The 57,671-nt window shown below is 59.5% G+C and carries 48 protein-coding genes, 1 tRNA gene, 2 pseudogenes and 1 riboswitch (1 of these 52 running past the window's edge); of the genes and pseudogenes, 23 read left to right on the top strand and 28 right to left on the bottom strand.

Translation table 11 applies throughout. From position 1 onward, the window contains the following. Positions 1-159, top strand: partial view of a flagellar hook-associated protein FlgL gene (flgL, locus tag PG888_RS06860; RefSeq protein ID WP_182939317.1) — the 3' end only. 1,050 nt of this gene lie to the left of the window's left edge; the window shows 159 of its 1,209 coding nt (coding positions 1,051-1,209); its start codon lies beyond the left edge, outside the window; its stop codon occupies positions 157-159. 179 nt (positions 160-338) lie between these two features. Next, positions 339-508: riboswitch (M-box (ykoK) riboswitch) on the top strand. A gap of 122 nt (positions 509-630) precedes the next feature. Further along, a complete protein-coding gene (gene mgtE, locus PG888_RS06855; protein ID WP_058053728.1) occupies positions 631-1,974 on the top strand; it encodes a magnesium transporter in 1,344 nt (447 codons plus the stop codon). Between the two features lie 60 nt (positions 1,975-2,034). Here mgtE and ppx read toward each other — a convergent pair whose 3' ends face one another. The 3 genes from ppx to PG888_RS06840 form a co-directional block, all read right to left on the bottom strand. Beyond that, positions 2,035-3,525 carry an exopolyphosphatase gene (gene ppx / locus PG888_RS06850; RefSeq protein ID WP_182939318.1) on the bottom strand — a complete coding sequence of 497 codons (1,491 nt, stop codon included), beginning with the start codon at positions 3,523-3,525 and terminating at the stop codon, positions 2,035-2,037. Continuing rightward, complete coding sequence (gene ppk1 / locus PG888_RS06845) at positions 3,515-5,584, bottom strand: polyphosphate kinase 1 (protein WP_111806616.1); 2,070 nt, start codon at positions 5,582-5,584, stop codon at positions 3,515-3,517. The genes ppx and ppk1 overlap by 11 nt, the downstream gene beginning before the upstream one ends. Before the next feature lie 74 nt (positions 5,585-5,658). After that, complete coding sequence (locus PG888_RS06840) at positions 5,659-6,174, bottom strand: glycine cleavage system protein R (RefSeq protein WP_033138700.1); 516 nt, start codon at positions 6,172-6,174, stop codon at positions 5,659-5,661. 197 nt (positions 6,175-6,371) lie between these two features. Here PG888_RS06840 and PG888_RS06835 point away from each other — a divergent pair, with 197 nt between their 5' ends. From PG888_RS06835 to PG888_RS06815, 5 genes are all read left to right on the top strand, one after another. After that, entirely contained in the window at positions 6,372-7,250 is an 879-nt protein-coding gene (locus PG888_RS06835) for a DUF2726 domain-containing protein (protein ID WP_182939319.1), read from the top strand. 267 nt (positions 7,251-7,517) lie between these two features. After that, positions 7,518-8,939: a sigma-54 dependent transcriptional regulator gene (locus tag PG888_RS06830; protein ID WP_182939320.1), complete on the top strand. Its 1,422-nt coding sequence runs from the start codon at positions 7,518-7,520 to the stop codon at positions 8,937-8,939. 106 nt (positions 8,940-9,045) lie between these two features. After that, the gene (locus PG888_RS06825; protein WP_182939321.1) at positions 9,046-10,080 is read left to right on the top strand and encodes a sensor histidine kinase; all 1,035 of its coding nucleotides are present in this window, start codon (positions 9,046-9,048) and stop codon (positions 10,078-10,080) included. Positions 10,081-10,171: 91 nt separating this feature from the next. After that, entirely contained in the window at positions 10,172-11,515 is a 1,344-nt protein-coding gene (locus PG888_RS06820) for a sigma-54-dependent transcriptional regulator (RefSeq protein ID WP_182939322.1), read from the top strand. A gap of 141 nt (positions 11,516-11,656) precedes the next feature. Then, positions 11,657-12,418: a Nif3-like dinuclear metal center hexameric protein gene (locus PG888_RS06815; protein ID WP_058053734.1), complete on the top strand. Its 762-nt coding sequence runs from the start codon at positions 11,657-11,659 to the stop codon at positions 12,416-12,418. 110 nt (positions 12,419-12,528) lie between these two features. On the opposite strand, the gene purN is transcribed toward PG888_RS06815, so the two are convergent. Together purN and purM are read right to left on the bottom strand one after the other, a co-directional pair. Then, the gene (purN, locus tag PG888_RS06810; RefSeq protein WP_182939323.1) at positions 12,529-13,167 is read right to left on the bottom strand and encodes a phosphoribosylglycinamide formyltransferase; all 639 of its coding nucleotides are present in this window, start codon (positions 13,165-13,167) and stop codon (positions 12,529-12,531) included. A gap of 32 nt (positions 13,168-13,199) precedes the next feature. Continuing rightward, positions 13,200-14,237 carry a phosphoribosylformylglycinamidine cyclo-ligase gene (purM, locus tag PG888_RS06805; RefSeq protein WP_163128310.1) on the bottom strand — a complete coding sequence of 346 codons (1,038 nt, stop codon included), beginning with the start codon at positions 14,235-14,237 and terminating at the stop codon, positions 13,200-13,202. A gap of 176 nt (positions 14,238-14,413) precedes the next feature. Between purM and upp the strand changes: the two genes are divergently transcribed. The 3 genes from upp (at position 14,414) to hda (ending at position 17,014) form a co-directional block, all read left to right on the top strand. Beyond that, positions 14,414-15,040 (top strand): uracil phosphoribosyltransferase, encoded by a 627-nt coding sequence (gene upp, locus PG888_RS06800; RefSeq protein WP_005334115.1) that lies wholly within the window; start codon positions 14,414-14,416, stop codon positions 15,038-15,040. A 150-nt stretch (positions 15,041-15,190) separates the two neighbouring features. Next, the gene (locus PG888_RS06795) at positions 15,191-16,210 is read left to right on the top strand and encodes a DUF2066 domain-containing protein (protein ID WP_182939324.1); all 1,020 of its coding nucleotides are present in this window, start codon (positions 15,191-15,193) and stop codon (positions 16,208-16,210) included. A gap of 102 nt (positions 16,211-16,312) precedes the next feature. After that, entirely contained in the window at positions 16,313-17,014 is a 702-nt protein-coding gene (gene hda / locus PG888_RS06790) for a DnaA inactivator Hda (protein WP_021231044.1), read from the top strand. A 237-nt stretch (positions 17,015-17,251) separates the two neighbouring features. On the opposite strand, the gene aceA is transcribed toward hda, so the two are convergent. The 4 genes from aceA to PG888_RS06770 form a co-directional block, all read right to left on the bottom strand. Further along, positions 17,252-18,565 carry an isocitrate lyase gene (aceA, locus tag PG888_RS06785; RefSeq protein WP_019446693.1) on the bottom strand — a complete coding sequence of 438 codons (1,314 nt, stop codon included), beginning with the start codon at positions 18,563-18,565 and terminating at the stop codon, positions 17,252-17,254. A 75-nt stretch (positions 18,566-18,640) separates the two neighbouring features. Further along, positions 18,641-20,248, bottom strand: coding sequence for a malate synthase A (gene aceB / locus PG888_RS06780; protein ID WP_182939326.1), 1,608 nt, complete (start codon positions 20,246-20,248; stop codon positions 18,641-18,643). Positions 20,249-20,936: 688 nt separating this feature from the next. Continuing rightward, positions 20,937-21,077, bottom strand: a complete 141-nt coding sequence (locus PG888_RS06775) for a hypothetical protein (RefSeq protein WP_162851501.1) — start codon at positions 21,075-21,077, stop codon at positions 20,937-20,939. A 223-nt stretch (positions 21,078-21,300) separates the two neighbouring features. Further along, positions 21,301-21,377: transfer RNA gene (locus PG888_RS06770), tRNA-Pro, on the bottom strand. Positions 21,378-21,626: 249 nt separating this feature from the next. Here PG888_RS06770 and tadA point away from each other — a divergent pair. The 9 genes from tadA (at position 21,627) to PG888_RS06725 (ending at position 32,742) form a co-directional block, all read left to right on the top strand. Then, positions 21,627-22,184: a tRNA adenosine(34) deaminase TadA gene (gene tadA, locus PG888_RS06765; RefSeq protein WP_267967768.1), complete on the top strand. Its 558-nt coding sequence runs from the start codon at positions 21,627-21,629 to the stop codon at positions 22,182-22,184. Positions 22,185-22,388: 204 nt separating this feature from the next. After that, on the top strand, positions 22,389-24,626 hold the full coding sequence (locus PG888_RS06760) for an ABC transporter permease subunit (RefSeq protein WP_042655872.1): 2,238 nt from the start codon (positions 22,389-22,391) through the stop codon (positions 24,624-24,626). 32 nt (positions 24,627-24,658) lie between these two features. Further along, complete coding sequence (pstA, locus tag PG888_RS06755) at positions 24,659-26,308, top strand: phosphate ABC transporter permease PstA (protein WP_182939328.1); 1,650 nt, start codon at positions 24,659-24,661, stop codon at positions 26,306-26,308. Between the two features lie 127 nt (positions 26,309-26,435). Beyond that, positions 26,436-27,254 carry a phosphate ABC transporter ATP-binding protein PstB gene (gene pstB / locus PG888_RS06750; RefSeq protein WP_033138278.1) on the top strand — a complete coding sequence of 273 codons (819 nt, stop codon included), beginning with the start codon at positions 26,436-26,438 and terminating at the stop codon, positions 27,252-27,254. 84 nt (positions 27,255-27,338) lie between these two features. After that, positions 27,339-28,049, top strand: coding sequence for a phosphate signaling complex protein PhoU (phoU, locus tag PG888_RS06745; protein ID WP_042060395.1), 711 nt, complete (start codon positions 27,339-27,341; stop codon positions 28,047-28,049). Positions 28,050-28,239: 190 nt separating this feature from the next. Then, complete coding sequence (locus PG888_RS06740) at positions 28,240-29,559, top strand: hemolysin family protein (protein WP_182939329.1); 1,320 nt, start codon at positions 28,240-28,242, stop codon at positions 29,557-29,559. 19 nt (positions 29,560-29,578) lie between these two features. Beyond that, positions 29,579-30,121 (top strand): hypothetical protein, encoded by a 543-nt coding sequence (locus PG888_RS06735; RefSeq protein WP_069555291.1) that lies wholly within the window; start codon positions 29,579-29,581, stop codon positions 30,119-30,121. Between the two features lie 293 nt (positions 30,122-30,414). Beyond that, positions 30,415-31,317 carry a homocysteine S-methyltransferase family protein gene (locus PG888_RS06730; protein ID WP_182939330.1) on the top strand — a complete coding sequence of 301 codons (903 nt, stop codon included), beginning with the start codon at positions 30,415-30,417 and terminating at the stop codon, positions 31,315-31,317. A gap of 9 nt (positions 31,318-31,326) precedes the next feature. Continuing rightward, positions 31,327-32,742 carry a basic amino acid/polyamine antiporter gene (locus PG888_RS06725; RefSeq protein ID WP_182939331.1) on the top strand — a complete coding sequence of 472 codons (1,416 nt, stop codon included), beginning with the start codon at positions 31,327-31,329 and terminating at the stop codon, positions 32,740-32,742. A 113-nt stretch (positions 32,743-32,855) separates the two neighbouring features. Here PG888_RS06725 and PG888_RS06720 read toward each other — a convergent pair whose 3' ends face one another. Next, positions 32,856-33,695, bottom strand: a complete 840-nt coding sequence (locus tag PG888_RS06720; protein WP_182939332.1) for a sterol desaturase family protein — start codon at positions 33,693-33,695, stop codon at positions 32,856-32,858. A gap of 169 nt (positions 33,696-33,864) precedes the next feature. On the opposite strand from PG888_RS06720, the gene PG888_RS06715 reads away from it, so the two are divergent. After that, a complete protein-coding gene (locus PG888_RS06715) occupies positions 33,865-34,656 on the top strand; it encodes a substrate-binding periplasmic protein (RefSeq protein ID WP_182939333.1) in 792 nt (263 codons plus the stop codon). Positions 34,657-34,776: 120 nt separating this feature from the next. Here the strand turns inward: PG888_RS06715 and PG888_RS06710 are convergent, their stop codons facing one another. From PG888_RS06710 to PG888_RS06695, 4 genes are all read right to left on the bottom strand, one after another. After that, a complete protein-coding gene (locus PG888_RS06710; RefSeq protein ID WP_111806638.1) occupies positions 34,777-35,520 on the bottom strand; it encodes an amino acid ABC transporter ATP-binding protein in 744 nt (247 codons plus the stop codon). Then, the gene (locus PG888_RS06705) at positions 35,504-35,626 is read right to left on the bottom strand and encodes a hypothetical protein (protein WP_257696993.1); all 123 of its coding nucleotides are present in this window, start codon (positions 35,624-35,626) and stop codon (positions 35,504-35,506) included. The genes PG888_RS06710 and PG888_RS06705 overlap by 17 nt, the downstream gene beginning before the upstream one ends. Then, on the bottom strand, positions 35,610-36,569 hold the full coding sequence (locus PG888_RS06700) for an amino acid ABC transporter permease (protein WP_042060384.1): 960 nt from the start codon (positions 36,567-36,569) through the stop codon (positions 35,610-35,612). The genes PG888_RS06705 and PG888_RS06700 overlap by 17 nt, the downstream gene beginning before the upstream one ends. Positions 36,570-36,668: 99 nt before the next feature. Further along, positions 36,669-37,469, bottom strand: a complete 801-nt coding sequence (locus PG888_RS06695; RefSeq protein WP_042060381.1) for a transporter substrate-binding domain-containing protein — start codon at positions 37,467-37,469, stop codon at positions 36,669-36,671. A gap of 512 nt (positions 37,470-37,981) precedes the next feature. On the opposite strand from PG888_RS06695, the gene PG888_RS06690 reads away from it, so the two are divergent. Beyond that, on the top strand, positions 37,982-39,115 hold the full coding sequence (locus tag PG888_RS06690) for a GGDEF domain-containing protein (protein ID WP_182932554.1): 1,134 nt from the start codon (positions 37,982-37,984) through the stop codon (positions 39,113-39,115). Between the two features lie 92 nt (positions 39,116-39,207). Here the strand turns inward: PG888_RS06690 and PG888_RS06685 are convergent, their stop codons facing one another. The 8 genes from PG888_RS06685 to PG888_RS06650 form a co-directional block, all read right to left on the bottom strand. Then, complete coding sequence (locus PG888_RS06685; RefSeq protein WP_182939334.1) at positions 39,208-40,542, bottom strand: MFS transporter; 1,335 nt, start codon at positions 40,540-40,542, stop codon at positions 39,208-39,210. Between the two features lie 21 nt (positions 40,543-40,563). Then, positions 40,564-42,084, bottom strand: coding sequence for a signal transduction histidine-protein kinase/phosphatase UhpB (gene uhpB / locus PG888_RS06680; RefSeq protein WP_182939335.1), 1,521 nt, complete (start codon positions 42,082-42,084; stop codon positions 40,564-40,566). Beyond that, complete coding sequence (uhpA, locus tag PG888_RS06675) at positions 42,081-42,671, bottom strand: transcriptional regulator UhpA (protein ID WP_005334071.1); 591 nt, start codon at positions 42,669-42,671, stop codon at positions 42,081-42,083. Before uhpA ends, uhpB begins: the two co-directional genes overlap by 4 nt. Positions 42,672-42,839: 168 nt before the next feature. Then, positions 42,840-43,235 (bottom strand): nucleoside diphosphate kinase regulator, encoded by a 396-nt coding sequence (gene rnk / locus PG888_RS06670; RefSeq protein ID WP_005334070.1) that lies wholly within the window; start codon positions 43,233-43,235, stop codon positions 42,840-42,842. A 243-nt stretch (positions 43,236-43,478) separates the two neighbouring features. Continuing rightward, positions 43,479-44,216 carry a substrate-binding periplasmic protein gene (locus PG888_RS06665; protein ID WP_042022132.1) on the bottom strand — a complete coding sequence of 246 codons (738 nt, stop codon included), beginning with the start codon at positions 44,214-44,216 and terminating at the stop codon, positions 43,479-43,481. Positions 44,217-44,298: 82 nt separating this feature from the next. Next, entirely contained in the window at positions 44,299-44,985 is a 687-nt protein-coding gene (locus PG888_RS06660) for a hypothetical protein (protein WP_182971041.1), read from the bottom strand. Between the two features lie 74 nt (positions 44,986-45,059). Next, positions 45,060-46,451, bottom strand: a complete 1,392-nt coding sequence (locus PG888_RS06655) for an alkaline phosphatase (RefSeq protein ID WP_182970757.1) — start codon at positions 46,449-46,451, stop codon at positions 45,060-45,062. An 11-nt stretch (positions 46,452-46,462) separates the two neighbouring features. Continuing rightward, positions 46,463-47,860 (bottom strand): alkaline phosphatase, encoded by a 1,398-nt coding sequence (locus PG888_RS06650; protein ID WP_182970758.1) that lies wholly within the window; start codon positions 47,858-47,860, stop codon positions 46,463-46,465. Between the two features lie 323 nt (positions 47,861-48,183). Between PG888_RS06650 and ylqF the strand changes: the two genes are divergently transcribed. Continuing rightward, positions 48,184-49,134 carry a ribosome biogenesis GTPase YlqF gene (gene ylqF, locus PG888_RS06645; protein WP_005334061.1) on the top strand — a complete coding sequence of 317 codons (951 nt, stop codon included), beginning with the start codon at positions 48,184-48,186 and terminating at the stop codon, positions 49,132-49,134. A gap of 157 nt (positions 49,135-49,291) precedes the next feature. Here the strand turns inward: ylqF and PG888_RS06640 are convergent. The 4 genes and pseudogenes from PG888_RS06640 to dinG all read right to left on the bottom strand — a co-directional run bounded on the left by PG888_RS06640 (position 49,292) and on the right by dinG (position 54,597). Further along, positions 49,292-50,187: pseudogene (locus PG888_RS06640) on the bottom strand (histone deacetylase family protein). Between the two features lie 73 nt (positions 50,188-50,260). After that, positions 50,261-51,589 (bottom strand): IS4 family transposase, encoded by a 1,329-nt coding sequence (locus PG888_RS06635; RefSeq protein ID WP_270693053.1) that lies wholly within the window; start codon positions 51,587-51,589, stop codon positions 50,261-50,263. Between the two features lie 133 nt (positions 51,590-51,722). Further along, a complete protein-coding gene (locus PG888_RS06630) occupies positions 51,723-52,382 on the bottom strand; it encodes a YccT family protein (protein ID WP_042655856.1) in 660 nt (219 codons plus the stop codon). 142 nt (positions 52,383-52,524) lie between these two features. Next, positions 52,525-54,597: an ATP-dependent DNA helicase DinG gene (gene dinG / locus PG888_RS06625; protein ID WP_182970760.1), complete on the bottom strand. Its 2,073-nt coding sequence runs from the start codon at positions 54,595-54,597 to the stop codon at positions 52,525-52,527. Between the two features lie 395 nt (positions 54,598-54,992). Between dinG and PG888_RS06620 the strand changes: the two genes are divergently transcribed. Then, positions 54,993-56,000, top strand: coding sequence for a porin (locus PG888_RS06620; RefSeq protein ID WP_139730522.1), 1,008 nt, complete (start codon positions 54,993-54,995; stop codon positions 55,998-56,000). A gap of 172 nt (positions 56,001-56,172) precedes the next feature. Here PG888_RS06620 and PG888_RS06615 read toward each other — a convergent pair. Together PG888_RS06615 and PG888_RS06610 are read right to left on the bottom strand one after the other, a co-directional pair. Beyond that, positions 56,173-57,140: pseudogene (locus PG888_RS06615) on the bottom strand (integrase core domain-containing protein). 80 nt (positions 57,141-57,220) lie between these two features. Next, positions 57,221-57,400 (bottom strand): hypothetical protein, encoded by a 180-nt coding sequence (locus tag PG888_RS06610; RefSeq protein WP_139730521.1) that lies wholly within the window; start codon positions 57,398-57,400, stop codon positions 57,221-57,223. Positions 57,401-57,671: the final 271 nt, after the last annotated feature.

Below are 57,671 nucleotides of genomic sequence, written 5' to 3'. Positions count from 1 at the left end.
GGGCTCAGCACCCTCAACTCAGAGGCGAGAGCCAAGGTGTCGGAAGCGGATCTCTATGAGGTTATTTCGACGCTCTCCAAAGAGGATGCGGCATTGAGTGCTTCGCAACTCTCTTTCAGCAAGATAAGTCGTCTGACGCTATTTGACTATATCCGCTAATGAAGGGGCCCTTTGGGGCCTTTTCTGTTATCGCTGCTCTGCAAACCGGTTTCGCGTTATTTCCTGCCAATTGTAACAAGCTGTTGCCATCCCCCATTTAATGGTTGCTGCGGGGTTGACCTCCCTGCGGTATTGGATAATCATGCCGCCCGCACAACAGAGGGTTGTGCGTATTATTTGCAGCATCTCGTTAGGCGAGGCTCCTGTATAAACACAGGCCACTGATCTCACGACGTCCAGAGACGCCCAAGATCAGGACAGTTTTCATCGGATTAAGGTGTAAACCCAAGTGGCTTCCGGCATGCCGGATACGTTATACAGTGCTAAAGCTGGTACGTGGGGATGATGACACGCCGAACGGCGTCATTTCCTGCCTATTACTCGTCAATCAAATTGCTGTTTTCTTATCGTTGCATCCGGCCATTTCCGGAGGCGTTCAGGCTTGCCTGAAATCACATGAGGACATCTGTGATGAAGAAAACACATACCATTCTTAACCGTCACCAACTGCTCGATCTGGCTGCCCTGCAGGGCTGGCTGGAGTCCAATCTGGATCCGGTTCAGCGCGCCGATCAACTGCTGACCCTGCGGCCAGAAGAGCTCAACTGTGTCTTTGATACGCTACCTGCCCCGCAAGGTGCAGAGCTGCTTGGCTCACTCTCTGCCGAGAGTGCCGGTCGCCTGTTGCAGCGGCTGCATGGCAGCATTGTCAGCGTGTTGCAGGAGGCCATTCCCCGTCGCGAGATGGTGGCCATCCTGCGCAAATTGAGTCGTCAGGATCGCACCATGTTGCTGGCCCGTTTCCCGACCCAGGCTCAGGCCATGTACTACTCCCTGCTGGATTGGCCCACCGAGTCGGTGGGAGCCAACATGCGCCACGAATATCTGGCGGTGCGGGAGGAGGACACGGTCGGTCACGCCAAACAGCTGATCCACGATGCCTGGGACAATGCCCAGCTGTTTCGCCATATCTATGTGGTCAACGGGGATGGCCGCCTGCAAGGGAGCCTCTCTCTCAAGACCCTGCTGATCGCCGATCCGCTGGCCAGCGTGGCAAGTCTGATGGATCGGGAGACGGTGCGGATCAACGCCCGGGCGGATCAGGAGTTGGCAGCTCGCCTGCTAATCGACCGCGATCTGTCGGTCCTGCCGGTCGAGGATCAGGGGCGACTGGTCGGTATTTTCCATGTCGACGATGCAGCGGATATTCTGGAGCTCGAATCCACCGAGGATGCCGAGATGCAGGGTGGCTCATCGCCGCTCGATACCCCTTACCTGCAGGCGACGCCCTGGCAGCTGTGGCGCAAGCGGGTGGGCTGGCTGCTGATCCTGTTTGTAGCGGAAGCCTACACCGGCACCGTGCTGCGGGCATTCGAGGAGCAGCTGGAGGCTGCCATCGCGCTGGCGTTCTTTATCCCCTTGCTGATCGGTACCGGTGGTAATAGTGGCACCCAGATCACCACCACCATAGTTCGTGCCATGGCGGTCGGAGAGGTGAGTCTGCGCAATCTCGGCACCGTGCTGAAAAAGGAGCTCTCTACCGGTCTGCTTATCTCTGCGGCCATTGCGGTTGCGGCCTGGATCCGGGCATGGAGCCTCGGCGTCGGCCCCCAGATCGGTATGGTGGTGACCTTTACCATCATCGCCATCGTGCTCTGGAGTGCCACGGTCGCGTCCATTATTCCCATGGTGCTGCGCCGTTTCCGCATCGATCCGGCGGTGGTCTCTGCGCCGTTCATCGCGACGCTGGTGGATGGTACCGGCCTTATCATCTACTTCGAGATGGCCAAGTGGTTGTTGCCCGAGTTGCAGTAACGGGCAGATTGATATGCAAAAGGCAGCCAGTGGGCTGCCTTTTGCATTTATCTTTCCGGTTTAGCCGAGCTGGAACAACAGTGGCCAGCCCTGCTCCTGGCAATAACGATGCTCCTTCTCCAGATTCTGCATCAAGAGACGGTTATCCTCGCACCAGTCGATCGGCAGGGTCACGACCAGCTGATCGCCTTGCACTGCGACTTTCCACTCCGGCAGCAGGTTGTCCTGGCGCTTGTGGTGGGCGGCCACCGCGAGGCGCAGAATGCGGATGCAGCGCAGCACCGTTTGCAGGTCGTGGTTGGGCAGGGGCGGCAGCTCGGAGAGCTTGAGCCCCTTGCGCTGAAAGCGCACCAGCGCGGCCAGCAGGGCCTGATCGTCCTGGTTGAAGCCGGGCAGGTCGGTGTGTTGCAGGATATAGGCGGAGTGGCGATGGATGCCGCTGTAGTTGATGGCAAGGCCAATTTCGTGCAGCCGCGCTGCCCAGCCGAGGATGGCGCGATAGGGCTCTATTTCCATCTGCCACGGCTCTTGCAAGGCATCGAACAGGGTCAACACGCTCTGCTCCACCCGGGCGGCTTGTTTGCGATCCATCCGGTAGTGGGTGCCCAGCGCCTGTGCGGTACGCTCGCGGATATCGTGGTGCTGCAAGCGCTCCTCGAACTCGTAAAGGAGCCCTTCGCGCAGTGCACCGTCAGAGTAGTCCAGTCGCTCGATGGGCAGCGAGGTAAACAGTCCGAGCAGGATGGCGACCGCGGCGGCAAACACCTCCAGGCGCTCTTCGGTGAGCCCCGCCAGCTTGAGGTTATCGACCCGCTTGCGCTCAATCATGACGGCCTTGAGATGTTCCAAGCCCGCGAGGGTGATGCTGCCATCGGTCCAGCCCTCGCCCTGCAATACATCGCGCACGGTACGAATGGAACCGGAGCTGCCAAGGCAGCTCTGCCAGCCCAGCTTGCGATACTGGTTGATGATGGGGGCGAGCTGGTGCTGGGCCTCCAGCACCGCATTGCTGAAGTTTTTCTCGCTCAGCTTGCCGCTGGCAAAGAAGCTCTGGGTAAAGCTGACACACCCCATCTTGCGGCTGGTGAGGGCCTTGTGATCAAACCCTTCGCCGATGATGAGTTCTGTGCTGCCGCCGCCGATATCCACTACCAGCACCTGACCCTCGATATGCTGGGTATGGGCGACCCCCTGATAGATAAGGCGCGCCTCCTCCTGCCCGCTGATGATCTCGATGGGGTGGTTGAGCACCTTGGCCGCTTCACTGACGAATTCGCGGGCATTGCTGGCACGGCGCAATGTGTAGGTGCCGGCGATGCGGATCTGGTCCGGCTTGATATTGGTGAGTCGCTCGGCAAACAGTGACAGGCAGGCGAGGCCGCGTTCCATCGCCTCCGGGCTCATTCGTTTCTGATCATCCATCCCTTCGGCCAGACGCACCCGCTCCTTGATGCGATCGACGATGCGAAAACGTCCTTCGCTCAGGTGGGCGATCACCATGTGAAAACTGTTGGAGCCGAGATCCACGGCAGCATAGAGACTATTGTCCATTGTTTGACTCGATACGTTTGAGATAGTCGTAAATCGCGACCTGAGAGCGGATCTTGCGGCGGTTTCCCCGCTTCACATATTCGTTCTTCTGGTCGGCATCGATCACCCGTGCCTTGCAGGTATCACTCAGTTGTAGCTCGAGAATATCCATGATGCGCTGCTTGAGCCGCTCATCATAAATGGGCGTACCCACCTCGATCCGGCCGTCGATATTGCGGCTCATCCAGTCGGCGCTGGAGATATAGAGCTGGGGGTTGCCCTTGTTGTGGAACACCATCACCCGCGGATGTTCAAGGAAGCGGTCGATGATGCTGATCACCTTGATGTTGTCACTGAGGCCTGGTACGCCCGGACGCAGGGCGCACATGCCACGGATGATCATCTGGATTGGCACCCCCGCCTGACCGGCGGCATAGAGGCGGTTGATGAGATCCTTGTCCACCAGATTGTTGATCTTGAGGATGATGCCGCTCGGCTGGCCCGCCTTGGCGTTGGATAGCTCGTTATCGATGAGACGATAGAGCTGACGGCGGCTGTTGATGGGGGAGACCAGCAGGTGGTTGAACTTGTAGCGCCGATACGGATATTCGATGTATTCGAACACTCCCTCTACTTCGGCGGTGATATCCGGATTGCGGGTCAACAGCGAGAAGTCGGTGTAGATCTTGGCGGTTTTTTCGTTGAAGTTGCCTGTCCCGATATGGGCGTAGCGTACCGGCTCGCCATTTTCGTGGCGGGTGATGAGGCAGAGCTTGGAGTGGATCTTGAGGCTCGGCACCCCGAACACCACCTTGACTCCGGCATCGGTGAGGATGTTGGCCCAGTCGATGTTGGCCGCTTCATCGAAACGGGCGCGCAGTTCGACCACCACGGTCACCTTCTTGCCGTTGTTAGCGGCATCGATGAGGGAGTGGATGATCCGCGACTTCTTGGCGACCCGGTAGATGTTGATGCGAATGGCGCTGACCGCCGGATCGAACGCCGCCTGGCGCACCAGCTCGGTGAAGTGGTGGAACTTGTGGTACGGGTAGTAGAGCAGAATATCCTGCTTGGTGATGGCATCGAAGGCGTTGACGAAGCCGTCAAAATCGCGGCAATCCAGCGCCGGCAGCTTGGGGTTTTCCAGATAGTCACGGCCCACGTTGGGGAAGCCGATGAAATCCTTGAAGTTGTGGTAGCGCCCGCCCGGCATGATGGCGTCGTAGCTGCTGATCTGCAGCTTGAGTTTCAGGAAGCTTATCATGGCGGCGGGCATCTCCCGCTCGTAGACGAAGCGCACCGGCATGGCGGTGAGACGCTGCTTCAAGCCGTCACTCATCTTGTCCAGCAGACTCAAGTCCAGCTGGTCGGAGAGTCCGTATTCGGCATCCCGGGTCAGCTTCACCGCATAGGCGGCAATCTCGTCGTAGTCGAAGAAGCCCTTGAAAATCTCGTCGAGACAGAAGCGGATAACGTTATCCAGAATGATGATCTGCTTCTTGCGGCGGGTGCCTTCCGGCGGTAACTGGAAGAAGCGGGGCAGGTCATCGGTCGGCACTTCCACCAGGGCGTACTGGATCACCTGACCGTTCTTCTTCATCTCGACGGCCAGATAGGTGTACTCATCCTTGAGGAACTTGACCGGATTGACCTCCTTGTTGAGCAGGATCGGGATGATGTGGCGCAGCACCTTCTCCTTGAAGAAGACCCGCAACCACTTCTGGATCGCCTCGGAAAGCTGGTTCTCGTTGACCAGGAAGATGTTGTGGCGGGCCAGCGCAATCAACAACTCCTTGTAGGTGTTGTCGAACGCCTCACCAAGCGCCATCACCTTCTGCTGGATGGCGCGTAGCAGCACCTTGGCTTCATCGTCGCCGCCATGTACTTCGTTGATCAGAATGCGGCGCTTGACGTCCGACACCCGCACCTTGAAAAACTCATCCTGGTTGGAAGAGAAGATCCCCAGAAAACGGACCCGCTCGATGAGGGGCACCGTCTTGTCCATTGCCTCTTGCAACACCCGTTCATTGAATGAGAGCCAGCTCAGCTCTTTCTCTTCATACAGCTTGTCGGTGCTCATGTTGTGCCTCTGTTTCAGGTCGCGTCTGCGCGGCAGTTATGGCGTTAATATATGACAAATAAATGACAAGATGGTTACTGCTCGCTGAACGCCTCGTCGATGTCGACCACCAGATCGTCGGAGAGGGACTCCAGCGCGGTGATCAGGTCATCCATGGCGAGCCCGTCGGGCAGGGCAACCAGCGCGTGGGCATAGAAGAGCGGGGCGCCGGAGTGGGGGGCCGGTTCACAGCCGGTGGTGAGATCGGCCACGTTGATCTCGAGCTGGCGCAGGATGCTGGCCACTTCGTGGACGATACCGGGACGGTCGTTGCCGGTCACCGTCATCATTACCTGATGGGCCGGTTCGGCGGTGGGGGTGCCTTCGGCAAAACTGATGGTCAGACCCGGCAGCAGGGCCAGCGCTTCACACAGGCTGCGATAGTGCTCATCGGGCACGGAGACATGGAGGATACCGGCAAACTGGCCCGCCAGTTCGCTCATGGCACTGCCCAGCCAGTTGCCCTGCTCGCGGCTGATGACGGCCGCCAGACTCTCGACGATCCCGGGTTTGTCTGCACCGATCACGGTGACCACCAATTGCTTTTGCATCCTGCTCTCCTTGAAATTGGAACTCTGGCTCGATCCCCATTGTGCCTGCTGTGGCTGGTCATATGAACCCCCGCCTGCGGGCAAATAGATAAAAAGACGGGACTTTTACACTTTCCATACGCTTGTCTGCTGCCTTGCGCCGTGGCGGCTGTGGTAAAGTGGTTCCCCTTTCGTGTTGTGAACTGGATCGTGCTCTCATGAATACCCTTGTCGTATCGGGATTGCTGTTGCTGGCGCTGCTTGTGCTGGCGATCTTCTGGAGCAGAGGCAGACAGCAAAAGCGCCTGCCCTATGATGTGCAGGAGACCCTGTTCAGTCCCGCCGAGCGATCGTTCCTCGGGGTGCTGGATCTGGCGGTGGGTGACAAGGCCCGGGTCTTTGCCAAAGTGCGGGTGGCCGATGTGCTGACGCCGCAGGCCGGGATCGGCAAAAGCAAATGGCAGCAGCACTTCAACAAGATCAGCGCCAAGCATTTCGACTATCTGCTTTGCCACCCCGCGGATCTCTCCTTTATCTGTGCCATCGAGCTTGATGACAGCTCTCACCGTCACCAGAAGCGCAAGGCGCGGGATCTCTTTCTGAAAACCGCCTGCGACAGCGCCTGTCTGCCGTTGCTGCAGATCCCGGCAAGTGCCAGCTATCTGGTGGAAGAGCTGCGCGAACAGATCCTGCCGCTGCTGGTCAAAACCAGCGAACCGCTGGCAGAGGATCTGCCGCACGGGGCGCGTCGCGAGCCGACGTTCAACCCTCTGCTGCTGGACGGCGTGGATGTCGGTGCCGGGATGCGTGGCCGTACTGCCCATGCCGAGGCCATCTCGCCCGCGTCGTTCCACGAGCCTGCCATCCACTCCAGGGGGATGGTGGAGATGCCACAGAGTGAGGGTGAGCTGGTCGATGGCCTGTTCGCCGACGTGGAGGATGACGAGGAGCGCGAGGTACACCACTGTCCCCGCTGCGATGCGCCGCTGGTGGAGCGGGAGGCGAAAAAAGGCCCCCACGCCGGTCGACTCTTTCTGGCCTGCAGCCGTTTTCCCGAGTGTCGTTACGCGGCGCCGCACCACCATAACCACCACTGAGTGCCCCTCACCGTGTCGCATGCTGCCCTCTGACGAGGGCAGTTTTCTTTGTGCGATGGGCGGCGTTTATGGGCGGCGCTGCATGCAGAAAATTCCTCGGCAAAATTTATCTAATCTCCCGTTTCTGTCGATACACTTAGCCTGAATACGACAATTTTTGACAATGTGTCGGAATTTTGGCACTTTGTGCCGGTCATGACGTCGCCCAACCGCGTTTTATGACCAAATAAAACAATAAGTTAGATCAGGACATCGCGAGGAATGGATATGGTGGAGATGGGCGTGTTGATTGTTGATGCCGATGCGCAGCGGCGCCAACAGTTGGGAACCGTGCTCTCGTTTATGGGGATCCCGTGGCAAGAGGTGGCGCAAGGCGATCTGGATGTGGCTATCGAATCCTCCGGTCCGCTGCAAGGGGTGCTGGTGGGTGAACTGATCGACCGTCCCTTGTCAGAGCTGCTGGCTGCCTTCCCTCGCACCCCATTCCTCTCGCTGGTTGAGGCCGATCTGCCCAACAGCAACTTCATCGGGGTCGTGCTCTCGCCCTTTACCTATGAATCCCTCACCCGTCATCTGCACTTCTGTCAGGCGTTTGTCTCCTTGCATCCCCGTCAGCAGACCCATGACAAGGGTCAGGCCCTGCTGCGCTTGCTGGTGGGCAAGGGGAAGGGGATCCAGGAGGTGCGCCGCCTCATCAGCCAGGTGGCCGAGACCGACGCCAACGTGCTGATCCTCGGCGAGTCCGGCACCGGTAAAGAGGTGGTGGCTCGCGCTATCCACGAACTCTCTTCCCGCAGCAGTGGCCCCTTCGTGCCCATCAACTGCGGCGCCATTCCGGCCGAATTGCTGGAGAGCGAACTGTTTGGTCACGAGAAGGGGGCGTTTACCGGCGCCATCGCGGCCCGTCGCGGTCGCTTCGAGCTGGCGCAGGGGGGCACCCTGTTCCTCGACGAGATCGGCGACATGCCAATGCCGATGCAGGTCAAACTGCTGCGGGTATTGCAGGAGCGGTTGTTCGACCGGGTCGGTGGCGGCAAGCCCATTCAGGCCGATGTGCGCATCATTGCGGCTACCCACCGGGATCTGGAGGCGATGATCCGCACTCAGGGTTTCCGTGAAGATCTCTACTACCGCCTCAACGTCTTCCCCATTGAGACGCCGCCGCTGCGAGATCGCATCGACGACATTCCGCTGCTGCTGCAGGAGCTGCTCAACCGCCATGCCGAGCAGCACCACGGCTTTATCCGGCTGACCCAGCGGGCGCTGGAGTCGCTGATGCAGTACCCCTGGCCCGGCAACGTGCGCGAGCTCTCCAACCTGCTGGAGCGGCTGCTGATCCTCTACCCGCACCAGATCGTCGATGTGGCCGATCTGCCGAGCCGTTATCGCCTGTTGCCGAGCGAGCCGCGGGATGAGCGGTTGACCGAGATGGATGAGCGCGATGCGCTGGCAGCGGTGTTTCAGGACCCGCCCGAGCTGGATCACTCCCTCGCTTCGGCCCGCACCATGCAGTTGCCGGAGGAGGGGGTCAACCTCAAAGAGATGCTGGCCGACCTTGAAGTGGAGCTGATCCGTCAGGCGCTGGAGTCTCAGGACGGGGTGGTGGCCCGTGCCGCCGATCTGCTCGGCATGCGCCGTACCACTTTGGTGGAGAAGATGAAAAAGTACGGGATGAGCAAGGACGTCTAAGGGTCAAAGCCTTGACGCCAGCACACAATTCATTGTTTTAATTCACATAATTTAGTGGCATGGAAATTGAATAACCTGACCCAATAGCCAGTTTGAGGTCAGGTTTATGACAATCCAGCAGCAGGACATGCCACTCCAGTCCCACGAAGTGAGCCAGCTCTATGCCATCTTCAAGGCGCTCCCCACCGGGGTGTTGCTGCTTGATGGGGCTGGGGTGGTCACCCGCGCGAATCCGGCGGCCATCTCCCTGCTGGGGGAGCCGCTGGAAGGGGAGCTCTGGCGCCACATCATTGCCCGCTGCTTCGAGCCGCGCGAGGATGATGGCCACGAGATCTCCCTGCGCGACGGGCGCAGGGTGCAGCTCTCGACCCAGCCGCTGCCGGATCAGCCCGGCCAGCTGGTCTTTATCAACGACCTGACCGAAACCCGCAAGCTGCAAGACCGCATCAACCATATGAAGCGGCTGTCGGCGCTGGGCAATATGGCGGCCTCGCTCGCCCACCAGATCCGCACGCCGCTCTCCGCCGCCATGCTCTATGCCGCCAATTTGGCCAACCGCACCCTCAAGCCGGAATCCCGCACTCAGTTTCAGCAAAAACTGATGGCCCGGTTGCAGGATCTGGAGAAGCAGATCAACGACATCCTGCTGTTCGCCCGCAATGGCGACAATCAGGTGGTCACCCCCATCTCGGTACAAGGGTTGCTGGCCGAAGTGCAGGCTGGTGCCGAGGCTTTCTGCCAGCAGCAGGGCTGCGAGCTGCACATGGAGGCGCCGGAGCCCGATCTCTGTCTGCTGGCCAACAGCAGTGCGCTGGCGGGGGCCATCAACAACCTGATTGCCAATGCCCAGCAGGCAGGGGCCACCTCGCTGCTGGTCAGCGCGGTGCGCTGCGGTGCCCGGGTGGAGATGCGAGTCATCGATAATGGCAAGGGGATCCCTTCCCATCAGCTCGGTCAGGTATTCGAACCCTTCTTTACCACTCGCTCCCAGGGCACTGGCCTGGGGCTGGCGGTGGTGCAATCTGTAGTGCGTGCCCATCAGGGGGAGGTCGGTGTGGCCTCGGTTCCCGGTGAAGGCACCTGCTTTACTCTGTCGTTCCCCCTGCATCAGCAACCGGTGCAGCTTGGAGGTGTAGCATGACCCATATCGGATCCAGGTTGTTAGCCGGGGCCAGCTGGCCGTTGGCGATTAATGTCGATGAGCTAGAGCTGTTGGCTGTGGGAGGTGTAGCATGACACAGGCCAGGATTCTGGTAGTTGAAGATGACAATGGCCTGCGCGAAGCGCTGGTGGATACCCTGTTACTGGGGGGCTATGAGTGCCGTGAAGCGGACAGCGGCGAGCGGGCTCTGCTGGCCCTCTCCCGTCAGCCATTTGACATGGTGATCTCCGATATCCAGATGGGGGGGATGGACGGTCTTACCTTGCTGGCCACCATCCGCCAGCAATATCCGCAGATCCCTGTGCTGCTGATGACCGCCTACGCCAACATCGATGGCGCGGTGCGTGCCATGCGCGAAGGGGCCATCGACTATCTGGCCAAGCCATTTTCGCCGGAGGTGCTGCTCAATCAGGTCAGCCGCTACGTGCCCGCCCAGAAGGTGGAGAAGCGAGCCGTGGTCTACGGGGATCCCAAAACCGCCGAGCTGTTCCAGCTGGCGACCCGGGTGGCCAGAAGCGAAGCGACCGTGATGGTGACCGGCCCGAGCGGAACCGGTAAAGAGGTGCTGGCCCGTTACATTCACGACAACTCTAGCCGCGCCGAGCAGCCTTTCGTCGCCATCAACTGCGCCGCCATTCCGGAGAACATGCTGGAGGCGACCCTGTTTGGCTACGAGAAGGGGGCTTTCACCGGTGCAGTGCAGGGTTGCCCCGGCAAGTTCGAGCAGGCGCAGGGGGGCACCCTGCTGCTTGACGAGATCACCGAGATGGATCAGGGGCTGCAAGCCAAGTTGCTGCGGGTGTTGCAGGAGAAAGAGGTGGAGCGGCTCGGCAGTCGCAAGATGATCCCGCTGGATGTGCGGGTCATCGCCACCAGTAACCGGGATTTGAAAAAAGCGGTGCAGGATGGCCTATTTCGCGAGGATCTCTACTATCGCCTCAACGTCTTCCCGCTGCGCTGGTCTGCCCTGTGCGAGCGGCCCGGCGACATTCTGCCGCTGGCGGAACACCTGCTGGCGCTTCATGCCAGTCAGCAGGGGTTGCCGACACCACAGTTGACGGACGCCTCGCGGGAGCGGCTGCTGGCCCATCCTTGGCCCGGCAACGTGCGGGAGCTGGACAACGTGGTACAGCGTGCGCTGATCCTCAGCCCTGATGGCGTGATCGATTGCAGCCACCTCATTCTGGAAGAGGTAGACGAGCAGGAGATGGAGTTTGCCGTCGCAGAGCGCGCTTATGGCGGTGATCGCCTCGGTAGCGAACTCAAGCAGCAGGAGCACCAGATCATTCTCGACACCCTGCAAGAGTGCAACGGCAGTCGCAAGGATGTGGCCGACCGGCTCGGGATCAGCCCGCGTACTCTGCGCTACAAGCTGGCCCAGATGCGGGAGGCGGGGATCGACCTGCCAGCCTGAGGCCGGGAGGGAAACCGCACTGTGTGGGGGCTGTCATGGTCTTGACGGCTCGGCTCGATTATCATGGGGCCCTTGGCGCTTTGAGCCTGGGCCCTGTTTTTATTGGTAAAGCAGGGGACCGAGCCTTAATAAGGGACCCTTATGATCTCTCATCGAAAACTCGAAACCGTATTGAACCATCTGCTCGAACCTCACGCCATCAAGGATTACTGCCCCAACGGCTTGCAAGTGGAGGGGCGCGAGCGCATTCGCAAGGTGGTGACCGGTGTCACCGCCAGTCAGGCGCTGATCGACGCGGCGGTGGCTGCCGAAGCCGATGCCATTCTGGTCCATCACGGCTACTTCTGGAGCGGTGAACCGGCCCAGATCACCGGTATGAAGCAGCGTCGGCTCAAGACCCTGCTGACCCATGATATCAACCTGTTTGCCTACCATTTGCCGCTGGACGTCCATCCCGAGGTGGGCAACAACGCCCAGCTTGCCAAGCTGCTGGATATCAAGGTACGTCGGGGTCTGGAGCCGTGGAACAGCAAGAGTGTCGCCATGGTGGGCAAGCTGGAGCAGCCGATGAGCGGAGCCGACTTTGCCAAGCTGATTGCCGAGCGCCTTGGCCGCGAACCACTCTATTGCGGCGATACCGGCCCCGAGCTTATCCGTTCCGTGGCCTGGTGTACCGGCGGTGGCCAGAGCTACATCAATTTGGCGGCAGAGCAGGGTATCGATGCCTTTATCTCCGGCGAAGCTTCCGAGCAGACCATCCACACCGCCCGCGAGATGGGGATGCACTTCTACGCCGCTGGCCATCACGCCACAGAGCGTTACGGCGTCAAGGCGCTGGGGGAGTGGCTGGCGACCGTGCACGGGCTGGATGTCACCTTTATCGATATCGACAATCCGGTGTAGGGTCGCTTAGCCGCGTAATCGGACCTGACCGCTGCCATCGTGCAGATAGGTAGAAATGACAAGGGAGGCCTGAGCCTCCCTTGTTGCATCTGACATGCAGTTGTTAGCGGTTACTCGCAGGCGTAACCAGCGGGACCCAGCAGGGTGCCATCCAGTTGCACGGCACCATCTACCATCTGCAGCCGGCCTTCGCAGAACCAGCGTACCACCAGCGGATAGATGCTGTGCTCCTGCGCCTGTACCCGTGCCGCCACCTCATCAGCATCATCCCCTTCGAAGATGGGCACGCGGGCGTGCAGGATCACCGGGCCCCCGTCCAACTCTTCGGTGACGAAGTGGACACTGGCGCCGTGTTCACTGTCACCGGCATCGATAGCGCGCTGGTGGGTGTGAAGGCCCTGATACTTGGGCAGCAGGGAGGGGTGGATATTGATCATCCGCCCGGCGAAATGGCGCACCAGATCGCCGCTCAATATCCGCATAAATCCGGCCAGCACCACCAGATCTGGCTGATAGTCTGCCATCAGCGCCAGCAGGGCGGCGTCATACTCCTCCCGGCTGGCGAACTGCTGCTGGGCCAGAATGGAGGTCGCCACGCCTGCTTCTTTGGCGCGAACCAGACCATAGGCATCGGCCTTGTTGCTGATGACGCCGACCACCTCACCGGCGATCTTGCCGCTGGTGCAGTGGTCGAGGATCGCCTGCAGATTGCTGCCGCTGCCGGAGATCAGCACCAGGATGCGTTTCATAGGGGAGGTCATTTGGTTGTTGATCCGGTCATTCATTGAATGACGACCTGCTCCTCACCGTCGGCTGCCTTGGCGATGTGGCCGATGTGCCATGCGTTCTCGCCTTGTGCCTTGAGCAGGGTCAGCGCCTTCTCCAGCTGGTTGGCGGGCAGGGCGATGATCATGCCGACACCGCAGTTGAAGGTGCGATACATCTCGTGACGGGTGACGTTGCCAGCCTGCTGCAGCCAGCTGAACACCGCCGGCCACTGCCAGCTCTGCTCGTCGATCACCGCCTGGGTGTTGGCGGGCAGGACGCGAGGGATGTTTTCCCAGAAGCCGCCGCCGGTGATGTGGGAGAGGGCGTGGATCTCGCACTCCTTGATCAGCTTGAGTACCGGCTTGACGTAGATGCGGGTCGGCTCCAGCAGGGCGTTGGCCAGAGTGGTGTCACCTAGCGGCTGATGCACGTCGGCCTTGGAGACTTCCAGGATCTTGCGCACCAGCGAGAAGCCGTTGGAGTGGGGGCCGCTGGCGGCCAGGGCGATCAGGGCATCCCCTTCACCGACCTTGCTGCCGTCGATAATTTCGCTCTTCTCCACCACACCGACGCAGAAACCGGCGATGTCGTAGTCTTCCCCTTCATACATACCCGGCATCTCGGCGGTCTCGCCGCCCACCAGGGCACAGCCTGACTGCTCGCAACCGGCACCGATCCCGGTGACCACAGCGGCCGCGGTGTCCACGTCCAGCTTGCCGGTCGCATAGTAGTCGAGGAAGAACAGCGGCTCGGCGCCCTGTACGATCAGGTCATTGACGCACATGGCCACCAGATCGATGCCCACGGTGTCATGCTTCTTCAGGTCGATGGCCAGCCGCAGCTTGGTGCCCACACCATCGGTACCGGAGACCAGTACCGGCTCCTTGTAGCCCGCAGGGATTTGACACAGGGCCCCAAAGCCGCCAAGACCACCAAGGACTTCAGGACGACGAGTGCGCTTTGACACGCCCTTGATACGTTCAACCAGTGCATTGCCGGCATCGATATCTACGCCAGCATCCTTGTAGCTCAGTGAGGTTTTGTCAGTCACGCGTATTCCCCGTCATGTAAAGAAGTGGAGGGTAAAATTCGGGGCGTATTCTAACAGTGGCGGTGAAAAACCAGAAAGGAAATCGTTTGCGCGTTTTTGCGCGGAAATGCTCTACAAGCGGCGGCTTTTGTTGTATGATTCCGCGATTTTTTTGCGGCAGGTTAGAGGAGATAATAATGAAAGTCGTTGAAGTCAAACACCCCCTGGTCAAACACAAGATCGGTCTGATGCGTGAAGGCGATATCAGCACCAAGCGTTTCCGTGAACTGGCCAAAGAAGTGGGCAGTTTGTTGACCTATGAAGCGACCTCTGACTTCGAAACCGAGAAGGTTATCATCGATGGCTGGAATGGGCCAGTAGAAGTTGACCAGATCAAGGGCAAGAAGGTAACCGTCGTACCTATCCTGCGTGCCGGCCTTGGCATGATGGATGGCGTGCTGGAGCACATGCCGAGCGCCCGCGTCAGCGTGGTCGGTATCTACCGCGATGAAGAGACCCTGCAACCGGTTCCCTATTTCGAGAAGATCGTCAGCAACATCGAAGAGCGTCTGGCGCTGGTCATCGATCCGATGCTGGCCACCGGCGGCTCCATGATTGCCACCATCGATCTGCTGAAGAAGAAAGGCTGTCAATCCATCAAGGTGCTGGTACTGGTTGCCGCGCCGGAAGGGATCAAGGCGCTGGAAGCCGCTCACCCTGACGTAGAGCTCTACTGTGCTTCTGTCGACCAGGGGCTGAACGAGAAAGGCTACATCGTGCCGGGTCTGGGCGATGCAGGCGACAAGATCTTCGGTACCAAGTAACTTGAAACCTTGACCCGCTTCCCATGTGGAAGGGGTGATCGGAGCCGGCGCATCGCCGGCTCTGCTGTTTGTGGCCGCTTGTGCCAGCCTTGCCGCAGGATACGCCTTGCCGCTACCATAAGCACACTCTCCCATTTCGAGACTCTGTTCATGTTCAAACGTGTTGTGACCGCCCTCTGCTGCGGCTTGTCATTCATGGCCTCGGCCGCTCAGGTGGCCGACCTTTATCAGGGCAAGGCACCGACCAGTGGTGACATGGTGGCCGCTCAAGGGCAGGCACTGGGTCAGGTGCTGATCAAGGTGACCGGCAAGCGCGACATCCTCACCCAGCCGGTGGTGGTCAAGGCGCTGGCGGCACCGGGCGACTATGTCAAAAGCTATGGCTATCAGGATCAGGACTCGGTCAAGTATTTGAAAGCCGAGTTCAAGAGTGACAAGGTCAACAGCCTGGTCTCCGAGAGCCAGTTTGCGCTGCTTGGCCCGGCTCGTCCCCAGATGGCCATCTGGCTGGTGGTGGATCAGGGGGAGCGTCGCTTGCTGGCGGATCAATCCAGCGATGGTTGGGCGCAAGCCTTGCGCGATCAGGCACAGACGCTGGGGCTGCCCATCAGCATCCCGCTGATGGATCTCGACGACAACATGGCGGTCAGTGCCACCGACGTCTGGGGCCGTTTTGCCGACCCGATTTTGCAGGCGAGCCAGCGCTATGGCGCCGAGATGGTAGTGCTGGGCAAGCTGACGCCGGAAGGTGACAAGTGGAGCATCGACTGGGGACTCTACGGCCCCAAAGCGGCCGGTGAAGTGACCGAGCTGACCCGTGGCAACAGCAGTGGCACTCAGGCTGAAGTGGCGCAAGGGTTTGCCGATACCCTGGCGGCCTGGCTGGTGAAAAACTACGGTGCCCGCATTTCGGGTCCGGCAACCAGTCAGACCCTGGTGGTGGATGGCCTTGCCGAAGTGGACAGCATGATCGCCGTGCAGAAGATGCTGCAGGGGATGGCCAACGTCAGCAAGGTGGCGATCGGCAAGCTGGAGGGGGATCAGGTCACCTTCAACTTTACCCTGCAAGGTGAGCAGGCCGAGCTGGTGCGGGCGCTGCAGCTCGAGAGTCGTTTGCACAAGGTTGACGATAATGGCAGCGGTTTGCGTTACCAATGGTCGCAGCCCTGATTTTATAAGGCTTTTGTAGACCGCCCGGCTTGTCCGGGCGGTTCTCTATCTGCCTTTGCGATGATACACTTAACCACAAATGTCACAGTCAAAGCCCAACGAGTGAAGCAACCGGCCCAACTGTCTTTAGCCGTACAACTACCGGATGATGAAACCTTCGTCAGTTTTTATCCCGGCACCAATGCTCATCTGATCACCGCCCTCAAGAACGCGGCCATCGGTCAGGGATCGCCTTTCCTCTATTTCTGGGGAGCCAAGGGATCCGGACGCTCTCATCTGCTCCACGCCACCTGTGCCGAGGTCAACGCCCGCGATGCAGCGGCGGCTTATCTCTCCCTCGATCAGTTTGAACAGCTCGATCCCAGCATGCTCGATGCCCTCGAAAGCCTGCCGCTGGTCTGTCTCGACAGCCTTGAGGCGATCGCTGGCAATGCCGTGTGGGAGCGGGCGCTGTTCGACTTCTACAATCGCTGGCAGGAGAAGGGCGAGGGGACGCTGGTGGTCACCGGCTGCAGCGCTCCGCGCAAACTGGGGCTGCAACTGCCGGATCTGGCCTCGCGCCTCGACTGGGGTGTCAGTTTTCATCTCGAAGAGCTGGATGATGAAGGCAAGCTCAGTGCCCTGCAGCTGCGTGCCGAGCTGCGGGGCTTCAAACTGCCCATCGATGTGGGCCGCTTCCTGCTCAACCGACTCTCCCGCGATATGCGCACCCTGCTCACCACCCTCAATCAGCTCGACAACGCCTCATTTCGCGCCAAGCGCAAGCTCACCATTCCCTTTGTCAAAGAGATCCTCGAGCTCTGAGAACCTGGCTACGTTCTTACTGCGAGGCCGTGAGCAAGGCTCATGTGCTGCTCGGAATCCTCATGTATCCATATACACTCCGGTTCCTGCGCTGCTCTTCACCTCGCTGACGACCTCTCGTCACAGACCGTGAACCGGTTCTATAGCTTTGTTCCTTCTCCCTTCGGGAGAAGGGCCTTTCAAAAAGAAACCCCGGCTTCAGGCCGGGGTTTTGCTATCTCAAGAGGGCTCTGCCTATCAGTGGAACTGATCTTCTTCGGTGGAGCCGGTCAGCGCGGTTACCGAGGATTGGCCACCCTGAATGACGGTGGTCACCTTGTCAAAGTAACCGGTACCGACCTCCTGCTGGTGTGCCACGAAGGTATAGCCACGGCTGGCGGCGGCAAATTCCGGCTCCTGCACCATCTCGACGTAGTGCTTCATCCCCTCGCCACGGGCGTACTGGTAGGCCAGTTCGTACATGTGGAACCACATGTTGTGAATACCCGCGAGGGTGATGAACTGGTACTTGTAACCCATGTCGGAGAGCGCTTGCTGGAAGCGGGCGATGGTGGCATCGTCCAGATTCTTCTTCCAGTTGAAGCTCGGGGAGCAGTTGTAAGCCAGGATGCGATCCGGGAACTTGGCCTTGATCGCTTCGGCAAATTTACGCGCTTCGTCCAGATCCGGCTTGGCGGTTTCACACCACACCATATCGGCGTAGGGGGCGTAAGCCAGACCGCGAGCGATGGCCTGATCGATACCGGCACGAACCTTGTAGAACCCTTCGGCAGTGCGCTCGCCAGTCAGGAAGTCTGAATCGTACGGATCGGCATCGGTGGTCAACAGGTCAGCGGCGTTGGCGTCGGTACGGGCGATCACTAGCGTGGTGGTGCCGCAGACATCGGCTGCCAGACGGGCGGCAACCAGCTTCTGCACCGCTTCCTGAGTCGGTACCAGCACCTTGCCGCCCATATGGCCGCACTTCTTGACGGAAGCGAGCTGATCTTCGAAGTGCACGCCAGCGGCGCCCGCTTCAATCATCCCCTTCATCAGTTCGAAGGCGTTCAGCACGCCGCCGAAACCGGCTTCCGCATCGGCCACGATCGGCAGGAAGTAGTCGATAAAGCCTTCGTCCTGCGGCCCAACCTTGTTGGCCCACTGGATTTGGTCGGCACGGGCGAAGGAGTTGTTGATGCGCTCCACCACTGACGGCACCGAGTTGGCCGGGTAGAGGGACTGATCCGGATACATGGTGGAGGACAGGTTGTTGTCCGCCGCCACCTGCCAGCCGGAGAGGTAAATCGCTTCGATCCCCGCCTTGGCTTGCTGCACTGCCTGACCACCGGTCAGGGCGCCGAGGCAGTTGACGTAGCCTTTTTTGGCGTCGCCGTGGATCAGTTCCCACAGCTTGTCAGCGCCGCGTTGGGCCAGGGTGTGCACCGGCTGCAAGCTGCCGCGCAGGTTCACCACATCTTCGGCGCTGTAGCCGCGCTTGATCCCTTTCCAGCGGGGGTTTTCCGCCCAGTCTTTCTCGATAGCCTGGATCTGTTGCTCACGGGTCAGTGCCATATCAGTTCCCTCTTTCATTGATTTCACGTTTCCATTGACTTGTTATTGGCGGGCTCCGCTGGGGAGGCCCGGAGTTCAGAGCCGCTCGTAACCGGGCAGCGTCAGAAAATCGATCAGGGTATCGGCGCAGGTGATCTCTTCCATCAGTTCGCTTGCCTCGGCAAAGCGTCCAGCCTGCCAGCGCTCGGTACCTACCTCGGCTTTGACCACCTCCTGCTCTTCGGCCAGCATCTGGCGGAACAGCTCCTTGGTCACCACTTTGCCGTTCGACAGGCTCTTGCCGTGGCGGATCCACTGCCAGATGGAGGTACGGGAGATCTCGGCGGTGGCGGCATCTTCCATCAGACCGTAGATGGGCACGCAGCCGTTGCCGTTGATCCAGGCTTCCAGATATTGCAGGGCGACCCGGATATTGGTGCGCATCCCCGCCTCGGTGCGCTCGCCCTCACAGGGGGCCAGCAGGTCGGCGGCGGTGATGGGGGCATCCTGCTCGCGCAGCACGCCGATCTGGTTCTTGGCGCCAGCCGCAATGGTGGCGTTGAACACCGCCATTGCCGTATCAGCGAGGCCGGGGTGGGCGACCCAGGTGCCGTCGTGGCCGTTGTTGGCTTCGCGCTCCTTGTCGGCTTTGACCTTGGCAAACACCTGCTCGTTGACGGCGGCATCCTTGGCCGGGATAAAGGCCGCCATGCCACCCATCGCCAGCGCACCGCGCTTGTGACAGGTCTTGATCAGCAGCCGCGAGTAGGCGGAGAGGAACGGCTTGTCCATGGTCACCACCTGACGATCCGGCAGGACGCGATCTGGGTGGTTCTTCAAGGTCTTGATGTAGCTGAAGATGTAGTCCCAGCGGCCGCAGTTCAGCGCCACTATGTGATCCTTCATCTGATAGAGCAGCTCATCCATCTCGAATACCGCCGGCAGGGTTTCGATCAGTACGGTGGCCTTGATGGTGCCGCGGGGCAGGCCGAACTTGTCCTCGGTCCAGGAGAACACTTCGCTCCACCAGCGCCCTTCAAGATGGCTCTGCAACTTGGGCACGTAGAAGTAGGGGCCCGAGCCTTTGGCCAGCAGCGCCTGATAGTTGTGCAGGAAATAGAGGGCAAAATCGAACAGGCCGCCGGGGATGGGCTCGCCATCGAAGGTGACATGTTTTTCCGGCAGGTGCAGACCACGCACCCGGCAGATGAGGACGGCCGGATTGGGGTTCAGGGTATAAGCCTTTCCTTCCGGACTGGTGTAAGAGACGGTGCCGTTGACCGCATCGCGCAGGTTGATTTGCCCCTCGATCACTTTATTCCAAGCGGGGGCCAGTGAGTCCTCGAAGTCCGCCATGAACACCTTGACGTTGGCGTTGAGGGCGTTGATCACCATCTTGCGCTCGACCGGGCCGGTGATCTCCACACGGCGGTCTTGCAGGTCGGCGGGAATGCCGCGAATGGTCCAGTCACCTTCACGGATGTGGGCGGTTTCCGGCAGGAAGTCCGGCAGCTCGCCGCCATCGATACGGGCCTGACGTGCCACACGTTGTTTCAGCAATTCCCCTCTTTGGGGAGCAAAACGTTCCACCAGTTCGGAGACCAGAGCCACCGCGTCCGGCGTCAGAATTTGCGCGTATTCGGGCAGCATCTCGCCCTGGATGCGAAGGCGGGCGCTGCAGTGGGTCTGAGCCGGTGCCGACATAAGGTTCACTCCTTTGAGAATTACATTTTGAACTTACTAACTACGACTAAAGTCGAATTCCTGTTCTTGCAAACTTCCCGTAACAGCGGGATAACACGATTGATAAGGTGCGAAATATTGTTGATTACGTCAACAGTTTTTTTTAAACGCCTGTTTTCTCGCTGTGGTTAAGTTTATGTTTTTTATTGTTTTATTGGATTGGTATAAAAGCTCTACGCAGATGGTTATGCTCCTGCTTTTTCCCATCGGACAACGGCTAATTTGGGCTGTTACCTGGCCTCTCATTTCGTAACTTATTACGTAATAAAATTACAAATGCAAAAACAAATCCCGACCTAACTCCAGGCTTTGCCAAAACAGCCGTATAAAGTGCGTTTGAATAAGGCAATGAAGGTTTTGCTATTGCTAGGGCTGGTTGGTGAACGCACGTTTTAAACTCGAGGTGGTGATGTGGGTTCTGTTGGCACCAGCGGCTGCAGCGATGGAAAGTGAAGCGCAATAACGTAGGTTTGTATCAGTTGCCGGGGGAAATGCCGGGGAGGGAGGGGGGAGAAGCTTCAGTCAATAATACTGCCATCCTCGATGGAATTAGCAGTTTGTCGTTTTTTGCTGATTTCTCGCCAAGGGCGGGAAACGGAGGGCGTTGAACAGGCGATGTGCCGGGGATTGAGCGGCCATCTGGCCGGGCTCAATAGTCATCATCCGGTTCGGCAAGATCGATCACATCGAGCTGGACGACCTGTTCATCTTCGTTTTCGGTATGGCAAGGGGTGTCGTGAGGAACGGAATAAAGCGCATTGGCGGGTGTGAGATCTGTGGTCTGGTGCATGCCTGGTCCTGTGTTGAACGCAAGCCGGACAGTGATCCCTTCACTGGTGTTTCCACCTCCCTGTTTTGTCTACCGGCGGAAAGTTGCGCATCTTAATGAGTTCGGCAAAAAGATTCAAGTGGTTCTGAGTGTTTTTTGTGCTTGATAGGCAGGCCGCGTCAGGAGGATAAATCGGAGACAAAAAAATAGCCCAGTCGTTTGACTGGGCTATTCTCGGGGAAAATGGTCGGTGTGAGAGGATTCGAACCTCCGACCCTCTACACCCCATGCAGATGCGCTACCTGGCTGCGCTACACACCGACGGAGTCAGACTCGGCTGACGGGGAAGAAGTCTAATAGCATGGCCAAACTGGTGCAACTCCTTTTTTATCATAGAGATGCCGATTGCTTCTTTATTGCTCAGTCGGGATGTGGCTTGGGTCTGACGCGCAGATTTGGCATAATCGCCGCCCTGTCACCGCGAGCTATTATGCCTGCTATCTATGGAATTATCTGACAGGTGTGGATAGCGGGAATGCAAACAGCACAATTGAACAATATAAAGAGGGGATGGGCGTGAAACCATCAGAGGTCCCAGAGACACAGAGTCAGGCACCAAGTCAGACCGCGCAGGACGAACAGTGGATGCGCCATGCCATGGCATTGGCCACCCGGGCCGAAGGGATTGGCGAGATCCCGGTCGGTGCCGTACTGGTGCTGGATGGTCAGGTGGTGGGCGAGGGGTGGAACCGCTCCATCAGCGAGCACGATGCCTGTGCCCATGCCGAGGTGATGGCAATCCGGGCGGCGGGCAAGCAGCTGGCGAACTACCGGCTGCTCGATACCACTCTGTATGTGACGCTGGAGCCCTGCTGCATGTGTGCCGGAGCGCTTATTCATAGCCGGGTCAAGCGGGTGGTTTACGGCGCCCGGGATCTCAAGACCGGTGCCGCAGGGTCGGTGTTCGAAATTTTGCAGGACCCGCGCCACAACCACAGGGTTGAGCTGACCGGCGGCGTGCTGGCTGATGCCTGCTCGGCCCAGTTGTCAGCCTTCTTCAAGCGCCGCCGTGCCGAGAAAAAGGCAGCCAAACAGGCGCTGCAACAATCAAACGATACCCTTTCCTGAATCAATCGGGGGCAGCGCAGGCTGCCCTTGCTGATTTCATTCATAAATATCTCTTTATAAACAATGCATTGCGATCGCCTTCCTTCGACATAATCCCCGCGTTTTTTTCCGCTAACAACCGCTGTTAAAGCGGTTCCGATGTAACAAAACTGTCATGCAACCGCCATATAATGCCGCGAAGCCTAGCTTACATTGAGGTCTTGCATGTCATCGGAATCGTTAAACCTGGTCATGGCGGGCAGTAGAAAACGCCGGATCAAGGATAAATTGGCCAAATATGGCGTCACCACAGGCGGAGCCCTGGTACTGGTGGCACTGTTGCTTATCTTCTTTTATCTGCTCTATGTGGTGAAACCCATCTTCAATGGCGCCTCCATGGAGCCGACCGCCTCGTTTACCCTGCCCGCCGCAGGGAAGACCGCCTGGCTCGGCGTGGAAGAGCAGAACGAGATCGGCTATCGCTTCAGCGATAAAGGGCAGGTGAACTTCTTTGCGGTGCAGGGAGATGACAAGATCAAGGTCGGCCAGTCACTGGGTCAGGCCCAGGTTGCCGGTGACATCACCACGGTGGCGACCCCGGCACCGGGCCAGCGGCTGATCGCCTACGGTTTTGCCGATGGCAAGGCGCAGGTCGTCCAGCCGGCGTTCAAGGTCTCCTATCCCAACGATGTGCGGGTGATTGAACCCAGCCTGCAATATCCCTTCGGCGAAGAGCCGGTGGTGATCGACCCGCAAGGGAAGGCGCTGCAGCTGATGGTGTTCGAAGCCACCAAGGACAAGATGGCGACCGCCGCCGTGACCGAAGATGGTCGTGGCGTGATGACGGTGATGAGCGGTGAGGAGAACTTCCTCTCCGGCGAGATTGAGTGGAGCAGTGAAAACTACACTATTCCGTCTCTGCCGCGCCATGTGGATCAGATGTTGCTGACTCCCAATCTGCGGATCCTGTTCGTGCGCGAGGGCAATCGCCTCTCCGTCTATGACATTCATAACCTGAGCGAAATCTCCCTGCGCAACGTGCTGGAGATCAATGCCTCCAACGCCAACGTGACCCGGGTTCAGCTGCTCTCCGGTGCCTCCTCGCTGCTGGTCGGCAATGACAACGGCGTCATCTCCCAGTGGTTCGAAGTGGCGAAGGATGGCAAACGCCAGTTCACCCAAATTCGTGACTTCAAGGGCGATGGTGCGGTGGATCTGCTGACTCCCGAGCACTTTCGCAAAGGCTTCATCAGTGCCGACAAGGACGGCATCATCAGCTTCTTCCACGCCACCGGCGAGACCAAGCTGCTGACCGAGACGGTGGAAGGGGGCGAACTCTCTGCCCTGGCCATCTCCCCCCGTCATAACCTGTTGCTGATGCAGCAAGGGAACACCTTCAAGCTGTTCTCGGTGGAGAACGAACACCCCGAAGTGACCTGGTCTGCCCTCTGGCAACAGGTGTGGTATGAAGGGTATCCGGAGCCCCAGTATGTGTGGCAATCCACCTCAGCCAGCAACGACTTTGAAGCCAAGCTGAGTCTGGTGCCGCTGGTATTCGGTACGCTGAAAGCCTCTTTCTACGCCATGGTGTTTGCTGTACCGCTCGGCGTGGCCGGTGCCATCTATACCGCCTACTTCATGTCGGCGGGGCTGCGCAAATACGTCAAGCCGACGGTCGAGATCATGGCGGCGCTGCCGACCGTTATCCTCGGTTTCCTGGCGGGTCTGTGGCTGGCACCCATCATCGAGGGGGCGCTGCCCGGGGTGATCCTGCTGCTGGTGCTGCTGCCGATGGGGATGCTGCTGACTGCGCTGATCTGGAACTATCTGCCAGAGCGAGGCAAGTCCTGGCTGCCGGAGGGGTGGCACGCCATCCTGCTGATCCCGGTGCTGCTGCTGATTGGCTGGGGTGCCTTCGCCCTGAGCCCGCTCATCGAGAATGCCTTTATGCACGGCGATTCGCGCATCTGGCTGACTCACGAAATGGGCATCAAGTTTGACCAGCGCAACTCGCTGGTGGTCGGTATCGCCATGGGCTTTGCGGTCATCCCCACCATCTTCTCCATCGCCGAAGATGCGGTCTTCTCGGTGCCCAAGCACCTGACCCAGGGCTCGCTGGCGCTGGGTGCCACCCCGTGGCAGACCCTGAGCCGGGTGGTGATCCTCACCGCGAGCCCTGGCATCTTCTCGGCGGTGATGATGGGCCTTGGCCGCGCCGTGGGTGAGACCATGATCGTGCTGATGGCTACCGGCAACACCCCCATCATGGACTTCTCCATGTTCCAGGGGCTGCGTACCCTCGCCGCCAACATCGCGGTGGAGATGCCGGAATCGGAAGTGGGCAGCTCCCACTATCGGGTGCTGTTCCTCGCCGCCTTCGTCCTGTTTGTGTTCACCTTTATGTTCAACACCCTGGCCGAGTTTGTCCGTCAGCGGTTGCGTGAAAAATACAGCTCGATGTAAGGGGCGACTCTGTAATGGACAAGGAATCGACAATGGGTAAGTGGTTTAAATCAGGGGCCCCCTGGATCTGGATGACCGGCGGTGCCGTCAGCCTGAGTCTGGTGGCGGTACTGGGTCTGCTGCTGCTGATCGGCTGGCGTGGTCTGGTCTACTTCTGGCCGCACCCCATCTATGAGTGGCAGCTGGAGGACGCGAGCGGCAACAAGAGCGTGCTGATCGGTGAGATCAACGATCGCGAGCTGGTGCCGGTGGAGCGACTGCGCGCCGCAGGTCTGCCGCTGGAAGGGGAAGAGCGCGAGCTGCTGACCCGCTATCTGGTCAAGACCGGCAACCGCGAGTTCGTTGACCTCGATTTTCGCTGGGTGCTGGAGACGGACATCAAGTCCCAGAGCCAGCCGGCCGAGCTGGCCATGGTTGAGCGTGCCACCAACGGCAACTTCTACGGCTATATCGTCGGGGTTAAAGAGGATGGCCGCGAGCTCACCTCGGATCTGCATCCTGCCCTGCAACGGGTGCTGGCGCGAGCCAATGCCCTCTCCGAACAAGCCAACGATCTGCAAAAAGGGGACATCGGCAGCATCAACTATCAACTGGAGCGGCTGCGCCTGAAAGAGCGCAAGGCCGAGCTGGATGAAAAGCTGACCGATCAGCTCAAAGCCGAACTGGCCAGCGAGCGTCAGGCCCTCAACGACCGCTATCAGGTGCTGGAAAAAGAGCTGTTCTCCCTGCGTGCCCAGGCGGACAGAGACAGCATCACGGTCAAGGATATGCGTGGCGAGCTGGTGACCATGCCGATGTCCAAGGTGCTGGATGTGGTATGGCCCAACGACATGAGCCTGCTAGCCAAGGTGGGCCACTGGTTCCACCAGATCGGCAAGTTCGTCTCTGACGATCCCCGTGAAGCCAACACCGAGGGCGGGGTGTTCCCGGCCATCTTCGGCACCGTCTTCATGGTGTTCCTGATGGCGATCATCGTGACCCCGCTGGGGGTGGTGGCGGCGGTTTACCTGCACGAGTATGCGGGCAAGAACAGCCTGACCAAGATCATCCGCATCGCGGTGATCAACCTGGCGGGCGTGCCCTCCATCGTTTACGGCGTGTTTGGTCTGGGCTTCTTCGTCTACACCCTCGGTGGTTCGCTGGATCAGCTGTTCTACCCGGAAGCGCTGCCGAGCCCGACCTTTGGCTCACCCGGCGTGATCTGGTCGGCGCTGACCCTGGCCATCCTGACCCTGCCGGTGGTGATCGTCTCCACCGAAGAGGGGCTGGCGCGGATCCCGAGCACCATCCGTCAGGGCTCGCTGGCACTGGGTGCCACCCAGGCCGAGACCCTGTGGCGCATCGTGCTGCCGATGGCGAGCCCGGCCATCATGACCGGCCTTATTCTGGCGATTGCCCGTGCGGCCGGTGAAGTGGCGCCGCTGATGTTGGTGGGGGTGGTGAAACTGGCGCCGACCCTGCCGATGGATGGCAACTTCCCGTATCTGCATGTGGAGCGCAAGTTCATGCACCTGGGCTTCCACATCTATGACGTCGGCTTCCAGAGCCCCAACGTCGAGGCGGCCCGCCCGCTGGTCTACGCCACCTCCTTCCTGCTGGTGACGGTGATCGTGGGCCTTAACCTGACCGCAATCGGCATTCGTAACCACTTGCGCGAGAAATTCCGGTCGCTGGAGCATTAATCCGGCGTCCTTGAGACAAGATCGAGAGAACAGATGTGCGGACCAAAGAGTGCCGCCATCTGTCAGCAGCAATCATGGCAGTCGCTGGCAAGAGTCCGGCTACTCCAGACTGATTTTGAGGTAAAAGATGATCAACGTAACGACCACGTCCACCCAGCACACCGCGCTGGACCTGCTCAACCTGAGCCCGGAGCAGACCGCGCTGGAGGTGAAGGATCTCAACCTGTACTACGGCAGCAAGCAGGCGCTGTTCAACGTCAACATGAAGATCCCCAAGGGGCAGGTGACCGCCTTTATCGGCCCGTCCGGCTGTGGCAAATCGACCCTGCTGCGCTGCATCAACCGGATGAACGATCTGGTGGAGATCTGCCGCATCGAGGGGGAGATCCAGCTGCACGGCCACAACATCTATGACAAGAGCGTCGATGTCTCCGCTTTGCGTCGTCAGGTGGGCATGGTGTTCCAGCGCCCGAACCCCTTCCCCAAGTCCATTTACGAGAACGTGGTCTATGGCCTGCGCCTGCAGGGGATCAACGATCGCCGCACTCTGGATGAAGCCGCCGAGCGCTCCCTGCGTGGTGCGGCCCTGTGGGATGAGGTGAAGGACCGTCTGCACGACAACGCCTTCGGTCTCTCCGGTGGTCAGCAGCAGCGTCTGGTGATTGCCCGTGCCATTGCCATCGAGCCGGAAGTGTTGCTGCTCGACGAACCGACCTCGGCGCTCGACCCCATCTCCACCCTCACCATCGAAGAGCTGATCAACGAGCTCAAGAGCCAGTTCACCGTGGTGATCGTGACCCACAACATGCAGCAGGCGGCGCGGGTGTCGGATCAGACCGCCTTCATGTACATGGGCGAGCTTATCGAGTACTCGGATACCAACACCATTTTCACTACCCCGGCCAAGAAGAAGACCGAAGACTACATCACCGGTCGTTACGGCTAAGGAGAGGAAAGGATGAACCTCAGCAAACAGATTGGCAGTCGGTTCCACGACTAGGGCATACTCGGAGCATCAAGGATTATTTGTATGGACAATATGAACCTCAATAAACACATCTCCGGTCAGTTCAATGCCGAGCTAGAGAGCGTGCGCAATCAGGTGCTGGTGATGGGTGGTCTGGTGGAGCAGCAGCTCACCGATGCCATCGCGGCGATCCACGATCAGGATCTCGATGCAGCGCGCAAAATCGTGGCCAACGACCACAAGGTCAACGCCATGGAAGTGGCGATCGACGAGGAGTGCACTCGCATCATCGCCAAGCGTCAGCCGACAGCGTCCGACCTGCGACTGGTGATGGCCATCATCAAGACCATCACCGATCTGGAGCGCATTGGCGACGTGGCCGACAAGATCGCCCGCATGCTGACCGACAACGCCAACAAGCCGCAGCCGCCGCTGGTGTCGCTGGAGAACATGGGCCGTCGCACCATCAAGATGCTGCACGATGTGCTCGACGCCTTCGCCCGCATGGATCTGGATGCAGCGCTGGCGGTCTACAAGGAAGATGACAAGGTAGACCGTGAGTACGAGTCCATCATCCGCGAGCTGATGACCTACATGATGGAAGATCCCCGCACCATCCCCCAGGTCCTCAACGTGTTGTGGGCGGCGCGTGCCATCGAGCGGGTCGGCGATCGCTGCCAGCACATCTGCGAGTACATCGTCTACTACGTGAAAGGCAAGGATGTGCGCCACACCAAGGCGGACGATCTGGGCTCCCTGCTGGGCAAGGGCTGACCGGAAGTGAATAAAAAGGCGCGTGAAGCGCCTTTTTTGTTGCATAACTGGTCGGAGTAAGATAAAGCCCCCAACTGGCTGTTTTCTGATAGAATACGTCCCCTGTGTGAGTCCCGGATGGACTCACGGTCCGGTCTCCCGGGCCCAGTTTGCCGTCTTGTGCTAAGGCGGGTGTAGCAATAGGTTCATCATGAGTTTTGCCGATAGTTTGTTCTTTTTAATGCTGCTGGTAGGCGGCAGTGTGTTTTTCTCCCTCTCCGAGATCTCTCTCGCCGCGTCTCGCAAAATCAAGTTGCAGGTGATGGCGGATGAAGGCAATCGCCAGGCCGAAAAGGTGCTGGCCCTGCAGGCCCAGCCGGGTAACTTTTTCACCGTGGTGCAGATTGGCCTCAATACCGTCGCCATTCTGGGCGGTATCCTGGGTGAGTCTGCCCTCAACCCCGCCATCAAGGAGATTGTCTCCCAGTTCTACCAGGGCCCCTGGCTTGGCGAGATCAGCTCCGGTGCCTCCTTCGTGTTCGTCACCGGCATGTTTATCCTGATCGCCGACCTGATGCCCAAGCGTCTGGCCATGACCATGCCCGAGCAGATTGCCGTGGTGGTGGTGCGCCCCATGCTCTTCTTCGTCACCGTGCTGATGCCGCTGGTGTGGGTCTTCAACGGGTTGGCCAACTCCCTGTTCCGCCTGCTGCGCGTCTCCACGGTGCGCAACGACGAGATCACCTCCGACGATATCTATGCGGTGATGGATGCAGGCGCTGAGGCCGGCGTTATCCAGCGCGAGGAGCATCAGCTCATCGAGAACGTGTTCGAGCTGCAATCCCTTGGCGTTACCTCCGCCATGACGGCCCGCGAGAGCCTGATCTACTTCACCCTGCAAGAGAGTGAAGAGAGCATCAAGGCGAAGATCGCCGAGCACCCTCACAACAAGTTTCTGGTCTGTGACCACAACCTCGACAGCATCAAGGGCTTCGTCGATGCCAAAGAGCTGCTGATCCGCGTCATCAGTGGCCAAAGCATCGATCTCATCGGCGGCAATCTGGTGCAGAACGTCATCATCATCCCCGATACCCTGAACCTCTATGAGGCGATGGAGTACTTCAAAAATCATCGTGGCGACTTTGCCGTGGTGATGAACGAGTACGCGCTGGTGGTGGGGATCGTCACCATGAACGACCTGATGAGTACCGTGATGGGCGAGTGGGCGACTCACGTGGTGGAAGAGCAGATCGTCCAGCGTGACGAGAACTCCTGGCTGGTGGACGGGGTGACCCCTATCTCCGACGTGATGCGCGCCTTCGATATCGAAGAGTTCCCCGAGAACCAGAACTACGAGACCATTGCCGGCTTCATCATGTATATGCTGCGCAAGATCCCCAAGCGCACCGACTCGGTCAAATACGCCGGTTACAAGTTCGAAGTGGTGGATATCGACAGTTACAAGATTGATCAGCTGCTGGTTACCCGGGTCGAACCGGCTGTGGCCGAGAAGCCAGCTCAGGAATCGTAAAAGGAGCGACATAAGAGTCATGAAGATGCAGTCTCATTCCCGTGCGCTGGCCTGTGTCGCGCTCGCCCTGGCACTGGGTGCCTGTAGTCAGAGTGCGCCGCGCAAAGCCACAGTGGCAGCCAAGCCGGTTGCCCCCAAGCCTGCCGTGGTGGTGCCGCAGCCGGATCCCGATGCGGTGGTGCAAAGCGGCATGGCAGAGCCGAGCCCGGTCTTTGATGAGCAGTATCATGGCCCGGATCAGGGGTCGCTGGAGTCGGTGACCGCCCTGTTTGCCCGTGGCTACATCGAGTCCGCCATGCGCGAGACCATGCTGGCGGCGGTGCACAACGACTATCCTCTGCTCGGCATGCGGGATGTGCGGTTGACCGATCCGGTCTCCAAATTCCTCACCTCCGAGCATGCGGCCACCACGGCCCATGACTACCTCTATGCGGGTGTACAGCGTCGCCTCGGTCGTCCTCTCAGCCCTGCCCAGTGGGAGCAGATCTGGCGCGGTCTGCCGCAGCAGGGTCGGGTCTCGGACTGGGTCAAGCAGATCAAGCGAGTGCTGGCCGGGCGTTAAGTCGCCAGCGGATCAAGATTGTGATGAGGCCACCTTCGGGTGGCCTCTTGCATTTCTGCGTTTGCCTCGCCGTTTGCACGCTGATTTCTGCTGATACTGATTGCCGCCCGTGGCACTTTGTTTTATCTTGTTTTGGCCATCTAAACATCTATATGTTTTTATGGCTGTATAATAAAAGGGCTTCCCAGGATGAAGCAGGACGATCTGCAGCGATTCGATGCGAAACCGCAGATCAACAAAACAAACAGATAAATACGCAAATAAACAACGCATATAACAAAGAGACACGACAGATGAAAACCAGGGAATTGTGGGTGCTTGATGGGGGCATGGGGCGCGAGTTGGCACGGCGGGGGGCACCGTTTCGTCAACCCGAGTGGTCGGCGCTGGCCTTGATGGAGGCGCCAGAGACGGTGCGTGACGTGCATCAGGCCTATGTGGCTAGCGGGGCCAGGGTCATCACCACCAACAGCTATGCGCTGGTGCCGTTTCATATCGGCGATGAGCGTTTCTTTGCCGACGGGGAGGGGTTGGCAGCGCTGGCTGGTCAGCTGGCCCGTGAGGTGGCTGACGAGCAGAAGGGCGCCGTGCAGGTGGCGGGTTCTCTGCCACCGCTCTTTGGCTCCTACCGTGCCGACCTGTTCAAGGCGGACCGGGTGAGCGAGCTGGCCACACCGCTTATCCGGGCGCTATCCCCTTATGTGGATATCTGGCTGGCCGAGACCATGAGCCTGATTGCCGAGCCACTGGCCCTGAAAGCGCTGCTGCCTGATGACGGCAAGCCGTTCTGGGTCTCCTTCACGCTGGAAGATGAGGCGCCGTGCAACGAACCGCGACTGCGTTCCGGCGAGCAGGTGGCCGATGCGGTAACCTCGCTGGTGGCGGCCGGGGTCGATGCCATCCTGTTCAACTGCTGTCAGCCCGAGGTGATTGAGGGGGCGCTCGAGGTGGCCAGCACCCGATTGCAGGCGCTGGGCCGCGCTGACATTCGCCTCGGTGCCTATGCCAACGCCTTCCCGCCGCAACCCAAAGAGGCCACCGCCAACGACGGGCTGGACGAGATCCGCGCCGATCTGGGGCCGCTGGATTATCTCGGCTGGGCCGAGCGCTGGCGCGGGGCCGGGGCGAATTTGATCGGCGGTTGCTGCGGTATCGGCCCCGAGCATGTTCAGGCGCTGAGCAGCCGGCTGCGCTAAGGAGCTTCCATGAAAGAGAACAAGATTGGGCTCTGGTCTCTCACCGCGCTGGTGTTCAGCTCCATGGTGGGGGCGGGGATTTTTAGCCTGCCCCAGAACATGGCCGAGGTGGCAGGCGCCCGCGCCGTGCTGATCGGCTGGGGTGTGACCGGGGTGGGCATCCTGGCGCTCGCCATGAGTTTTCTCTATCTGTCGCGGCTCAGGCCGGATCTCGACGGCGGCATCTATAGCTTCGCCCGCGCCGGTTTTGGCGATCTGGTGGGCTTCTTCTCCGCCTGGGGATATTGGCTCTGTGCCACCATCGGCGTGGTGGGCTATCTGGTGATCGCCTTTGCGGCGCTGGGCAGCTTTATCGATACCCCCGAGCAGATCTGGTTTGGTGATGGCAATACCCTGGCGGCGTTTGTCGGTGAATCCTGCATCCTCTGGGCGGTGCACCTGCTGGTGGCCCGTGGTGTGCAGCAGGCGGCGTTGTTCAATCTGGTGGCGACTCTGGCCAAGAGCCTGCCGCTGCTGCTGTTTATCCTGTTCGCCTGCTACTGGTTCGATCCGGTCACCTTCGCGGCGGATCAGCAGGGCAGCACCCTGGCGGTGCCGGTCTCCGAGCAGGTGCGCAACACCATGCTGATCACCCTCTGGGTCTTTACCGGCATCGAGGGGGCGGCAGTGCTGTCGGCCCGCGCCAGAAACCGACGGGATGTGGGCACGGCCACCGTGCTCGGCGTGGTGTTGGCGCTGCTGCTCTATGTGCTTATCTCGGTGCTGGCGCTGGGGATATTGAGTCGCCCCGAACTGGCTGCCCTGCCCAACCCCTCCATGGCAGGGCTGATGGCCCAGATGACCGGCTCCTGGGGCAAGGTGCTGATCAGTGTCGGCCTTATCGTCTCGGTGCTCGCCTCTTACGTGAGCTGGACCCTGTTCTCGGCCGAGGTGCCGTTCAGCGCGGCCCGTCACGGTGCGTTTCCCGCCATCTTCCGGCGCCAGAACCGCAACGGCACCCCCATCGCATCGCTCTGGCTCACCAGTCTGACGGTGCAGACATGCCTGCTGTTGGTGTGGCTGCTCGGCAAGGGCTACACCAGCTTATTGCTTATCTCGACCTCGATGATCCTGGTGCCCTACCTGCTGATCGGCCTGTTTCTGCTCAAGCTCTCGTTCAGCAGGAAGGGGGACGGAGGGCAGGGCCAGAGCCTGATGCGGACGGTGGCACTGGTATCGAGTGGTTACGGCTTCTGGCTGCTCTATGCCGCCGGGGTGGAGTATCTGCTGCTCTCCTTACTGCTCTACGGGCCGGGCCTGCTGCTGTTTCTCTACAGCCGCCGTCAGCTGGGGGCGGATCTGCGCCTGAGCGGCCGCGAGCGATGGCTGGCCGGAGTGACCTTGCTGAGCCTGATCCCCGCCGTCTGGTCGTTCGCCCATCTCTGATATCGAAGATGTGATTGACCATATAAAGAGAGCGCCACCGTGGCGCTCTCTTTGTTATCAGGGACTGGTTATCAGGGACTTGCTATCCGGACTTTGTTATTTGGGGCGAGGGCTCAGCGACTGGCAGGCCCGGCCGGTTTGCCAAACAAAACGGCGAGCTTTTGTCGCCATGGCAGGCCTCGGGCATCACGCAGCATGTCGCGCCACTCATGGAAGGTGAGAGTGAGGGGGTTGAAGCTGTGGATCGGCTTGGTGATGCCAAAGCGACACGGCTCGGCCGGGTCTTCTTCGACAAAGGTGCCGAACAGCCGATCCCAGATAATCAGCACCCCGGCAAAGTTGCGGTCTATGTACTTGGCGTTGCTGGCGTGGTGCACCCTGTGGTGGGAGGGGGTGTTGAAGATCCACTCAAGCCAGCCGAGTTTGCCCACCACCTGGGTGTGGACGAAGAACTGGAAGCCCAGGTTGAGCAGCACGGTGGCGACCACCGCCTCGGGCGGGAAGCCGATGACAATCATCGGGATCCAGAACAGCCACATGCCGGAGATTGGGTACATCAGGCTCTGGCGAAAGGCGGTGGAGAGGTTGAGTCGCTCCGAGCTGTGGTGCACCACATGGGACGCCCACAACCAGCGCACATGGTGGCTGGTGAAGTGGAACAGCCAGTAGCAGAGATCCTGCAACAGGAACAGCAGCAGCACGCTCCAGAGGTTCAGCTCGATATCGAACAGCCGCCAGCCCCAGAGGGTGTCATACAGATAAGCGATGGCGATGGCCGCCAGCGCATCGCCTCCCTGATGCATCAGGGCCAGCGCGGCGTTGGCGAACAAGTCTCGCCACTGGTAGGTGGCGGTGGGGAAGGCGGCGCCATGTTTGCGCAGGTAGAGCATCTCCCAGCCGACAAAGGCCAGAAAAATCGGGGAGAGGTAGAGCAGAAGCAGTTGCACATCCATAGCGGCCATCCATTCAGAGCAATTGCTCTCCAGCATAAAGGATGGCTTTAATAATTCATTAACATTTTCCGTCGGCGTAGAAATAGCGGAAAAGAGGGTGCTGCAACCGCAGAGGAAGGCACGGCGGATGGCTATGCTTGATGCAGGCTTGTTCAGGAGGATCTGGCTTATGCGCGTATGGTGCTGCTTGTTGCTGGGGTTGTGCATGATGGCGCACGCCAAGACCCGGGTCGAGATCCTGGCGGATGCCGCCTATCCCCCCTACTCCTGGCAGGAGGGGGAGGAGGTCAGGGGTATCTATGCCGATATCATTCGTGAAGTGACAGCTTCCATGAGTGACTATGAGGTGGTGCTCAAACCCATGCCCTGGCGCCGCGGCCTGAGCCTGGTGGAGCGGGGCAGTGCGTTTGCCATTTTCCCTCCCTACTATCTGCCCGATGCTCGCCCTTATATCTGGCCCTACTCCCAGCCGATACTCGATGAAGAGCTGGTAGTGATGTGCGGCGCCAGTGTGGCAGCCAATACCCCGCAGGCACGGTTTCCTGATGACTACAGCGGTCTTCGCTTCGGAATCAATGCCGGTTTCACCGTGGGAGGCGATCTCTTCTGGCAGGCAGTGAAAGAGAAGCAGATCGATGTGGAGGAGGTGAAAAGCAATCGGGAAAATCTGCTCAAGATAGTGCGTGGCCGTATCGACTGCACCGTCAATGACCGTATCTCGCTGCTCTATGAACTGTTCAAAATGATACAGGGATCGCAACTGGCGGTGACCGATATGTCCTTGCTCAAGCAGGGCCCCGTGCTCAGCAAGGAGCAGGGGTTTCTCGGTTACAGCCGCAAGGGGGAGTTCCCCTACAAGCAGGCCTTTATCGAGCAGTTTGACAAGGAGCTTTACCTGCTCAAGAAACGTGACGGGGTGAGGAGCATCGTGGAGCGCTATCTGGGAAAGTCCCCGCGCTGAGCCGATGAGAGGGGGACTCGGGTTCAGCGGATGGGGGGCTCCTGCATGAAGAACACCCTGCATGAAGAACAAGAAGAGGGACCCTGGGTCCCTCTTCGTCTATCCACTGTGTTGTGGTCGCTACAGCACCTGACTCAGGAACTGGCGCAGACGCGGAGAGGGGGGATTGTCGAAGAAGTCGGCAGGCTTCTCATCCACCAGCAGTTCGCCACTCTCCATAAAGAGCACCCGATCCGCCACTTCGCGGGCAAAGCCCATCTCGTGGGTCACCACCACCATGGTCATCCCCTCGCGGGCCAGCCCCTTCATCACATCCAGCACTTCACCCACCATCTCGGGGTCCAGCGCACTGGTCGGCTCGTCAAACAGCATGATGCGCGGCTGCATGGCGAGCGCCCGGGCGATCGCCACCCGCTGCTGCTGACCGCCGGAGAGCTGGGACGGGTAGCTGGCCGCTTTCACCGACAGTCCCACTTTCAGCAGCAGCGCCTTGGCTCTGTCTTCGGCATCACGGCGCGACAGGCCGCGCACCTTCTGCGGGGCGAGGGTGATGTTGTCCAGTACCGTCAGGTGGGGGAAGAGGTTGAAGGACTGGAACACCATGCCCACCTCTTCCCGCAGCTTGTTGACGTCGCCCGGCTCGGTCAGGCAGATGCCATCGACCACGATGTTGCCGTCGTTGATGGTCTCCAGTTGGTTGAGGGTGCGCAGGAAGGTCGATTTGCCCGAGCCGCTGGGGCCGACGATCACCACCACTTCCCCTTCAGCCACCTGGGTGCTGACGTTTTTCAGGGCGTGCACCTCGGTGCCGTAGAACTTCTCTACGCCGGTCGCCTTGATGATGGGATCAGTTGCTGTACGCATATTTCGCCTCCAGAAAACGAACCGGGAAGGCGCTGGGGGTACCGGTGATGGCAGCACTTATCGATGCCTGTTGCACCTTGATAATGGGATCAGTTGCTGCGCGCATATTTCACCTCGAGACGACGCACCAGGAAAGAGAGGGTGCCGGTGAGCACCAGATAGAGCAGGGCCACGGTAAACCACACCTCGAACGGGCTGAAGGTGGAGCTGACCACCTCGCGTCCCGCCTTGGTCAGATCGGTGATGGAGATGACCGAGACCAGCGAGGAGTCCTTGATCAGGTTGATGAACTGGCCTGCCAGCGGCGGCAGCACCCGTTTGAACGCCTGCGGCAGAATGACGTAGCGCATGGTCTGGGCCGAGGTCATACCCAGGCTGCGGCCCGCCTCCATCTGCCCCTTGTGGATGGAGCTGATACCGGCGCGGACGATCTCCGCCACATAGGCGCCGGTAAAGACCGCCAGCGCGGCGACCCCGGCGGTGAAGCGATCGAGGTTCAGCACGGTGCCGATAAAGAAGTAGACGATGAAGATCTGCACCAGCAGCGGCGTGCCGCGGATGAGCTCCACGTAAGTGACCGCCAGATTGCGCAGGGCTGGGTTGGGGGAGAGACGCGCCAGCCCGGCCAGCGTGCCGAGCAGGATGGCGAAGATGCCCGCCACCAGCGAGAGCTTGACGGTGACCCAGACGCCCCAGGCGATGGGGCCTGCGGTCCAGCTCAGCTGGGTGTCGAGGGTATCGCCACGAAAAATGGTATCCCCTTCGGCGACTTGTACGCCGGTGCTGGCGATGGCTTGCCGCACATTGGGGTCGAGATCGTCTTGCAGGAACAGCTTGCCCTTCTCGGCCTCGCTGGTGCCTGCAATCACGGTGCCGTCAAATTCGGCCAGATTCTTCTGTTCCGCCTGATAGGCGATGTATTGGGGAATGCGTTCCCAGCGCCAGGTGTAATCCACGGACTGGACAGCCTTGTAGATGCCGAATACCGCAACCAGCAGCATCAGCAGGAAGACGCCCTGCCAGAGTAGCTGATTGGGCTGTTTTTCCATCTGTCTTGTCGGTTTGGGTGTGTGCACAGTCACAACCTCTTCTCGTTATTGTGTGGGGAGCTGCGTGGTGCAGGGGCGGCATATGCCGCCCCCCGGAGGTTATTTGAGCTGGTTCAGCCAGGTATTGGATTCGAACCACTTCTTGTAGAGACGGTCGTAGCTGCCATCGCCCTTGATCTGGCGCAGGTAGTTGTTAAACCAGTTGAGGGTGTCCTGATCCCCTTTGCGGATGGCCCAGGCCAGTGGCTCGAAGGTGAACGGCTTGTCGAGGTGCACCACGGCGCCCTGATTCTGGGAGGCGAAGATGGCGTTGTAGGGCAGGTCATAGACGAAGGCATCGACCTTGCCGTTGATCACTTCCAGCTTGGCGTCATCCTGGGTTTCAAACTGCAGCAGGGTGGCTTTGGGGATCAGGCGCTTGACCGCCTGCTCGCCGGTGGTGCCGAGCTTGACCGCGATCTTGTACTTGGGATCGTTGAGGTCGGTGAAGGATTTGATTTCGCCCGCTTTCTCTTTGCGCAGGACTATGGTCTGGCCGACCACGATGTAAGGATCGGCGAAGTTGACTCGCAGGTTGCGCTGGGGAGTGACGGTCATGCCGCCCATGATGACGTCGAACTTGTTGGTCAAGAGCGCCGGAATGATGCCATCCCAGGCGGTGTTGACGAACTCGACCTTCACGCCCATCTCTTTGGCGACCATCTTGGCCAGATCCACGTCAAAGCCGATGTATTGGCCCTGCTTGTTGGTCATTTCAAAGGGTTGATAGCCCGCATCGAAGCCAACTCGCAGCACGCCGCGTTCGAGCACGGCATCCAGGGTGGACGTGGGGGCTGGGGTCGGCGCCGCCGTGGCGATCCCGCAAAACAGCAGGGTAGAAAGAATCAGTTTTTTGATCATAAGTGACGTCTCTGTCGGTGGTGTGTTCGGCCTTGAACCTGATCCCGTGCGACTCCGTGGCACAAGAGACTGCTGCATCCGGCAACAGGCAAGACAGGATGAATGTCTTGAGCGGGACAAAAGCCCCATATGAGATGCTATGAATAGTGGTTGAGTGAAAAATGTACCAAAAACAGATTGTGTCAGAAGACTCAACAGGTTAGAGACATTTATTGCTCATGGCTTCATTCATAAAATCACACGAAAACAACATATCTATCTAATGGGGTGGGTTCAAGCCCAAATTGTGCCCAAGACATTTTGTTACATAGCGAGGGGCTCGCATGTGGCTTTTGTCGGGGGGATCTCATCAGCGGGTATGCATCGAGCCTGTGGTGACGGAATGGCGATAGTGATCCAGCAGCGCGAAAAACCGGCGAACAGGATGTTTTTATTGTGAAAACAGTCAGGTCCCTCTGGGTCTAGGCAAACGCTTCTCATATACTCAGTTACCCTCTCTGTATGGCTTTGGTATGGACGCCTCACTACTGCTCAAGCTGGATATTTTTACCTTGATGATCATGGCCTTGTGTGGCTATTGTCTCGGTTTCCTCACGCTCACCATCATTCGCGTGACTCACCACGATATTCCCGGCGTCGGGGTCTGGTGGTGGTCCAGCCTGTTTGCCATGCTGGGTCAGGCGGGATTCGCCAGTCTGCTGCTGACCCCCACGCCTTATGGCTCCTGGGTTGGCAATGTATTCCTGATTTTTCATGTGTTGTTGCTGCTGGTCGCCCAGCGCTGTTTCTTCCGTCAACCGCCCGGCTGGCGCGCTTGCTGGGGGTTCATCCTGCTGTTTGCCGCCATCATGACCTGGTCGGTCGCCATCGATGGCCGGATTGCGGTGCGGGTGATGATCAGCAGCGCCACCTTCCTCGTGCTCAGTACGCTGATCATCTGGCAGCTCTGGCGCCACGGCCGCCCTGATTATCAGGTGGCGGTCTGGGTGCTGATTGGCCTCAATCTGGTGCTGATTGCCATGACCCTGATGCGGATATGTGCCGTCTGGGGCGAGGTGATTGAAAGCCCGTTCCAGCGCCAGCTGTTCAATGTGTTGCCCTATGTATCCATGCTGGTGGGCAGCTCCATGCTTACCTTCGGGGTGCTGCTGCTCTGCAACCAGCACCGGGCGCTGGAGCTGCGCTATCAGGCCAGTCATGACCCGCTGACCGGGTTGTTCAATCGTCGCGGTTTTATGGAACGTCTGGCCCGGGGACGGCCGGCACAACAGGGGGCGTTGGTGGTGCTCGATCTGGATGATTTCAAGCAGGTCAACGATCGGCATGGTCATGAGGTGGGCGATCGGGTGCTGGAGCGGGTCGGGCTGGCGCTGCGCGAGCTGGAGGGGGTGTTGGCCGGTCGCTTTGGGGGCGAGGAGTTTGTGCTGTTGTTTCGCCATGCCACCGCAGAGGAGGCGATCGCCCGTTGCCAGTCACTGCTGGTTCAGCTTGCGGCCAGCGAGGTAGAGGGGATCCATATTACCGTCAGCATGGGGGTCGCCCACTGGCAGGGAGAGTGGCATTTCGACCACCTGTTCCGGCGCGCCGATGACGCCCTCTATCGGGCCAAGCGGGAAGGGAAGAATAGGGTCTGTCAGGCGGCCTGAGGCAGGAATAGATTCAGGGATAAAGGCAGGGCGCGGTGATCCGCGCCCTGCCTACTTCCGCTTGCCGGATCTGGCTTGCCAGATGCCAGCCGTTACTCTGACGCTGCTTGAGCCGTTCTGGGGGCCTGCGCCTTGAGGAAGGGGAGCAGCAGCAGGGCCGAGACGCCGGCCGCCACCGAGATCACCACGAAGAAGCCGTTCCAGTGCCAGATCTCCATCACCTTGGCCAGCGGATAGCCCGACAGCGCCGCCCCCATGTAGGCAAAGAGACCGACAAAGCCGGTGGCCGCCCCCGCCGAATTTTTATGGGAGCACTCCGCCGCTGCCATGCCGATCAGCATCTGCGGGCCAAACACGAAGAAACCGATGGTAAAGAAGCAGGCCGCCTGCATCACATAGCTGAAGAAGGGCATCAGCCAGAGCGATCCCACCGCCAGCAGGATCCCCACCGCAAAGATCAGGTTCATCGGGCCACGGTTGCCGTTGAACAGCTTGTCCGATCCCCAGCCCGCCACCAGGGCGCCGATAAAGCCCCCCACCTCGAACATCGAAATAGCCGAGTTGGCGCTCATCAGATTGAAGCCACGCTGCTCGGTCATATAGAGGTTGCCCCAGTCGTTGATGGCGGTGCGCACCACATAGACCAGCACATAACAGCAGGCCAGCAGCCAGATATAGGGGTTGCCCAGCACATATTTGCGCAGGATCTGGCGGTGGGAGAGCCCCGCATCCTGGGTCTGCTGGGCCAGCTCCATGGCGTCCTTGCGCCACTCGCCCACAGTCGGCAGCCCCATGGCGCTCGGGGTATCCCGCAGCCGCCAGCAGAGGAACAACCCCGCCACGATGGCGATAAGGCCGGGCACTATCATGCCGTAGCGCCAGCCATGTTGCAGGGCAATGGTGCTGACGATAAGGGGGATGAGCGCCCCGCCGACGTTGTGGGCGGTGTTCCAGGCCGACCACCAGACTCCGCGCTCGGTGCGCGAATACCAGCTGGTGAGCAGCTTGGAGCAGGGGGGCCAGCCCCAGCCCTGAAAGAAGGCGTTGGCGACCCAGAGGGCGGCAAACATCCAGAGTGCCGACGAGAGGCCGAACAGGATATTGATGACCCCGGTGGCCATCAAGCCAATCCCCATGAAGTAGCGCGGGTTGGCGCGGTCGCTGATGATGCCGGAGAAGAACTTGGAGCAGCCGTAGGTGATGTAGAACAGGGTCCAGAGCATGCCGATGTCGGACTTGTCCAGCATCCCGCTCGCCAGCATGTCCGGCATGGCGAAGTTGAAGCTCTTGCGGGTGAAGTAGAAGACCGCATAGCCCAGATACATGGTCAGCAGCAGATGCAGTCGCCAGTGGCGATAAGTGGCATCAATCTCGGCCTGCTCACGAATGAGCGGCTGGGGCGGCGCGCTTCTCATAAAACTCAGCACAGGCTGGCCCTCCGGTGGTGATTAGCCATGACTCTCTTCCCGTCTGCGACTGGGCAGGTTGACCGTCAGCTGGGTGCCGTGGATGCAGGAGAGTTGCATGCTGCCCCCGAGCGCCTGTACCCGCTCGCGAATGCCGAGCAGGCCATAGCCCTGTTGCGGCCGACTCTGTGGCAGGCCGCGGCCATCATCTTCCAGCACCAGTTGCAGCTGCTCGCCGCTGGCCCGGGCGCGAATGGTGACCGAGTGGGCATTGGCATGTTTGACCACGTTGTTGAGCCCCTCCTGACAGACCCGAAACAGGGTGACCCGCTGGGCATCGGAGAGATCCCCATCCGCCAGCTGCCACTCCAGCCGGGTGACGATGCCGTGACGCTCCAGCTCCAGCTCCCGCAACAGACTGCGTACCGCCTGCTCCAGAGTCATGTCGTCGAGCTGACGCGGGCGCAGCCGCCCGAGCAGACCGCGTACCGCGTCATAGATCCCGAGCGACAGCGTGTCGATGAGGGCGCTGCTCTGGCCCACCCCGGCGTTGTCGGGGGCGAGGCGGCGCACTATGCCAGCCTGGGTACGAATGGCTGTGATGGTCTGGCCGATGTCGTCGTGCAGCTCGCGCGCCACCTCCTTGCGGATACTCTCCTCGGTCTCCAGCAGCCGCTCGGTGAGCTGGCGATTATGGGCGAGCTGGCGGGTCAGCGCCTGATTGAGTTCGCGCTGGCGCTGGATCCCGGCGCCGAGCAGCAGGCCGGTGAGGCTCTGGGCCAGCAATGAGAGCAGCAAGTCGAGGGGGTGATCGTGCCAGGCCTGACTGGCCAGCAGGGCGATGGTGTTCATCAGGGTGGCGAGCAGCGCCCCCTGCCAGCCGTAGCGCCACGCCATGGCGATGATGGGGATGGCCAGACAAAACGGGGTGAAGCGCACCAGCGAGTTGGGCAATCCCAGTTGCAGCCAGAGGCTCAATATGAACAGCAGCAGATACCAGACCAGATGGCGAAAGCGCCACTCCACCGGCTGATCCACCAGCGCAGGCCCCAGCGGCACCCAGGTGGCGCGGGTGAGGTAGTGCCAGATCAGCATGCAGGTGGAGGTGAGGGTCAGCCCGCCGGTCAGGCTGAGCAGCAGGGCCGAGAGGCCATCTTCCCCGGCCAGATGCCAGAGCAGGGCTTGCAGCAGCGCCGCCGCCGTGACGGTGGCGAGCAGCAGCAACAGTTGCTGCCAGTCGTTGCGCACCTGTTGGCGACGGGCAATCAGCAGCGGTAGCAGGGTCAGCAGACTGCCCGCGACCAGCCACGGCCAGTGGGGGAGCCCTACCTCCAGATTGAGCCAGTAGAGCAGCAGCCCTTCGCACAGCAACAGCGGCGGCCAGTAGTGGCCGGGACTTTGCAACAACAACCCGAGGCGAAGGCCGAAGGGGAATAGCAGCACCGCCAGCGCCGGGCCACCCGCCAGATGCAGGCTGATGCTCCAGAGGCAAAACCAGCCGGCGGCAAAAATGAAGCAGGCCGCCAGCGCGATGGCGACATAGCTGGCAAAACGGGAGATCACCAGCTATCCAGCATGCGGTGGGCCAGCTCGACGTTGTTGCTGACCTTGAGCTTGTCCATCAGGTTGGCGCGATGGACGTGGACGGTTTTGGGGGAGAGGCCGAGCTGCTCGGCGATGGCCTTCACCTCCAGCCCCTGTGCCAGCAATTGGGCAATCTCCCGCTCCCGATTGGTGAGGGGATCCCGGCTGCTGCTGGCCAGTTTCTGGGCGATGTCCGGCGTCAGATAACACCCCCCCTGGGCGGCGGTGCGCACCGCGGCGATCAGCTCGTCCGGACTGCAGCGCTTGGAGAGAAATCCTTTGGCACCGGTCTGCAGTGCCTGCTCGATGAGGGCGGGGCTGTCGTGTACCGAGAGCATCACCACCGCGAGACCGGAGGGGAGCTGCTTGAGCAGATCCAGCCCCGATTGGTCGGGCATCGAGATGTCGCAGACGCAGACTCGCGCCCCGCTGCCGGGCAGGCCGGCAAGGGCGTCGCTGGCGGAGCCGAATTCGGCGACCACCTGCAGGTCGGGCTCCAGATTGAGCAGTTGGGCAAAACCGGATCGGACGATCTGGTGATCGTCGATGAGGGCAATTTTTATCATGATGTCAGCCTGAAATTCGGTGCGTCATGACCATGACGCGGCCAACAAGATACCTGCCCCCTGAGTCAGGCTCAAGGGGCGGAGGACGATAGGGGAAAAATCGGCCCGATAAGCAAGGGAAGCTTGATCGGGATCAGGCTGTGCGGGCTGGCCTGCCCGCAACCGGAGTCAGCGGTGCAGCTCGCCGGCGCGCTCCGGCTGATAGACCACTTCCAGAATTTCTACCTCGATGGTGCGACCGGCGGGACCCGGCCAGGCGATGCTGTCGCCCACTTTCAGGCCGAGCAGGGCACTGCCCACCGGCGCCAGTACCGAGATGTTGCTCTCGTCACCCTTGGCATCGCGCGGGTAGACCAGGGTGAGGCAGAACTCGTTGCCGCTGCTCTGCATCTTGAAGCGCACCTTGCTGTTCATGGTGACCACGTCCGGCGGCATGTCGGCCGGTTCGCGGATCTCGGCGCGATCCAGCTCCTCTTGCAGGGCCAGATGCTGCGGGTGGTTGCCGAGCAGTTGTTCGATACGGTCCAGATCAAGGCTGGAGATAACGAGATGAGGTTGTTTCATAGGATATTCCTTATCAATAGCAGAGAGGCCAGGCCGACAAGGGAAGGCTGGCCAGTACGCTGGATGTCACACAATGGTTTACACAGATTCAAAACAGTGAAAATGCCATGCCCCCAAACGACTCGCGGCCGAAGGAGCGAGGCGGGGGCTCAGCAGGGTGTGAGCAAATGCGAGGAAATAACGAGTATTTTCATGGGGCTACCATAACCATTCTGGCTGGCCTTGGCAACCGTGACTGAGTGACTACTCAGGAGCCTGATAGTTGTACTGACGGATGATCCGCGCCAGGGTGCCATCATGGCGCATCTCGTCGATCACGGCTTGCCAGCGACGACCTTCGGTGAAGGGGAAATCCTTGCTGGCCGCGACATAAAACTGGGTGCGCATCAGGGTCTCCCCGCGTACCAGCAGGTCGGTCGGCAAAGCACCAAGGCGCTGGTTGTAGAGGATGGCGTTCCAGGCGGCCACCCAAGCATCGATGCGACCCCGATTCAATTTCTGGGCATTGAGCTTCTCGGTAGCCACAGTATCACTCTCAAGCTGGAGTCGTTGTCTGAGCAGATGCTGACCGAAGGAGTAGCGCAGGGTGCCGACCTGCAGCGGGGGGAGATCAGTCACCCTGAGCGGGGCAGGATGAAACCGGCGATCGCTGACGATGACAAAATCGTCATCGAGGATCGGTGTCACCCAGTAGTAGAGGTGTTCCCGTTGAGAGCTGCGCACCGGCGGGATCAGCAAGACATCCTTGCGATGCGCGGTTTGGGTGAGCGCCCGTGCCAGCGGCATCAACTCGATGGTGAGCGGTTCTTTGAGGCGTCGGGCGGCCTCTTCCATGATCTCGATGGCGACACCGCTTGGTTTGCCGTGAGAGGAGCGAATGACATAGGGGGGCAGCTCGGCCGCCACCAGCACAATAGCCTGGGCGCCGGTGTGTACCAGCAATAACAGCAGGGCAAAAAAGGGCAGGCAGAGAGCGCGCATCAAGATCGTGAGCCAGAGTCGAATGGTCAGAGTGTAACATTCCTGCCTGCGTTGTCTTTCCACCCGCTGAAGGGTTGGGATCTCAGTCGAAGAAATCCCGCAAATCGCGCACTTCGTAATCGGCGAGTTGCAACCAGGGGAGCTGAGCGGGCAGCTTGCGCAGGGTCACCTCCATCCGGTAGCTGCGATAGCCATCGAGGCTGGCCGACTCCACCACCAGCGGGATCTGCCACTGATGCGACCAGAGGATGCGGGTTCGTTGCCGCCCTTCGCGTTTTTGATACCAGCGGGCCTGCTCGGGGGCGGTCTCATCCAGCGGAGTCATCCCCTCGATCAGCGCCGGGTTGACGAGATGGCGGATCCGCGGCCAGTCGGGTTTGAAGGCCACCTGGCCATACTCTTCCACCGGCACCTCTACCAGCTGGTTGTGCCAGCTGTCGGCGTAACGCAACTGAAGTTCACCCTCATCACTGCGGCTCACCCAGCGGGCCGCCATCTGGTGGGTAAAGTGCTTGTGGCCGGGCGTGGCGTCGTGAGTGGCGTGATAGGCGCGCGCAAGGGGCAGGGGAATGAGCCGCTGGCTCCACACCTGATTGCCCACACGCAGCCACTTCTCCTGCCAGACACTCTCTCTGGCGATGCCATCGCTGCCGGTGACCCGGTCGTGATAGCTGATCCGGGCGGCGAGATCCGGGGGCGTGTCGTCAGCATAAAGGGGGAAGGAGGTCAGGGTGCAAAGCAGCCATAACGAAAGCAGAAATCTCATCATCATCTGTCGCTCGAAAGAGCCGGGGCCCGGATGCCCTGAGCATCTTGCTCTGGTTGCACCTGGGCCCCCGCTGCTTACAGGCCGAGCGCCTCCCGCAGTTTGCCAAACACCTTGGTGTTATCCAGCGTGCCCTTGAAGCGGTTGCTGCCGGCACCATCGGCAAACAGCATCACATCGCCGCCGCCGTGGGTTTCCGATGCCAGTTTGACGCCGGTCTCCTGCAGGTACTCATTGGCCATCACCTGATCGCTGGTGAGGACGGGGCGCACGTCCGCACGGTTGGGGCCGTTACCGAACACCAGGGTGGTGAAGGGCTTGCCATCCACATCGTTCTGGGTCGAGCCGTCGCCATTTTTCACCAGATCCAGCACCGGGTTGCCCTTGGCTGCGTAGCCGTTGATGGTCATGGTGTGGTCATGGTCGGCAGTGACTACGATCAGGGTATTGTTGAGATCCACCTTGCCCAGCGCCGTTTTGACCGCCTCGTCCAGTGCCACCGCATCGGTGAGGGCTCGCTTGGCGTTGGTGCCATGCAGGGCGTGATCGATCCGGCCGCCTTCTACCATCAGGAAATAACCCTGACTGTTCTGGCTCAAGAGATCGATCGCCTTGGCGGTCATCTCGGAGAGGGACGGCTGGGTGTTGGCTGCCCCCTTGGCGACGCGATCCAGCTCGTAGTCGAGGTGGGATTTGCTGCTGAACAGACCGAGCAGCTTGCCGCTGGTGACCTTGGCCAGATCGCTTTGGGTGGTGACATAGCTGTATCCCTGCGCTTTCATCTCGGCGGTCAGGTCGCGGTTGTCATTGCGACCGCCCTTGTTGCTGGCGCTGTAGGGGGTCCAGTGGTTGGCACCGCCGCCCATCAGCACATCGACCCCATCCTTGAGGGCACTGTTAAAGCCAGCGCCTCCCGGAACAGCCTGTGCGGCAATGTCATAGGCGGCATCCCGATGGCAGATATGGGAGTAGGTGGCCGCCGGGGTAGCGTGGGTCAGCTCGGTGGTGGTGACGGCCCCGACCGATTTGCCTGCCGCCTTGGCCAGCTCCAGGATGGTGGGCACCGGCTTGCCGTTATCGCTGCTGCAGTTGTTAATGGTTTTGTTGCCGTTGACATCTTTGCCGGGGGCGACGGCTTTGGTGTCGCTGCTCATGGCGATCACCTCGTTATTCATCTTGACCCCGGTGGTGTAGGCCGCCATGGAGGGGGCCGAGTCGGTGGTCTGGGCATCGTTGGAGAAGGTCTTGATGCGGGCACTGCGCGGCAGTTTCATCATCTCCAGGTTGCCCTCCTCCCCCACCTTGAACAGGCGGGTGGCGGTGAGCACGGTGGGCCCCATGCCATCACCGATAAAGAGGATGACGTTTTTGGCATCACCGGCCTGTGCCTGGGAGGTTGCACCCAGCGCACTGAACAGGGCGGCGCAGACCAGAGTGTGCTTGATGGATGTGTTCATCTGTTTGCTCATGAAAGTGCTCCTTACAGCTTGGCCGCAGCCTTGATCTTGCCGAACACGGCGGTGTTATCGAGTGAGCCATGGAAGCTGTCAGCCCCCTTGCCGATGGCGCCGAGGAAGACATCGGTGCCGCCGTGGGTCTCGTTGCCGATCTCGCCCACCTTGACCACCACTTCCTGGTGGTAGTCATTGGCAGAGACGGTGGCATCATCGAGCGGTGCGACGCTGCTGCGCGGGCCATCCACCCGGTTGTAGCCGTTGCCAAAACCTATGATGGTGTAGGGCATGCCCTCGCCATCCTTGCTCGGTTCGCCCGTCTCGTAGTTCTTCACCAGCCCGAGCACGCCGGGGTTGCTGGCGGTGGTCTTGCCGGTGCGCTTGGCGTAACCGTTGAGCACTAGCGTGTGGTCGTGGTCGGCGGTGACCACGATCAGGGTGTTTTTCAGCTCGGGGTCGCTCTTTTTCACCTCGTCGATGGCAGCCTTGATGGCGTTGTCGAAGGCGAGGGTATCCTGCAGCGCCCGCTTGGCGTTGGTGTCGTGCAGGGCGTGATCGATACGGCCCCCTTCCACCATCAGGAAGTAACCCTTCTCCTTGCCCTTGAGCTGCTTGATGGCGGCCAGGGTCATCTGGGCCAGTGACGGCTCGCTGGCGGGGCGGTCCAGGTCATATTTCATGTGGCTGGAACCAAACAGACCCAGCAGTGGCTTGCCCGCATCGGCCTTGTTCAGCTCATCCAGATTGCTGGCAAACTGGTAACCCTTGGCCTGCATTTCGCTGATGAGGTTGCGGCCATCCTCCCGCTTGCCCTTGTCGGCTTTGGGTAGGAAGAAGCTGCTGCCGCCACCGAGCACCACATCCAGCCCCTCCTTGAGGGCGCTGTTATAGCCTTTGCCGCCCGGCACCAGCTGGGTGGCGATATCCGCCTCCAGATCCCGGTTGCAGATATGGGCATAGGTGGCCGCCGGGGTGGCGTGGGTCACCCGGGTGCTGGTCACCACACCGGTACCGCGGCCATCGGCTTTGGCCAGCTCCAGCAGGGTAGTCACCGGCTTGCCGGCACTCTTGCTGCAGTCGCTCTCATAGGTGGCATCGCCGTCCATGCTGATGACGCCGTTGTTGCTCTTGACCCCGGTCATGTAGGCCGCCATGGAGGGGGCCGAGTCAGTGACCTGGGCATCATGGGAGAAGGTCTTGATAAAGGCCGTCTCTGGCAGGGTATCGATGGTGAGATCACCCTCTTCGCCGACACCGTAGATGCGGGCGGCCGTCAGGGTGTTGAGGCCCATGCCGTCACCGAGGAAGAAGATGACGTTGGTGGGTTGGGCTGCGGGCTTGGTCGCCACCGTGTCATTGTCTGATTTGCAGCCGGCAGCCAGGGCGGCGCCGATCATCACTGCAAGTCCTGCCATTTTTCTCATTGGGGTTCGCTCCTTGTAAAACCTGAGCGCAGCCTAGAGGGGGCAGATGACACTTTTACTGACTATCGGTGACGGTTGTGTGAAAAAGTGATGAGAATGTTACACTATATCAAAGTGTTATCTATCAATTGAGCCAGTTGGTCCGGTCGCTTCCGGCAAGGTTTATCCGCCTCGGCGGTTTGCTGATTTGATGAAGTGATGGCTAGAATGACCTGTCAAAATGTGCCCGCAGCAGGTAAAATGCGCCCCCTTCGTTCGATGCCCGCGGCAGAGCGCCTGTTGTTCCATGCGCCCGCCCGCAGCCCCCACAGAGAGTAACGGATATGTCCATCAACTGGTTCCCCGGTCACATGCACAAGGCCCGCAAAGAGATTGCCGAGGTCATGCCCCAGGTCGATGTGATCATCGAGATGCTCGATGCCCGCATCCCCTTCTCCAGCGAAAATCCGCTGGTGCCCGAGCTGCGTGGTGATACCCCGGTGATCAAGGTGCTGAACAAGGCGGACCTGGCCGATCCGGCGATCACCGATCTGTGGGTGGCGCACATGGAAAAAGAGAAGGGGATCAAGGCGCTGCCGCTGACGCAACAAGAGCCGGAGAAGATCAAGCAACTGCTGACTCTCTGTCACGAGATGCTGCCGGAGCGCAATTTTGAGCTGCGCGGCGTGCGGGCGATGATCATGGGGATCCCCAACGTGGGCAAGTCCACTCTGATCAATACCCTGGCGGGGCGCATCATCGCCCGCACCGGCAACGAGGCCGGGGTGACCAAGTCCCAGCAGCGGATCAAGCTGGATAACAACGTCATCCTGACCGATACCCCGGGTTTCCTCTGGCCCAAGCTCAACCCGCCCTCCTGTGGTTATCGTCTGGCCATCACAGCGGCCATCAAGGACACGGTGTTCGACTATGCCGATATCGCCATGTTCGCCGCTGACTACTTCATCAAGGCCTATCCGGAGCGGATCAAGGCGCGCTACCAGATTGACGAGTTGCCCGAGACCGAGATCGAGCTGCTGGAGATGATCGCCCGCCAGCGGGCGTTTATGCGTAAAGGGGGGCTGGCCGACCTGCACAAGGCGTCCGAGATCCTGATCAACGAGTTCCGCTCCGGTTTGCTTGGCCGCATCTCGCTGGAGACGCCGGAGATGGTGAGCGTCGAGATTGTCGAAGCCGCCGCAGAAGCCGAGCAAAAAGCCAAAGAGAAGGCCGAGCGGGAAGAGGAGCGTCAGGCCCGCGCCCGTCGCAAGTACGCCCGTAAGCGTCAGAAATAATTATCCTCAGGTGTCCCGAGCTTGCCTGACAACGAGCGGGCTTGTGTGACCCAGATGACGAAACACGAAGAGGCGGCCCCAGGGTCGCCTCTTCTGTTTTATCTGGTGAAGTGTACGCCCGACTCTGATGGGGTGTCCGCGCTCTCAAGCAATGCCATCAGCCAAAACGGTGGCGTGCCGCTTCAAACAGCGACATATGAAGCGGGATCAGCTGCTGCCAGTCGCGGCGATAGCCGCCACCGGGTACAGCGGCGACAGGCAACCCATGCTTGATTGCACAGTCAAATACCATGGCATCGCGCAGGCGCACCCCTTCTCGCTCAGGGAGAGATAGCCAAGCTCGTCGGCATGATGCACATCGACGCCTGCCTGATAGAGGATGAGATCAGGCGAATAGAGCCGCAGTGCCAGTGATAGCGCCTGTTGCAATGTGGTGAGATAGGCATCGTCCGTCATGCCGCTTGGCAGCGGAAAGTCGAGGTGAGAGGCGGCTTTGTGATGGGGAAAGTTGTGCTCCCCATGAAGGGATAGGGTGATGATATCGCGCCGCCCGGCGCACAGGGCCGCACTGCCATCTCCCTGATGCACATCGAGATCGATAATCAGCACCTGTTCGCAGCGCCCCTCGTCGAGGCAAGCTTGGGCGGCAATCACCAGATCGTTGAACAGACAAAAACCGCTGCCGTGATCCCGATGGGCGTGGTGGTAGCCACCGGAGATCTGCAAGCCGCAGCCCTGCTCAAGTGCATAGCGGCTGGCGGCAATAGTGGCACCCACCGAGCGCAAGGTGCGCTCCATCAGCATGGGTGACCAGGGAAAACCGATCTTGCGGATGGCGCGCTCTTCAAGCTGGCCGCTCAGGGCCGCCGCGACATAATCGGCATCGTGAATGCGGCAGATTTGCTCCCGGGTGGCCGCGGGCGCTTCGCCAAGGGGATAACCTTGCGCCTGCAACAGCTCAAACAGCCCCTGATACTTGGCCAGTGGAAAGCGATGGCGTTCGGGCAGGGTCAGGGAGGAGTAGAGGGGGTGATAGAAAATATGCAGTGACATCAGGGCATGGTTCCATCGGTGCAGAGATGAACCTGGATATGAAAAAGGGGAGCCAGGCTCTAATGCCAGTCAGTTAAGCCTGACTGGCATTGTTTTTATTGGCTTTTTTCACACTATACCTCTGTGGCCTTGGCTTCACGCAGCGGGGGTAACTTCGCTCCCTTCGTTCCGGCAGCACAAACTGTCCCGCTTGTTTCTCCAGGTCAGCTACCCGCTTCGGGATTGTCCCTGGTGACAGGTAAGGCATGCAGCTCAGTTCATGGATAAGATAGACCGACGCCATGTGAAAACTCAGCTGGCTCGCCGTGTATCCCTTCAGGCTCGTCGCCATCTTCACCATCTGGCTACGCAGCAGGTTGTACGCCAGCAGTACGCCCCACAGCTCTTGCCGTATCCCCGCCGCCTTCTTGCTGCGCAGGGTCAATCGGTGTTTTTGCAGGCTGTGCTTCATTTCCCGATAACCCAGTTCGATTTCCCAGCGATGGTTGTAGAGCTCGACGATGTCTGCTCCCGGGAAGCGCATCGGGTCGACCATCGAGGTCAGTACCTGCCGCTCTTTGCCGTTGATAGTGCGAGTTAGCAAACGGGCTTCCACCGTGTCCGGTAGTTGCGGCCACTTCTTCCTCGCCTGTGGACTGGTATTGAGATGCACCAGCACATCCTGGCGCCCCAGTTTGCGCACCACCTCGTATTGCGTGCCCTTTTTGAGTGGCAGCAACCAGTGCCGCTCGCTGCCAGTGGTCTGCCAGGCGTGGAGCAAGCCGAGGGAGTAAAACCCCTTGTCGAACAAGGTCAGTGAGTGGTCTGGGGTGCGTTCGATAAGCTGCTCGGCAAGCACCATCTCGTTGACGGCGCAGCTTTCCATGGCAGCCTGAACAAGCAGGTGACTGGTGAGTTCCATCTGGCAGAGCATACGTACCTGCGGATAGGCAGTCTCCCCATGCTGGGTGCCGGGTTTGGCAAACGCAGCGGCATTGTCCGGGGTATCGGGGGTTCGCCACATCACGCCATCAACGGCGAGCAGTTGCAGCCCTGCCCAGCCGGGGTGATTGGCCTGCTGGTGCCAGAGCGAGGCGGTCTCGTGAAACAGCCGTTCGATACTCTTGTCCCCGAGCTTTTGGCGGGCTTGCAGGAAGGCGCTGGGGGCAACAAAGGGACGGTCACCGGGCAACAGGATATCGAGCTGATTGACCAGCTGGGTCATGGGGACATGGCGGAAGATGGCCATGCCGATGATGGCCCAGACCAGGCGCTCCATGAGCATGCGGCGACGGCGCAGGGTAGCGACGCCCTCTTCGCCGAGCAGCGTCATGATGAGCTCGGGGGGAATGAGGTCAGAGAGTGACTCAAACTGAGCGGCATTGCTGGCGTGGAGGAAGTCGAGAGCCTGTACGATACGCATAAAAAATCCGAAACCAATCAACAGGTTTCGGATTTTTACACATCAGCAGGATCGGTCAATGGATCCTTAACTGATCGGCATTAGAGCCAGGCTCCCCTTGTCATTCCCGACGGGTCAGGATGAAGGTCCCGGATTACTGCTGCTGGATAACCCAGATCTGGAAGGCTTTGCGGGTTTCCGCATCCGCCTTGTTGTACCAGTTTTGCAGCTGGGTCAGGGCTTCCGGATTGCTCTGTGCCTTGCTGGGGGCAACCTGAACCGGTGCGCTGGCGGCAGCCATCACGGCAGCAGAAGAGACGGCCACTGCTTTGGGCTGGTTGAAGGCTTTACCCATGTTGATCAGCTCTTGCTGATAGTCACGGGTCAGCTGGAAGCCCTCTACTTTCGGCATTACGAACTGTTCGCTGCTCACTTGCTGGCCGCTGACCTTGTCTTTCAGCGCCACTTTCTGATCTTTGACAAACTGCTTGGCTTCGGCTTCGTTGCGGGGTTTTTTATAGTCCAGCACCAGCTGTTGGTTGTCGGCGGCAGTGAAGTTCAGCACCAGCGGCTCGGCGGTGACCAGCTTGATTTCGTTACGGCTGGAGTAGTTGCCTTCAAAGGCGACGACCAACTGGTGTTTGCCGGCAGAGAGGGGGAAGGTGCTGGTTTTGTCGAGCAGCTTGGGGTTGATGGATTGACCATCGATCAGCTGGACGACATACGGGGTGGTCACTTCCAATTGGGCATCAGCAAGGGCACTACCGGCCCACAACAGACCAGCCAGGGCCGGTACCAGAACAGTCAGTTTCATTTCATCTCCTTGAACAGTCAGGCGATTGCCCACTGAAAACAGGGGCTTATTTTTACAGGTTTAGCCTACTGCGGCAATGGCTCTTTCTGGTGCTCAACGTTCGCTCCGCTGTCAGTTTTTCTATCAATAATAACCGGCTTATTTATTCGATCCGCCGTGTAAACGGGGGGAGGGCATCAAGCAACCCCTTGCCATAACGCTTGGTCAGCAGACGCCGGTCCAGAATGGTGACCCGCCCCCGATCGGCCTCTTTGCGAATGAGGCGGCCACAGGCCTGGATCAGTTTGCGCGATGCCTCCGGCACCGTCAGTTGCAGAAACGGGTTCCCCCCTCGCTGCTCCACCCACTCGGCGGTAGCCTCCTCGACCGGTGAGTTGGGTACCGCAAAGGGGAGTTTGGTGATCACCAGATTGGTGAGATAGTGACCCGGCAGATCCAGCCCCTCCGAGAAGCTGCCGGTACCAAACAGGATGCTGGCCTGACCGCCATCGCATTTTTGTTTGTGCAGGGTGAGCAGGGCATTGCGGGAGGCTTCCCCCTGCACCAGCAGTGACAGTCCCTTGGCTCGCAAGCCAACAGCCACCTCATTCATCTGGCGGTAGGAGGAGAAGAGCACCAGACTCGCCTCCTTGCCCGCCAAAATGCGTGGCAGTACGCTGATGAGCTCGTTGGTAAAGGCTGGCGAGTTGGGTTCGTGCTCCATCTTGGGCAGATAGAGCTCGGCTTTCTGGTAGTCAAAGGGGGAGCGCAAGCGCAGATAGCGGGTACCGTCGTGCTCCTTGAGCCCCACCTGATGGCGAAAATAGCTAAAGGAAGAGAGGGCGGTGAGGGTCGCCGAGACCAGTACGGCTCCCAGACATTTCGACCAGAGCCACTCCTCCAGCAGATAGCCCACCTCAATCGGTGAGGCGTGCAACCAGATATCGCCGTCATCGCTCTTGGCCATCCAGCGGGCGAGCGGGGTTTTACCGGTCGGCACATGGCGCCCCAGCATCTCCCACAGGGCGCAGAAACTCTCCAGCCGCTGCAGATGAAAACCGCTCTCTGCCAGCAGAGGTTCGGCCTCCTTGCGGCGGATCTCGCCATCTTTCAGCGCTTCACCTATGGCCCCTTGCATCCGATCCAGCGCTCGCAGCGCCTTCTTGCTCGACTCCTTGAGATTCTCCGCCAGCATGGGCAGGGGATCCGGCAATACCCCTTCGGCGAAGCGGTAGTGAGGTTCCGTACCAAACAGCCGATCGTTGGCGCTGAGCCACTGCTCGACCGCCTTCAGGTCGGGCTGGATGGAGGCCAGCGCATCCTGCAGTTTGAGTTGGGGGTCGAGCAGGCTCTCCTTATTAAGCGTCCGCGCCAGCTTGCCTGCACTTTGTACCAGCTTCTCCAGCCAACGACGCGAGCCTTTGACGCTGGCCGACGCCGCGCCGTGATCCCGGGCGATGGTGGGCAGGTGATGGGCCTCATCCAGCACATAGATGCACTCATCAGGGGGCGGCAGAATGATGCCTCCGCCCATGGTCAGATCGGAGAGCAGCAGCGCATGGTTGACGACCAGCACATCGGCGCTCTCCATGTCGTTGCGGGCGCGATGAAAGGGGCAGTGCTGGTGATGGCTTAGCGCCTTGTTGCAGGTGTGGCGGTCGGCGGCGATGCGATCCCAGCAAGTGTCGGGAATGGGCTCCGGCCAGTTGTCCCGATCCCCGTCCCACTTGCCATTGGTGTAGGCCTGCCACAGAGCCTGGTAGCGATCTTTGTCGCTGTCAGATGGTTTGGATTTGCTCAGACTGCCAAAGTCGAGCTCGAAGTTGGCCATCTCGGCGCCACTGGCTGCCTGCTCCAGCAGATGCTCGCAGCAGTAGCGCTGACGCCCCTTGACCAGCATAAAGCGAAACGGCAGCTCGCTATGGCGGTGGTAAAAAGGAAGGTCTTTGTGGATCAGCTGCTCTTGCAGGGCCACTGTGGCGGTGGAGATCACCAGCTTCTTCTGGGTGAGTCGCGCCACCGGGATGGCACCCTGAGCATAAGAAAGAGATTTGCCGATACCGGTTCCTGCTTCGGCAACCAGAATACGGCGCTGTTTGTCGTACTCGCCGGTCAGGGTTTTGGCTATCTCTGCCACCAGAAAGTTCTGCTCTTTGCGCGGCACAAAACCGGGTAATCCATCCGCAATCTGGCGATAGGTTTGACGAATGGTGGCTTTAAGGCGAGTAGAGAGCATGAAGAGAAGGCCAGTTAGGGGTTAATCGAAGAACAAGGATACCCGCAACCCCTCGGTGAGGTCGAGGCAGCAGCCATTATCACGGCCGTTTTACGCTGATCAGACCACTTTGGTTGTTTATCAGGTAGTTACCGTTATTTGCATGCAAAACAAACTATTTGAGTCCAAATAATCAGCAGGATTCATTGTAAACGTTTTCCTTTTGCCTTGCCGCCAGGTGAGACTTGGCTCACATTTTTGTCTCCATGACTATGGTTTCCATAAAAAGTTCCAAGTTTTTTCATTGCGGTTCAAAAAATCCGGTGCTAGTCTCGGCGGCATAATGATGCAAAGAACATCGCTAACACAGGGAATAACAACAACTTAGTGTTTAATTACAGTAGGCATTGGAAACTATGAAAAAGACAATTCTGGCTATTGCTATCCCGGCTCTGTTCGCATCCACCGCTAACGCCGCCGTCATCTATGACAAAGACGGTACTCAAGTTGGCATCACCGGTAACCTGCGTACCCAATTTGCAAGTGATCACGATCGCGAGGCTGAAGATCTCGCTGGCCGTGCACGTATCGGTCTGAGCACCAAAGTTGCCCTGAACGACACTTGGTCTGGCTTGGCCAAGGGTGAGTGGCAACTGACCTCCAACAAATCTAAAGAAGGTAGTGCTGGCGATGACATCACCTCCCGTGAAGTGTATGTCGGTCTGGATGGCTCCCAGTTTGGTATGATCCGTTTTGGTCAGCTGGATACCGTGTTCAACGACGTTATCAACAAGGCTGATATTGCGAATGAAAACTCTGGCTTGGCCAGTGTCTACGATGGCCGTCAGGAAGGTCAGGTTCGTTACGATGGCCAGTGGAACGGTGTCTCCTTCGGCGCGAGCTATATTACTGCCAATACCGGTTATAAAGATGTCGCAAGCAACAACGGTATTGTTGAGCTGACAGGCGACCTGGATCGTGGCTTCGCTGCCAAGCTGGGCTACGAAGCCCCGTTCGGTCTGGCGCTGATTGCCGGTCTGGAGCAAAAAGAGTTCAATGAGACTGTCGCCAATCCTCTTGAGAGCAAGAAAGATTGGGGTCTGGGTGCCTCCTATACCCTGGAAGGCCTCTACCTGGGTGCCTCTTACAGCGACTCCAAAGTTAAATACGACAGTGTTCTTAACAACGAAGAGAAGACTCGTGGTTACGAACTGGCAGCCTCCTACAATGTGGATGCATGGACTCCGTATGTTGTTTACAACAACGCCGAGACTAAAGAGACCAATGATCGTGCCATCTACACCACATTGGGTCTGACTTACAACTTCACCAGCAACTTCTTGGCATACAGCGAATATGTATTCGAAAATGCCGAAGTGAACAGCGATGATGTTGTATATGCAGGTCTGTTTTACGCATTCTAATGAATGCTGAGTGCATTGTGTAAACTTTAGGGTAAACACAGTAACGTTTATTAAACGGGCAATAAGAGCTTTCTTATTGCCCGTATTGTATGCTCAGCGCGCTGCAATGTGATAAACACAGGTTGTACAGATCTAGTTATCACCTGACACCGGCCTCAAACCGGTGTCTTGTTTACGCTACTTTGGAGCGTACTTCCTTCGGTATCAATTTCAGACCCTTCTTGAACATGCGGTAGGGGGTTTGACCCTCCATCATCCTGTCCTGATGTGGCCGCTGGGTGTTGGCTGGGTGTTGTAGTGTTCCAGATCGCTATCCAGCTCTGTCTGCATCTGCTCTACCGACTCATACCAAGTCGTTCTCCCCTTGATACGGAAGTGTTCATCCAGCAGTGTGCAATGCAGTCGCTCGATAAAGCCGTTGCTCTGCGGCCTGCGCACCCTGGTTGTCCGGTGCTCAATCCCCTCCAGTTGCAGGAACAGCTCGTAGGGATGGTGGTCAGGGCGCCCACAGAACTCGCGCCCGTTATCCGACAGGATGGTATAGACCCGCGCCCAGGCGTGGCGACTGTAGCAGTCCAGCACGGTTTGCAGATACACCTTGCCAACCCCCTTGAGCGCGCCGACAAAGAAGGTGTCGACCGCCACCAGTTCTCCGGTGTAGTAAACCTCAATCTGGCGTTCGCGAAACTCGGGGCTAAAGCGTTCTAACAGGCGAATTTGCTCGTCACTGAGCTCAATGGTCTGCTCCCGGTGGGTTTTCTCAAGGCGCAGCAAGCGGTCGTGTTTGGAGAGCAAGTCGTGCCGTTGCCACACGCCACGCACACCACCCGCACTAACATTGATGCCTTGCAGAGCCAGTTTTTGCGCGACTCGCAGCGGGCCATGAGCTGGTCTGGTGAGGGAGTAATCGAGGATAGCCTGTTCAATCTCGGGAGCGACCCGGTTGGGATGAGCCCCTTTACAGCCGGGCAATTTGTCGAGCAATCCCTCGGCGCCATAGGTCTGGAAATTACGGCGAATTTCGTAGAACTGCTGACGACTGTAGCCGATGAGCTTGCAGGCTTTGCTGACGTTATTGAGCTCTTTGGCGAGCTCTAGCAGGCTGAGTTTGCGACGTGCTACTTTCTCGTTGGTGGTCATGCAGAGGCTGATAGTATTTTGCAGGTGCAAAAAAGCCCCTTGGCGGGGCTTGGTGTCTGGCAAGGCTGGTGTCGGGATTATCAATCGAACAGGATGCGGCCGCTGGTGCCGGCATCGCTGTCTTTCCAGCTGGCGCCGCTTTTGCGCAGGGTGTAAGTGATGGTCTCCTGCTTGAATTTCAGGTAGTCGCTGCCGCTGTGGCTTGGTTTGACCTGATTGCCATCGATATAGCGCGGATTGCGTGGATATTGAGGGGGCATACTTGGTGGATGTGATGCGGTGCAGGGAGAGTGGATTGTGAGGCCAATCAGCGGTAGGTACTTGATGTGTCGCCGCTCGCGACTGAGTTAGCGTTGAAATCGGTAATAAACAAAAAAGGGAAGATGCTCAGGCATCTTCCCAGGGCGAGAGCGTGAACATATTGTTAAATTGACTTCAATTCAGCCAGCCCTGAATCCAATACCTTTTCCAGATATGGGCTGCTCATGCCCGCAAATTGCTGCTTCTTCCGCAAGCTTGCCTTACGGCTGG

The organism is Aeromonas sp. QDB23, assembly GCF_027707745.1.
Lineage (GTDB): Bacteria > Pseudomonadota > Gammaproteobacteria > Enterobacterales > Aeromonadaceae > Aeromonas > Aeromonas allosaccharophila.
This window is presented reverse-complemented; position numbering and strand designations above follow the sequence as displayed.

What these genes read in the sequence shown, in the direction of transcription:
- PG888_RS06655 (WP_182970757.1), bottom strand. Translation starts at nt 46,451, where the DNA reads ATGAGCAAACAGATGAACACATCCATCAAGCACACTCTGGTCTGCGCC.
- PG888_RS06620 (WP_139730522.1), top strand. Translation starts at nt 54,993, where the DNA reads ATGAAAAAGACAATTCTGGCTATTGCTATCCCGGCTCTGTTCGCATCC.
- PG888_RS06835 (WP_182939319.1), top strand. Translation starts at nt 6,372, where the DNA reads ATGAATACCCTTGTCGTATCGGGATTGCTGTTGCTGGCGCTGCTTGTG.
- PG888_RS06840 (WP_033138700.1), bottom strand. Translation starts at nt 6,174, where the DNA reads ATGCAAAAGCAATTGGTGGTCACCGTGATCGGTGCAGACAAACCCGGG.
- PG888_RS06725 (WP_182939331.1), top strand. Translation starts at nt 31,327, where the DNA reads ATGAAAGAGAACAAGATTGGGCTCTGGTCTCTCACCGCGCTGGTGTTC.
- ppk1 (WP_111806616.1), bottom strand. Translation starts at nt 5,584, where the DNA reads ATGAGCACCGACAAGCTGTATGAAGAGAAAGAGCTGAGCTGGCTCTCA.
- PG888_RS06665 (WP_042022132.1), bottom strand. Translation starts at nt 44,216, where the DNA reads ATGCGCGCTCTCTGCCTGCCCTTTTTTGCCCTGCTGTTATTGCTGGTA.
- PG888_RS06720 (WP_182939332.1), bottom strand. Translation starts at nt 33,695, where the DNA reads ATGGATGTGCAACTGCTTCTGCTCTACCTCTCCCCGATTTTTCTGGCC.
- dinG (WP_182970760.1), bottom strand. Translation starts at nt 54,597, where the DNA reads ATGCTCTCTACTCGCCTTAAAGCCACCATTCGTCAAACCTATCGCCAG.
- PG888_RS06630 (WP_042655856.1), bottom strand. Translation starts at nt 52,382, where the DNA reads ATGAAACTGACTGTTCTGGTACCGGCCCTGGCTGGTCTGTTGTGGGCC.
- PG888_RS06710 (WP_111806638.1), bottom strand. Translation starts at nt 35,520, where the DNA reads ATGCGTACAGCAACTGATCCCATCATCAAGGCGACCGGCGTAGAGAAG.
- PG888_RS06830 (WP_182939320.1), top strand. Translation starts at nt 7,518, where the DNA reads ATGGTGGAGATGGGCGTGTTGATTGTTGATGCCGATGCGCAGCGGCGC.
- pstB (WP_033138278.1), top strand. Translation starts at nt 26,436, where the DNA reads ATGATCAACGTAACGACCACGTCCACCCAGCACACCGCGCTGGACCTG.
- PG888_RS06735 (WP_069555291.1), top strand. Translation starts at nt 29,579, where the DNA reads ATGAAGATGCAGTCTCATTCCCGTGCGCTGGCCTGTGTCGCGCTCGCC.
- aceB (WP_182939326.1), bottom strand. Translation starts at nt 20,248, where the DNA reads ATGTCGGCACCGGCTCAGACCCACTGCAGCGCCCGCCTTCGCATCCAG.
- PG888_RS06740 (WP_182939329.1), top strand. Translation starts at nt 28,240, where the DNA reads ATGAGTTTTGCCGATAGTTTGTTCTTTTTAATGCTGCTGGTAGGCGGC.
- PG888_RS06660 (WP_182971041.1), bottom strand. Translation starts at nt 44,985, where the DNA reads ATGATGAGATTTCTGCTTTCGTTATGGCTGCTTTGCACCCTGACCTCC.
- PG888_RS06690 (WP_182932554.1), top strand. Translation starts at nt 37,982, where the DNA reads ATGGACGCCTCACTACTGCTCAAGCTGGATATTTTTACCTTGATGATC.
- pstA (WP_182939328.1), top strand. Translation starts at nt 24,659, where the DNA reads ATGGGTAAGTGGTTTAAATCAGGGGCCCCCTGGATCTGGATGACCGGC.
- mgtE (WP_058053728.1), top strand. Translation starts at nt 631, where the DNA reads ATGAAGAAAACACATACCATTCTTAACCGTCACCAACTGCTCGATCTG.
- PG888_RS06825 (WP_182939321.1), top strand. Translation starts at nt 9,046, where the DNA reads ATGACAATCCAGCAGCAGGACATGCCACTCCAGTCCCACGAAGTGAGC.
- PG888_RS06820 (WP_182939322.1), top strand. Translation starts at nt 10,172, where the DNA reads ATGACACAGGCCAGGATTCTGGTAGTTGAAGATGACAATGGCCTGCGC.
- PG888_RS06635 (WP_270693053.1), bottom strand. Translation starts at nt 51,589, where the DNA reads ATGCGTATCGTACAGGCTCTCGACTTCCTCCACGCCAGCAATGCCGCT.
- PG888_RS06650 (WP_182970758.1), bottom strand. Translation starts at nt 47,860, where the DNA reads ATGAGAAAAATGGCAGGACTTGCAGTGATGATCGGCGCCGCCCTGGCT.
- PG888_RS06700 (WP_042060384.1), bottom strand. Translation starts at nt 36,569, where the DNA reads ATGGAAAAACAGCCCAATCAGCTACTCTGGCAGGGCGTCTTCCTGCTG.
- phoU (WP_042060395.1), top strand. Translation starts at nt 27,339, where the DNA reads ATGGACAATATGAACCTCAATAAACACATCTCCGGTCAGTTCAATGCC.
- PG888_RS06695 (WP_042060381.1), bottom strand. Translation starts at nt 37,469, where the DNA reads ATGATCAAAAAACTGATTCTTTCTACCCTGCTGTTTTGCGGGATCGCC.
- ppx (WP_182939318.1), bottom strand. Translation starts at nt 3,525, where the DNA reads ATGGACAATAGTCTCTATGCTGCCGTGGATCTCGGCTCCAACAGTTTT.
- PG888_RS06815 (WP_058053734.1), top strand. Translation starts at nt 11,657, where the DNA reads ATGATCTCTCATCGAAAACTCGAAACCGTATTGAACCATCTGCTCGAA.
- purN (WP_182939323.1), bottom strand. Translation starts at nt 13,167, where the DNA reads ATGAAACGCATCCTGGTGCTGATCTCCGGCAGCGGCAGCAATCTGCAG.
- PG888_RS06610 (WP_139730521.1), bottom strand. Translation starts at nt 57,400, where the DNA reads ATGCCCCCTCAATATCCACGCAATCCGCGCTATATCGATGGCAATCAG.
- PG888_RS06760 (WP_042655872.1), top strand. Translation starts at nt 22,389, where the DNA reads ATGTCATCGGAATCGTTAAACCTGGTCATGGCGGGCAGTAGAAAACGC.
- tadA (WP_267967768.1), top strand. Translation starts at nt 21,627, where the DNA reads ATGGGCGTGAAACCATCAGAGGTCCCAGAGACACAGAGTCAGGCACCA.
- PG888_RS06715 (WP_182939333.1), top strand. Translation starts at nt 33,865, where the DNA reads ATGCGCGTATGGTGCTGCTTGTTGCTGGGGTTGTGCATGATGGCGCAC.
- rnk (WP_005334070.1), bottom strand. Translation starts at nt 43,235, where the DNA reads ATGAAACAACCTCATCTCGTTATCTCCAGCCTTGATCTGGACCGTATC.
- PG888_RS06795 (WP_182939324.1), top strand. Translation starts at nt 15,191, where the DNA reads ATGTTCAAACGTGTTGTGACCGCCCTCTGCTGCGGCTTGTCATTCATG.
- aceA (WP_019446693.1), bottom strand. Translation starts at nt 18,565, where the DNA reads ATGGCACTGACCCGTGAGCAACAGATCCAGGCTATCGAGAAAGACTGG.
- uhpA (WP_005334071.1), bottom strand. Translation starts at nt 42,671, where the DNA reads ATGATAAAAATTGCCCTCATCGACGATCACCAGATCGTCCGATCCGGT.
- PG888_RS06730 (WP_182939330.1), top strand. Translation starts at nt 30,415, where the DNA reads ATGAAAACCAGGGAATTGTGGGTGCTTGATGGGGGCATGGGGCGCGAG.
- PG888_RS06775 (WP_162851501.1), bottom strand. Translation starts at nt 21,077, where the DNA reads ATGCACCAGACCACAGATCTCACACCCGCCAATGCGCTTTATTCCGTT.
- ylqF (WP_005334061.1), top strand. Translation starts at nt 48,184, where the DNA reads ATGTCCATCAACTGGTTCCCCGGTCACATGCACAAGGCCCGCAAAGAG.
- PG888_RS06705 (WP_257696993.1), bottom strand. Translation starts at nt 35,626, where the DNA reads ATGCGCGCAGCAACTGATCCCATTATCAAGGTGCAACAGGCATCGATA.
- upp (WP_005334115.1), top strand. Translation starts at nt 14,414, where the DNA reads ATGAAAGTCGTTGAAGTCAAACACCCCCTGGTCAAACACAAGATCGGT.